Annotated in this window: 45 protein-coding genes, 1 rRNA gene and 2 pseudogenes (1 of these 48 only partly in view); 28 read left to right on the forward strand and 20 right to left on the reverse strand. The window is 71.0% G+C overall.

The genetic code is table 11. The features are described from left to right. The 4 genes from IF12_RS27010 to IF12_RS0108685 all read right to left on the reverse strand — a co-directional run. Positions 1–1033, reverse strand: the 5' portion of a protein-coding gene (locus tag IF12_RS27010; protein WP_030156965.1) for an FAD/NAD(P)-binding oxidoreductase. Its footprint begins 296 nt before the window's first position; only the first 1033 of its 1329 coding nucleotides appear in the window; it begins with the start codon at positions 1031–1033; the stop codon falls past the left edge of the window. Further along, positions 1030–1287 (reverse strand): (2Fe-2S)-binding protein, encoded by a 258-nt coding sequence (locus IF12_RS26565; protein WP_030156967.1) that lies wholly within the window; start codon positions 1285–1287, stop codon positions 1030–1032. Before IF12_RS26565 ends, IF12_RS27010 begins: the two co-directional genes overlap by 4 nt. Next, positions 1284–2459, reverse strand: a complete 1176-nt coding sequence (locus IF12_RS26570) for an FAD-binding oxidoreductase (protein ID WP_030156970.1) — start codon at positions 2457–2459, stop codon at positions 1284–1286. The genes IF12_RS26565 and IF12_RS26570 overlap by 4 nt, the downstream gene beginning before the upstream one ends. An 87-nt stretch (positions 2460–2546) precedes the next feature. Then, positions 2547–2882: a hypothetical protein gene (locus IF12_RS0108685; RefSeq protein WP_030156972.1), complete on the reverse strand. Its 336-nt coding sequence runs from the start codon at positions 2880–2882 to the stop codon at positions 2547–2549. A 151-nt stretch (positions 2883–3033) separates the two neighbouring features. Here IF12_RS0108685 and IF12_RS22825 point away from each other — a divergent pair. Continuing rightward, positions 3034–3411, forward strand: a pseudogene (locus IF12_RS22825) (GNAT family N-acetyltransferase); the annotation flags it as partial. 26 nt (positions 3412–3437) lie between these two features. Here IF12_RS22825 and IF12_RS23900 read toward each other — a convergent pair. Continuing rightward, the gene (locus IF12_RS23900) at positions 3438–4196 is read right to left on the reverse strand and encodes a GNAT family N-acetyltransferase (protein ID WP_051704142.1); all 759 of its coding nucleotides are present in this window, start codon (positions 4194–4196) and stop codon (positions 3438–3440) included. A gap of 11 nt (positions 4197–4207) precedes the next feature. Then, complete coding sequence (locus IF12_RS0108695; RefSeq protein ID WP_035748704.1) at positions 4208–6109, reverse strand: translation factor GTPase family protein; 1902 nt, start codon at positions 6107–6109, stop codon at positions 4208–4210. Between the two features lie 179 nt (positions 6110–6288). Here IF12_RS0108695 and IF12_RS0108700 point away from each other — a divergent pair, with 179 nt between their 5' ends. Then, the gene (locus IF12_RS0108700; protein ID WP_051704143.1) at positions 6289–7506 is read left to right on the forward strand and encodes a serpin family protein; all 1218 of its coding nucleotides are present in this window, start codon (positions 6289–6291) and stop codon (positions 7504–7506) included. A gap of 207 nt (positions 7507–7713) precedes the next feature. Next, on the forward strand, positions 7714–8916 hold the full coding sequence (locus IF12_RS0108705) for a serpin family protein (protein ID WP_051704144.1): 1203 nt from the start codon (positions 7714–7716) through the stop codon (positions 8914–8916). A 56-nt stretch (positions 8917–8972) separates the two neighbouring features. Here the strand turns inward: IF12_RS0108705 and IF12_RS0108710 are convergent, their stop codons facing one another. Genes IF12_RS0108710 through IF12_RS0108720 form a run of 3 tightly spaced genes read right to left on the reverse strand, consistent with a single transcriptional unit; the run spans position 8973 to position 13077 of the window. Then, complete coding sequence (locus tag IF12_RS0108710; RefSeq protein WP_035748705.1) at positions 8973–9605, reverse strand: hypothetical protein; 633 nt, start codon at positions 9603–9605, stop codon at positions 8973–8975. Positions 9606–9646: 41 nt separating this feature from the next. After that, positions 9647–11422 (reverse strand): ABC transporter ATP-binding protein, encoded by a 1776-nt coding sequence (locus IF12_RS0108715; protein WP_030156983.1) that lies wholly within the window; start codon positions 11420–11422, stop codon positions 9647–9649. Next, entirely contained in the window at positions 11419–13077 is a 1659-nt protein-coding gene (locus IF12_RS0108720; RefSeq protein ID WP_051704145.1) for an ABC transporter ATP-binding protein, read from the reverse strand. Before IF12_RS0108720 ends, IF12_RS0108715 begins: the two co-directional genes overlap by 4 nt. A 159-nt stretch (positions 13078–13236) precedes the next feature. On the opposite strand from IF12_RS0108720, the gene IF12_RS0108725 reads away from it, so the two are divergent. Next, positions 13237–13533, forward strand: coding sequence for a hypothetical protein (locus IF12_RS0108725; protein ID WP_030156988.1), 297 nt, complete (start codon positions 13237–13239; stop codon positions 13531–13533). Between the two features lie 60 nt (positions 13534–13593). On the opposite strand, the gene IF12_RS0108730 is transcribed toward IF12_RS0108725, so the two are convergent. Together IF12_RS0108730 and IF12_RS0108735 are read right to left on the reverse strand one after the other, a co-directional pair. Then, complete coding sequence (locus tag IF12_RS0108730; RefSeq protein ID WP_030156990.1) at positions 13594–14433, reverse strand: 3-keto-5-aminohexanoate cleavage protein; 840 nt, start codon at positions 14431–14433, stop codon at positions 13594–13596. Then, entirely contained in the window at positions 14430–15908 is a 1479-nt protein-coding gene (locus tag IF12_RS0108735) for a KamA family radical SAM protein (protein WP_051704146.1), read from the reverse strand. Before IF12_RS0108735 ends, IF12_RS0108730 begins: the two co-directional genes overlap by 4 nt. A gap of 153 nt (positions 15909–16061) precedes the next feature. Between IF12_RS0108735 and IF12_RS0108740 the strand changes: the two genes are divergently transcribed. The 10 genes and pseudogenes from IF12_RS0108740 (at position 16062) to abc-f (ending at position 27421) form a co-directional block, all read left to right on the forward strand. Beyond that, positions 16062–17102 (forward strand): hypothetical protein, encoded by a 1041-nt coding sequence (locus tag IF12_RS0108740; protein WP_030156995.1) that lies wholly within the window; start codon positions 16062–16064, stop codon positions 17100–17102. After that, positions 17099–18694 carry a lysine 5,6-aminomutase subunit alpha TIM-barrel domain-containing protein gene (locus tag IF12_RS0108745; RefSeq protein ID WP_035748706.1) on the forward strand — a complete coding sequence of 532 codons (1596 nt, stop codon included), beginning with the start codon at positions 17099–17101 and terminating at the stop codon, positions 18692–18694. The genes IF12_RS0108740 and IF12_RS0108745 overlap by 4 nt, the downstream gene beginning before the upstream one ends. After that, on the forward strand, positions 18691–19479 hold the full coding sequence (locus IF12_RS0108750; protein ID WP_051704147.1) for an OAM dimerization domain-containing protein: 789 nt from the start codon (positions 18691–18693) through the stop codon (positions 19477–19479). The genes IF12_RS0108745 and IF12_RS0108750 overlap by 4 nt, the downstream gene beginning before the upstream one ends. Continuing rightward, entirely contained in the window at positions 19476–19856 is a 381-nt protein-coding gene (locus IF12_RS0108755; protein ID WP_030157001.1) for a hotdog domain-containing protein, read from the forward strand. The genes IF12_RS0108750 and IF12_RS0108755 overlap by 4 nt, the downstream gene beginning before the upstream one ends. A 14-nt stretch (positions 19857–19870) precedes the next feature. Then, the gene (locus IF12_RS0108760; protein WP_030157004.1) at positions 19871–21232 is read left to right on the forward strand and encodes a glutamate mutase L; all 1362 of its coding nucleotides are present in this window, start codon (positions 19871–19873) and stop codon (positions 21230–21232) included. 83 nt (positions 21233–21315) lie between these two features. Beyond that, positions 21316–22317, forward strand: coding sequence for a serine hydrolase (locus IF12_RS0108765; RefSeq protein ID WP_051704148.1), 1002 nt, complete (start codon positions 21316–21318; stop codon positions 22315–22317). Positions 22318–22463: 146 nt separating this feature from the next. Next, a complete protein-coding gene (locus IF12_RS0108770) occupies positions 22464–22949 on the forward strand; it encodes a cation:proton antiporter regulatory subunit (protein ID WP_030157008.1) in 486 nt (161 codons plus the stop codon). Then, positions 22949–24151: a cation:proton antiporter gene (locus IF12_RS0108775; protein ID WP_030157010.1), complete on the forward strand. Its 1203-nt coding sequence runs from the start codon at positions 22949–22951 to the stop codon at positions 24149–24151. Before IF12_RS0108770 ends, IF12_RS0108775 begins: the two co-directional genes overlap by 1 nt. A gap of 61 nt (positions 24152–24212) precedes the next feature. Continuing rightward, positions 24213–25523 (forward strand): annotated as a pseudogene (locus IF12_RS0108780) (M20/M25/M40 family metallo-hydrolase); the annotation flags it as partial. A gap of 215 nt (positions 25524–25738) precedes the next feature. After that, on the forward strand, positions 25739–27421 hold the full coding sequence (gene abc-f, locus IF12_RS0108785) for a ribosomal protection-like ABC-F family protein (RefSeq protein ID WP_081913415.1): 1683 nt from the start codon (positions 25739–25741) through the stop codon (positions 27419–27421). Between the two features lie 59 nt (positions 27422–27480). Here the strand turns inward: abc-f and IF12_RS23905 are convergent, their stop codons facing one another. Beyond that, positions 27481–28377, reverse strand: a complete 897-nt coding sequence (locus tag IF12_RS23905; protein WP_051704149.1) for a CPBP family intramembrane glutamic endopeptidase — start codon at positions 28375–28377, stop codon at positions 27481–27483. Positions 28378–28517: 140 nt separating this feature from the next. Between IF12_RS23905 and IF12_RS23910 the strand changes: the two genes are divergently transcribed. Both IF12_RS23910 and IF12_RS0108800 read left to right on the forward strand, forming a co-directional pair. After that, the gene (locus tag IF12_RS23910; RefSeq protein WP_051704150.1) at positions 28518–29705 is read left to right on the forward strand and encodes a sensor histidine kinase; all 1188 of its coding nucleotides are present in this window, start codon (positions 28518–28520) and stop codon (positions 29703–29705) included. After that, positions 29702–30400, forward strand: a complete 699-nt coding sequence (locus IF12_RS0108800) for a response regulator transcription factor (protein WP_081913417.1) — start codon at positions 29702–29704, stop codon at positions 30398–30400. The genes IF12_RS23910 and IF12_RS0108800 overlap by 4 nt, the downstream gene beginning before the upstream one ends. Positions 30401–30641: 241 nt before the next feature. On the opposite strand, the gene IF12_RS0108805 is transcribed toward IF12_RS0108800, so the two are convergent. Beyond that, the gene (locus IF12_RS0108805) at positions 30642–31478 is read right to left on the reverse strand and encodes a helix-turn-helix domain-containing protein (protein WP_030157025.1); all 837 of its coding nucleotides are present in this window, start codon (positions 31476–31478) and stop codon (positions 30642–30644) included. Between the two features lie 73 nt (positions 31479–31551). On the opposite strand from IF12_RS0108805, the gene IF12_RS0108810 reads away from it, so the two are divergent. Then, positions 31552–32037: a glyoxalase/bleomycin resistance/extradiol dioxygenase family protein gene (locus IF12_RS0108810; RefSeq protein ID WP_030157028.1), complete on the forward strand. Its 486-nt coding sequence runs from the start codon at positions 31552–31554 to the stop codon at positions 32035–32037. A gap of 37 nt (positions 32038–32074) precedes the next feature. Here the strand turns inward: IF12_RS0108810 and IF12_RS0108815 are convergent, their stop codons facing one another. After that, a complete protein-coding gene (locus IF12_RS0108815) occupies positions 32075–33049 on the reverse strand; it encodes an aldo/keto reductase (RefSeq protein WP_030157031.1) in 975 nt (324 codons plus the stop codon). Positions 33050–33168: 119 nt separating this feature from the next. On the opposite strand from IF12_RS0108815, the gene mshC reads away from it, so the two are divergent. The 3 genes from mshC to IF12_RS0108830 all read left to right on the forward strand — a co-directional run bounded on the left by mshC (position 33169) and on the right by IF12_RS0108830 (position 37088). Then, on the forward strand, positions 33169–34410 hold the full coding sequence (gene mshC, locus IF12_RS0108820) for a cysteine--1-D-myo-inosityl 2-amino-2-deoxy-alpha-D-glucopyranoside ligase (protein WP_030157034.1): 1242 nt from the start codon (positions 33169–33171) through the stop codon (positions 34408–34410). Positions 34411–34481: 71 nt separating this feature from the next. After that, positions 34482–36143 carry an enoyl-CoA hydratase-related protein gene (locus IF12_RS0108825; RefSeq protein ID WP_030157035.1) on the forward strand — a complete coding sequence of 554 codons (1662 nt, stop codon included), beginning with the start codon at positions 34482–34484 and terminating at the stop codon, positions 36141–36143. Positions 36144–36191: 48 nt separating this feature from the next. Continuing rightward, on the forward strand, positions 36192–37088 hold the full coding sequence (locus IF12_RS0108830) for a phenylalanine 4-monooxygenase (protein ID WP_030157036.1): 897 nt from the start codon (positions 36192–36194) through the stop codon (positions 37086–37088). Here the strand turns inward: IF12_RS0108830 and IF12_RS0108835 are convergent. Together IF12_RS0108835 and IF12_RS25540 are read right to left on the reverse strand one after the other, a co-directional pair. Then, on the reverse strand, positions 37082–37717 hold the full coding sequence (locus IF12_RS0108835) for a pyridoxamine 5'-phosphate oxidase family protein (RefSeq protein WP_030157037.1): 636 nt from the start codon (positions 37715–37717) through the stop codon (positions 37082–37084). The genes IF12_RS0108830 and IF12_RS0108835 overlap by 7 nt on opposite strands. A 26-nt stretch (positions 37718–37743) precedes the next feature. Continuing rightward, positions 37744–37890 carry a hypothetical protein gene (locus tag IF12_RS25540; protein ID WP_156036817.1) on the reverse strand — a complete coding sequence of 49 codons (147 nt, stop codon included), beginning with the start codon at positions 37888–37890 and terminating at the stop codon, positions 37744–37746. A 101-nt stretch (positions 37891–37991) separates the two neighbouring features. Between IF12_RS25540 and metH the strand changes: the two genes are divergently transcribed. The 4 genes from metH to IF12_RS0108860 all read left to right on the forward strand — a co-directional run bounded on the left by metH (position 37992) and on the right by IF12_RS0108860 (position 43523). After that, positions 37992–41531 (forward strand): methionine synthase, encoded by a 3540-nt coding sequence (gene metH / locus IF12_RS0108845; RefSeq protein WP_231492460.1) that lies wholly within the window; start codon positions 37992–37994, stop codon positions 41529–41531. A 90-nt stretch (positions 41532–41621) separates the two neighbouring features. Then, positions 41622–42179 (forward strand): thymidine kinase, encoded by a 558-nt coding sequence (locus IF12_RS0108850; protein ID WP_030157039.1) that lies wholly within the window; start codon positions 41622–41624, stop codon positions 42177–42179. A gap of 77 nt (positions 42180–42256) precedes the next feature. Next, the gene (locus IF12_RS0108855; protein WP_030157040.1) at positions 42257–42934 is read left to right on the forward strand and encodes an HAD family phosphatase; all 678 of its coding nucleotides are present in this window, start codon (positions 42257–42259) and stop codon (positions 42932–42934) included. 49 nt (positions 42935–42983) lie between these two features. After that, a complete protein-coding gene (locus tag IF12_RS0108860) occupies positions 42984–43523 on the forward strand; it encodes a DUF2087 domain-containing protein (protein WP_035748707.1) in 540 nt (179 codons plus the stop codon). A 9-nt stretch (positions 43524–43532) separates the two neighbouring features. Here IF12_RS0108860 and IF12_RS0108865 read toward each other — a convergent pair whose 3' ends face one another. Then, a complete protein-coding gene (locus IF12_RS0108865) occupies positions 43533–43886 on the reverse strand; it encodes a helix-turn-helix domain-containing protein (protein ID WP_030157042.1) in 354 nt (117 codons plus the stop codon). Positions 43887–44025: 139 nt separating this feature from the next. Here IF12_RS0108865 and IF12_RS0108870 point away from each other — a divergent pair, with 139 nt between their 5' ends. After that, positions 44026–44907, forward strand: coding sequence for an NAD(P)-dependent oxidoreductase (locus tag IF12_RS0108870; protein WP_030157043.1), 882 nt, complete (start codon positions 44026–44028; stop codon positions 44905–44907). 24 nt (positions 44908–44931) lie between these two features. Beyond that, positions 44932–45813 (forward strand): NAD(P)-dependent oxidoreductase, encoded by an 882-nt coding sequence (locus tag IF12_RS0108875; RefSeq protein ID WP_081913418.1) that lies wholly within the window; start codon positions 44932–44934, stop codon positions 45811–45813. Between the two features lie 24 nt (positions 45814–45837). On the opposite strand, the gene IF12_RS0108880 is transcribed toward IF12_RS0108875, so the two are convergent. Continuing rightward, positions 45838–46689: a helix-turn-helix transcriptional regulator gene (locus IF12_RS0108880; protein ID WP_197034657.1), complete on the reverse strand. Its 852-nt coding sequence runs from the start codon at positions 46687–46689 to the stop codon at positions 45838–45840. A gap of 131 nt (positions 46690–46820) precedes the next feature. Between IF12_RS0108880 and IF12_RS0108885 the strand changes: the two genes are divergently transcribed. Continuing rightward, positions 46821–47570, forward strand: a complete 750-nt coding sequence (locus tag IF12_RS0108885) for an NAD(P)H-dependent oxidoreductase (RefSeq protein WP_030157047.1) — start codon at positions 46821–46823, stop codon at positions 47568–47570. 81 nt (positions 47571–47651) lie between these two features. On the opposite strand, the gene IF12_RS0108890 is transcribed toward IF12_RS0108885, so the two are convergent. Then, on the reverse strand, positions 47652–48944 hold the full coding sequence (locus tag IF12_RS0108890; protein WP_030157049.1) for a KamA family radical SAM protein: 1293 nt from the start codon (positions 48942–48944) through the stop codon (positions 47652–47654). Positions 48945–49148: 204 nt separating this feature from the next. Then, entirely contained in the window at positions 49149–49574 is a 426-nt protein-coding gene (locus IF12_RS0108895) for an OsmC family peroxiredoxin (protein WP_030157051.1), read from the reverse strand. 643 nt (positions 49575–50217) lie between these two features. Between IF12_RS0108895 and IF12_RS0108900 the strand changes: the two genes are divergently transcribed. Continuing rightward, positions 50218–50299: ribosomal RNA gene (locus IF12_RS0108900) — 16S ribosomal RNA — on the forward strand; the annotation flags it as partial.

Below are 50299 nucleotides of genomic sequence, written 5' to 3' on the forward strand. Positions count from 1 at the left end.
CCGCGAACCGCCGACCCGACCGCACCTGCGCCATCGCCCGCAACGGCGGATCGACCACCGCCCCAACGCGTTTCGCCGCCGCCAACCCGGCGATCTCACCTTCGGCCGCCGCCAGGTCCGCCCCGCCGATCCCCGTCAGCTCCCCGGCCGCGAACACCCCCGCCACCGAAGTCCCCTGCGCCGCATCCACTTCCACGAACCCGTCCACAATGCGGCACCGCGCCGCCACCGCCGTCTCCATCTGCGGCGTGAACCCGAACCCGATTGCCACCGCGTCCACCTCCACCCGCCGCGCACTGCCCGGCACCGGCACCCAATCGCGGTCCAACCTCGCCACGGTCACCGACTCCACCCACTCCGAGCCGTGCGCCGCGACCACCGCGTTCCGCGACCGGTACGGCACCCCGTGCCGCGCCATCACCCCCGCGTACCGGACCAGCTCACCGGTCTTCGACCAGCCCGCCAGCGCCCCCGCCGGCCTCGCCGCCCAACCCGACACCGCCGCATTCGCCTCCGCCACCTCGACCACCCGCGCCCCCACCGCGACCAGCGAGGACGCCACCGGCAGCAGGAACGGCCCCGTCCCGGCCACCACCACCCGGTCCCCGACCGCGACGCCTTGGCCCTTCGCGAGCGCCTGCGCCGCGCCGGCGGTGAACACCCCCGGCAGGTCCCAACCCGGAAACGGCAGCGCCCGATCGTAGGCACCGGTGGCGAGCACCAGCGCCCGCGTCTCCAGCACCCGGCCGACCCGCGACGGATCGTCCACCGCGCCCACCCGCACATGCACCCGATGCGCCCCGGCGACCGGCTCGACCGCCCACACCGTCGCGTTCGCCAAGTGCTCCACCGCCTCCGGAAGCGCCTCCGCGAACCGGTCGCCGTCGGCGGGCCCGTACTGCCGGTGGTACTGCCCGCCGAGCTTCGGACCAGCGTCCACGAGCACCACCGCGACCCCGCACCCGGCCGCCGCCCGCGCTGCGGCCATCCCCGCCGGGCCACCGCCGACCACCACCACACCGGCACGCCTCATGACGGCAGCTCCGCGCCCGCCTGCGACCGGATGTCGTCCCCCTCGGCGACCAGGCGCTGGCAGGCCCGCACATCCGGGACGCCGTTGACCCGCACCAGGCAGTCGAAGCAGACCCCGATCCCGCAGAACAGCCCCCGCGGCCTGCCCGCGCCCCGAGTGGTCCGCCACGCCTTGACGCCCTTGCCGAGCAGGACACCTGCGACGGTCTGGCCCGGCCGGGCCTCGACCTCCTCGCCGTCCACGGTGATCCTCATGCGCGCGCCTCCTCCAGCAGTCCCGGCCGGTCCACTCTGAACGGCGCGGGGTCCACCTCGGTCCCGTTCCCGCACAACAGGTCGGCGAGCAGCTTGCCCGTGGCCGGGGCGAGGCCGATCCCCGCGCCTTCATGGCCGGTCGCGTGCCACAGGCCCGGCACGCGAGGGTCCTCGCCGACCACCGGCAGGTGGTCGGGCGTGTAGGGCCGGAAGCCCCCATAGGTCCGCATCACCGGCACTCCCGCCAGCACCGGGAACAGCCTGATCGCCTCGCGCGCCAGGCGCCGCAGCACCGCGACTTCGAGCGCGTCGTCGAACCCGACCCGCTGCCGGCTCGATCCGATGAGGACGGTCCCGGTTGCCGTCGCCTCGACCACAGCCGACACCTGGAGGTCCACGTCCGAACTCGCCACGGCCGCGACGTAGTCCGCCGCATACACCTTGCGCCGCACCACCGGCGGCAGCGGCGCAGTCACGAGCACCATGCCGCGCCTCGGCATCACGGTGATGGGCGCGCCCGCGGCGATGCCGAAATGCCCGGCCCAGGGTCCGCACGCGTTCACCGCCGCGCCGCAGGGGATCGTGCCGCCTTCGACGCGCACACCGGCGACCGCGCCACGCGAGAGCACCAGGCCGTGCGCCTCGGTGCCCCCGCGCACCTCGCCGCCCCTGGCCCGGACCGCCGCCAGGAGCGCGGTCGCGGCCAGCACCGGCTGCAACTGCGCGTCACCGGGATAGCTCGCGGCGGCCCGCACCGCCTCCGTCAGATGCGGTTCCAAGTTCCGCGCCTCGTCGGGCTCCAAGTCGATCGCCTCGACGCCCGCGGCGCGCTGCGCCGCGGTGAGCGCCGCGAGCGGTGCGGCGGCGGCCTCGTCGGTGGCGACCACCAAGCCGCCCTTCGGTTCCCATTCGGCCTCCGCGGCCTCGCCGATCTCCTCCCGCAGGGACGTCAGCAGCTCCGGCCAGCGCCTGCGCGAGGCGATCGCCAGTTCGAGTTCGGGTCCGGGCGCCTTGTCGGAGAGGAGCACGTTGCCCTCACCGGAAGCGGTCGTCCCCGTCGCCGCGGCGCCGCGGTCGAGGACCAGGACGCGCAGGCCCGCGGCGCTGAGCGCTTCGGCGCAGGCGGCGCCGATGATCCCGGCCCCGATCACGACCGCGTCGGCCGACCCGATCCGACTCACCCCGCACCTCCCCGCGTCCGGCAGGACAGCCGACAGTATGCCCGACCGAAACGGCTCGAATCCGGGACCGGGCCGGATTCAGAGCACGAGGCGCTCGACGGGGACCGCGCCGCTGCCCAGGATCCGGTTCAGCTCGTAGGATCCGGGGCCGGTGTACCGCTCGGCGAGCAGGTCGAGCACGTCGGCCCCCGGTTCGCCGCCGAGGAGTTCGACGAGGGCGCCGAGGTGCTCGGCCTTGACTGTCTTGAAGGTCTCCGCCTCGTCCTTGCCGACGAAGGACTCCAGCGCGGGGTCGAGGTCGTGCCCGTCGACGTGCAGCGCCCCATCATCGTCCACATAGGCCCACATGGAATGCGAGGAGGTCGGGGTCCTCTCGGATCGCAGGGTCACCCGCCGCGGTTCGTTCGTGTTCACGGCTCCATGCAAGCACTTCCGTCGCGATTTCGCTGGCCCTGGACCCTGTCTCGCATCCTGAAAACCCCGTACGCCTCCGCCGCTCCCGCCCCTAGCCTGGCAGCGAGGGACCGAGACGCCGATGACGACACTGCCCAGCCCGGTACTGGAAGGCGCGACCGCGCTCTGGGACCCGCGGCGCCTTCCGGGCCGGGGCCTGTACGCGATCGAGATCGGCTTCATCGGCTTCACCTGGCTCGCCGCCTCCGCTCAAAGCACCGGCGTCAACACCGAGGCCAAGCTCCTGCTGTTCCGCCACGCCTTCGGTGCCCTCTGCGTCGACCGGGTCGACCTCAAGACCGACGCCCGCAACGTCCACTCCCGCGCCGCCATCGAAGCGGCCGGCGCGAAACTCGAAGGCGTCCTGCGCAACTGGTCGCGCTCCTAGACCCCCGGCGAGGACGGCCGGCTCCGCGACTCGGCCATGTACTCGGTCGTGCGCGAGGAACGGCCCGAAACCGAAGCGGCCCTGGTCGAACGCCTCGCCCGCAGATACGAAGACCGGCCCAGCGGCGTTCACGCGCGCCTGACCATCTCGACCTCCCCGCCGACCAGCCTTCCTCCCGCCTTGGCCAGCAACGCGTACGAAGCGAGGTTCGACGCGTCGCACTCGGTCGCCACCGTCTCGTGCCCGCGTTCGCGCACCGCCTTGAACACCCGCGCCATCAGCGCGGCGCCGAGCCCGCGCCGCCGGTACGGCCGCGCGAGCGCGACCAGTCCCAGCCTCGGACCCTCCGGATTGGACCAGATCCGCGCCATGCCCGCGAACCGGCGCCCCACCGGATCCCACAGGACCGGATACAGCTCCGGGTCGTAGGCCGGCCCGGCGTGCTCGGCCTCCCATCCCTCACGGGCCCAACGCCAGCCCCACAGGCCCGGGATGTCCGCCCGCAGCGCGTCGTCGAACCGCCGCAGCCCACCCGCGTCGACCTTCTCGGGGGAGCGGACCTCGAACGGCGCCAACGCTTCATCGCTCCAACCGGCCGCGACCGACACCGGCAGCTCCCACCGGTGCTCGTACCGCTCGCCGACGAACCCCGCCTCGCCCAGGCGCAGCAGTCCCGCGTGGTCGCCGGCGTCGACCGTCGCGCGCAGCGCCCGCCCGTCCTCGCCGGTGATCGCCGCGCCGAGCGCGGCGATCACCTCGGCGTCCTCGGACATGAAGGCCGCGAAGCGCTTCCCGTCCGGACGCACCCAGCAGTGCGCCCGCCCAGCGAGGACACCGCCCGAGCGCGCCTCCCACCGGCCGTCGATCTTCCTGACCTGCAATGCCATGCGTGTGCTCCTCAACCGCGGCGCGGCGGCGTGCCGTAGACGGGCCGGTACTCGGCGAACTCGGTGGTGAACAGGGCCAGGCCCTCGGTGAGCGAGGGGAGCCGCCGCTCGAAGCCGTGCACGGCCTCGGTCGGCATCGTCCCCGACACGTACCCGGTCGTCTCGGTCGAGAACTGCCCCTTGATGTCCGACCGGGCCTCGCCGAGCGCCTTGAGGACGGCGTTGCCCGTCCCGGCCGGGAACTCCACGTCGAAGCGGTTGACCGGCTCGCAGACCGCCGTGCCCGACTCCTTCAGCATCCCGTCCAGCAGGAACTTCGTCACCTCCCGGAAGTCCCCTGCGGTGCTCGCCCGGCCGATGTAGCCCGTGGCGGTCAGCAGCACCCGGCAGTCGGTCACGACCCAGCCGTACAGGCCGCGCCGCAGCACCTCATGCACGGTCTCCTCCACCGCGTTGCGCAGCGCCCGCGTCAGCGAGCCCCGCTCCACCTCCAGCGCGTAGGCCACGCCCGAACCCGGCTCGCCCGGCTCCAGCCGCAGCCCCACGGTCGCGGGATGCGGCGTCTGCTGCCACGGCCCCATCTCGTGCAGCGCCGCAGCGGCCCGCTGCGGCCGCTCGACGTGGATCGCCCGCGTCTCCTCGAACTCGACGTCGATGCCGAACTCCTCCAACAGGAGCGAGGCCACGACCTCCTTCTGGACCTCGCCGTAGAGGCGCACCGCCATCTCCTCGGACAACTCGTCCAGATGCGGGTCCACCAGCGGATCGCGCTCGGCCAGGCTCAGCAGGGCCCGATTGAGCGGGATCCGCTCGCTCGCCCGCACCGGCCGTACCACCGTCTCCAGCGTCGGCGGGGTGAAGAACCCGCCGGTCGCCAGCGCCTCCGGCGAGCCGATCGCGTCGCCGATGCGGACCTCGCTCAGCCCCTTGACCTTCGCGATGCTGCCCGGGCCCGCGGCCCCGGCCACGGTGGTCGTGCCGGTGTCGAAGACCTCGACGCCGGTCACCTTGCCCTCGAACGACTCCACGACGCCGCGCTCACCCCTGCGGAACGTCCGCAAGTGATCCCGCGCCTCGATCCGGCCGCTGTGGAGCCTGACGTAAGCGACCTTCTGACCCTGATGCTCCACTTTGAACACCGTGCCGCGCGGTTCCCCCTCCGCGTCGCGCTCGGGCGCCGGCAGGTACCGCCGGATGCCCTCCGTCAGCGCCGCCACGCCTGCACCCGTGACGGCCGAGCCGAAGTACACCGGGTGCACCGCACCGGTGCGCACCTGCGCGGCCAACTCGCCCGCGCAGTCGAGTCCCTCGGGATCGTCCAGATAAGCGGCCAAAAAAGCGTCCGAACCGGCCGTGAGCAGCTCGACCGCCTGATCGGTGAACCGCGCGTCCGCGAACGAGAACCCTTCCACCGACGCCTCGCGCGTGCCGATCCGCTCGACGGCGCCCATCGGCAGCATCCGCGGGCCGAGCTTCGACGCGAGGTCTTCGAGCAGGCCCGCCTCGCGCGCCCCGCGGCGGTCGACCTTGTTGACGAACAGGAGCGTCGGCACGCCGAGCCGCTCCAACGTCCGGAACAGGACCCTCGTCTGCGCCTGGACGCCCTCCACGGCGGAGACGACCAGGACCGCGCCGTCGAGCACGCGCAAAGCGCGCTCCACCTCGGCGATGAAGTCGGTGTGCCCAGGGGTGTCGATGAGATTGACGGTGCGCCCGCCCAGGCGGAACGCGACCACCGCCGACTGGATGGTGATGCCGCGGCGGCGCTCCAGATCCATCGAGTCGGTCTGCGTGCTGCCGGAGTCGACGCTGCCGACGCGGTCGATGATCCCCGCGTTGTACAGCAGCCGCTCGGTCAGGCTGGTCTTACCGGCGTCGACATGGGCGAGAATCCCCAGATTGAGATACGACAATGACAGTCCTCGGAGAAGAGATCGGCTGGATTCGGATGGCGTACTCCGAGGTCTGGCGCATGGTGATCTCCCTTTCGACCGGGACGGACACGTCGTGGCGACGATGCGGCCGAGGCTAGACCCGCCCCCGGGGCCGCGCAACCGAATTTCCGGCCGCCCCCGCGCGATAGCATCCGCCCATGGGCACCGACGAGACGCCGCCTGCGAAGGCACCGCTGCGCGAAGCACTCACCCCCGCCGAGGTCGCCGCCGCGGGCGACCTCACACGGCGCTGGCTCACCTCCCGCACCGAACTGCCCGCGGTCGCCTCCGGGCTCGGCGTCTGGCCGCTCCTCGCCGTGCTCGCCACCGGCGCGGACGGAGCGACACGAGACGAACTGCTCGCCGCGGCCGGAGTCGACGAGACCCGGGCCGCCTCGATCACCGGCGCCCTCTTGGCCGCCGCCGCGAACGCCCCCGCACTCGGCTTCGCCCTCGCCGTCTGGGCGGGCGGGCACCTCACGCTCGACCCGGACTGGACCGCGGGCCTGCCCGGCGGCGCTGTCGGCTCCCTGACCGGCGACCGGGCCGCCGACAAGGCCGCCCTCGACGCCTGGGCCGCCGAGCACACCGGCGGCCTCATCGACACGATGCCCCTGGACTTCTCGCAGCCGATCGATCTCGTCCTCGCCAGCGCCCTGTCGGTGCGCACCACCTGGAACACCCCCTTCCGGGACCTTGAGACGGCGTTCCGCTCCGGCCCCTGGTCCGGCCTCCGCCGCTGCCGCACCCTCACTACGACCCTCGGTGAGGACCTCCTGCGCGTCGGTGAGGACGCCTCGGTGCTCACCGTCCCCGGCGACGGCGACATCGACGTCCTCCTGGCGCTCGGCCGCGAGGACCTGACCCCGCACGCCGTCATGGACGCCCTCCTCGACGCCGCGAGCGACCCGGCCTGGGGCCGCTCGTCCACCGAGCTCGCGGTAGGGGAGCGGGCCGTCGGCGTCGAAGTCACCGAGTATCTGGGGGCGCGGCCCCAGACCGGCCCGGAACTCGACGTGCAGACCGTTCGCTTCCGGCTGGACGCCGACCTCGACCTCACCGAGGACGCCGCCGCGCTCGGCCTCGTCGACGCCTGCGACGCCGACCGCGCCCGCTTCGACCGCCTTGCGGCGCAACCGGTGTACGTCAGCCAGGCCAAGCAGGCGTGCACGGCGGTCTTCAGCGCCACCGGCTTCGAGGCCGCCGCGGTCACCGCGATCGCGATGGTCCGCGCCGCCAGTATGGCGTCCAAGCCCAAACACCGCCGCGTCAAGACCTCGATCCGCTTCGACCGCCCCTTCGCCTACCTCGCCCGCCACCGCCCGACCGGACTGGTTCTCATAGGAGGCTGGGTCGCCGAACCGGAACGCGCCTAGGGGGTATGAACTCCGGACAGGTGGCCCATGTGCCCGCTCGATCTATTGTGGAGCATCCGAATACCCTCCGGCGAACTCGGTGAAGCGTACGAGTGAACAATGCGCCCGGTGAGCGAACAGATGAACTCGGATACCGACCCGCCGGGAGATACTCCGTAGCGAGCCCGAGACGGGCTCGGCGAGCGCCGCCGCGTTAGCATCCGCTCCATGGGCACCGATGAAGGCACGTACCAGTCCACGCTGACCGCCGCCGATGTGGCGGCCGCCAACGACCTCACCCGGCGCTGGTTCGCCGCCCGCCCCGAGGTCCCGGCCGCCGGATCGGGTCTCGGCATCTGGCCGCTCCTCGCCGTCCTCGCCACCGGCGCGGTCGCCGACACCCGCGACGAACTGCTCGCCGCCGCGGGCCTCGACGCCGAACGCGCCGCCGCCGTTCCCGCGCTCCTGCTCGAAACCGCCCGGACCGCCCCCGCGCTGCGGATCGCTCTCGGCGTGTGGGCGGGCTCGCGTGTCACCCTCGACCCGGACTGGACCGCCGGCCTCCCGGGCAGCGTCATCGGCTCCCTCACCGGCGACCTGGTCGCCGACAAGGCCGCCCTCGACGCCTGGGCCTCGGACAACACCGACGGCCTCATCGACAAGATGCCGATCGAACTCAAGGACGAGATCCTCCTCGTCCTCGCCAGCGCCCTGCTGGTGCGCACCACCTGGACCACGCCGTTCGACGAGCTGCGCTCGCCGTTCCCCGCCGGTCCCTGGTCCAATCTGGACCACCGCGTCCTCACCGCCACCTACAGCCAGGACGTGCTCCGCGTCGGCGAGGACGCCTCGGTGCTCACCGTCCGCGGCGACCGCGACATCGACGTGCTCCTGGCACTCGGCCGTGACGACCTCGAACCCCGCGAGGTCTTCTCCCGACTCCTCGACGCCGCGACTGACCCTGCCTGGGGCCGCTCGTCGACCGAGCTCGCGGTGGGGGAGCGGGCCGTCGGCGTCGAGGTCACCGAATACCTCCACGCCTATCCGCAGACCGCCCCCGAGGTCGCCGCCCAGACGGTCCCCTTCACCGTCGACGCGGACCTCGACCTCATCAAGGATGCAGCCGCGCTCGGTCTCGTTCTGGCATCCGATGGGGACCGCGCCCGATTCGACCGGCTGGCCGCGCAGCCGCTCGTGGTGAGTCAGGCGAGGCAGAGCTGCACGGCCGTCTTCAGCGCCACCGGTTTCGAGGCCGCGGCCGTGACGGCGTTCGGCATGGCCATGGCCGGCGCCCTCCCGCCGCAGGACCGCCACCGGCATGTGCGGGCCACGGTCACCTTCGACCGCCCCTTCGCCTACCTCGCCCGCCACCGCCCCACGGGCCTGGTCCTAGCAGGAGGCTGGGTAACCGAACCCGACCGAGCCGAATAACTAGGCGCAATCCGAAGTCCTCAGCCTTCGTCGGATCGGTCCGCGTATCACTCGGTTTACTCTCTCAGCGGTGCTCCGTGCCAGGTCCAGTCCGGGCCTCTTCTTTCGACACCCTCCAGCTCGCCTCTTCCCGTGGCCCACAGCAGGGTCTGCCATGGATCGGTCTCCACCGGTGCCTCCGGGAACAGCCGTGCCAGCGCCCTCCTCACCAGATCCCCGGGCGCCTCGAAATCCACTCCCAGCCCCTGCGTCAGGTCGAACGCGTGCGCCAGCGTCTCGACCACGCCCATCGCCGCGAAGCCCTCCGGATCGGCCGTGCCCCACACGTGCCACGCCCGCGCCGACTCCGGCTTCGCCTCCGTCACCGCCGCCACCAGGCCTCCCATCGCCAACAGGACCTCGATCCCGGCCTCCGGCCCCGCCTCCCTGTCGAAGATCACCGGCAACTGCCGCTCCCCGGGCCGCTCCCACTGGATCGTGTGCCGCCCCTTCACATACGGCACCGGCGGCGCCAACCGCACCGCGTACGAGAACAGTCCGTTGTTCAAGTGGTCCAAGGCGTCCCAGCAATCGCAGTCCATCGGCCCGGCCCGATTCCCCCAGGCCTCCACCGGCGCGGCGCGCAGCGCCTCCGCAGTGAGGGCCACCGCCCGCTCGACATCGGCTCCGGTCACGCGCATTCTCGACATACCCGGACCCTAAACGCCGCACCGGCCCCCGGCAACCCGGTTCACTCACCGCGCCACGCGTGCCAGAGCCCCGCGTAGATCCCCTCCGCCGCCAGCAACTCCTCGTGCGTCCCCGCCTCGGCGATCCGCCCGGCCTCCACGACCGCGATCCGATCGGCCGAGCTCGCCGCCTGCAACTGGTGCGCGATCGCGATCACCGTCCGGCCCGCCAGCGCCGCACCGAGCGCCGCCTCCACGCGGCCCGCGCTCGCCGGGTCGATCCCCGCCGTGGCCTCGTCCAGGATCACGATGTCGGGGTCGGCGATCACCACGCGCGCCAGCGCGATCTGCTGGGCCTCGGCCGTCGTCAGCTTGCGGTGCTCGTCGCCGAGCATCGCGTCGAGCCCTTCAGCGAGGGCCCAACCGGCGTCCACGCGCCGCAGCGCCTCCATCAACCGGTCGTCCCCGGCCTCCGGGCGGGCTTGCGAGCTGTAGAACGGCAGCGCCAGGATCAGGTTGTCCCGCAAGGTCGCGGTGAACACGTAATGCTCCTGCGTCACCAGCACCACGTGCTTGCGCAGCTCCTCGACCCCGATGTCGCACACCGGGACCCCGCCGAGCGTCGCCGTCCCCGTCCGCGGCCGGTCGATGCCCGCCAGCAGCCGCGCGATCGTCGACTTCCCCGCCCCCGAGGGCCCGACCACCACCAGCCGTTCGCCCGGCACCGGCCGGAGGCTCAACCCGTGCAGCACGTCCGGCCCGTCGCCGTACCCGAACGTCACCGAGTCCAGCCGCAGGTCCGTGCCGTCCGGCACCGCCTCGCGCGGCGACGGTTCGACCAGGTTCACGCCCTCAATCCGAGCCAGCGCCGCCGATCCCTGCTGGAACTCGTTGAGCTGCACCATGACCGTGTTCGTCGGATTCGCGATGCGCACGGCCACGGTGATCCCCGCGACCGCGGTGCCCAGGCTCAGCCCGCCCTCGTAGTACCAGAATCCCGCCGCCGCGACCACGAGCACCAGCTGCAACCGGTTGAGCCACAGCAGGAGCAGGAAGAACTCGATCTGGAGTTTCAGCACCCGCATGAACCGCCGGTACATCGTCTCCCCGCGCTCGTACCCGACCTCGCGCCGCTTCTGCTGGAGCGCGAGCGCCGCCACGGTCCGCGCGCCCGCGCCGGAGGCCGAGAGCGTCTCGGCCGCCTCGCTCATCGCGGCGCGCTGCGCCAGGAACGCCCCGCCCGCCCGGCGCAGGTACCGCCGCGCGGCCAGCAGCACCGGAGGCAGCGTGACCAGCGCGCACAGACCCAGCAGCGGATGGACCACCGTCAAAGCGACGTACAGCACCATTACTTCGATCAGGGCGGTCGCGACGGTGGGTCCGTTGTCGCGCAGCAGGTCCGCCACGACGTTGACGTCCGCGGCCGTGCGCGTGCCGAGGTCCCCGCGCCCGGCCTGCTCGACCCGGTCGAGCGGCAGCCCGAGCACCCGGCCCACGACCCCTTCCCGCAGCCGCGCCGCGGCCCGCTCCCCGAACCGGTAGCCCGCGCGCCGCCCCAGGCGGCTGAGCACGAACTGCACCGCCACGCAGGCGACGATGAGCCCGCACACCAGGTTGATGCGCGGGAGGTCCCAGCCCGCGCCGATCCCGTCGACCACCCGGCCCAGCAGGATCGGCACCGAGACGCTGAAGGCGGCCGCGAGCGTGTACAGCACCAGTACTTGCACGGCCCGGCCCTTGTCGGCCGCGAGCAGCCGCGCGAACGCGCGCCGCACCTCGGCCGGGCTCGCGACCGGCAGCCGCGAGTCGGTCGCCGCGCCGTGTTCCGTGACGCTCATGCGTCCTCCTCATGCGACGTCAGGGCCCGGTACGAGGGGTCCCGCGACAGTTCGGCGTGCGATCCGACCGCGTGCACCTTGCCTTCGACCATCCACACCACGAGGTCGGCCCGGGCCAGCCACAGCGGTGAGGCCGTGACGACCAGCGTCGAGGTGAGCGCCCTCGCCTCGGCGACGCGTTCGGCGATGATCGACTCGGTGTGCGAGTCCACCGCCGAGGTCGGCTCGACCGCGAGCAGCGTCTCCGGTGCGGCCGCGAGCGCCCGGGCCAGGCGCAGTCGCTGGCGCTGCCCGCCCGAGAGGTTCCGCCCGCCCTCGGCGACCTGCGCCTCGAGCGTGCCGCCGAGTCCGGTGTGCACGTCCGCGGCGCAGGCGGTCGCGATCGCGTTCATCGCCGCTTCCGGTGGGACGCCGAGCGTCTCGCCGAGCGTGTCGGCGAAGAGGTAGTCCTCGTCGGTCAGCAGCATGATCCGCTCGCGCACCTCCTCGAGCGCGTACTCGTCCAGCGCCTTCGCGCCCCACATCGCCTCGGAGTCGCGGTAGCGGGCCAAGCGTTCGCACGCGGCCTGCGCCGGTCCGGTCTCGGCGGTGACCACGACGGTGAGCCCGCCGGCGGGCACGACGAGCCCCGAGTCGGGGTCGCGCAGTTCGCCGCCGGCGCCGCGCACCGTCCCGCGGTCCTCGACGTCGGTGCCCACGGCCAGGAACCGCGTGATGCGCCCGGCCGCGACCCAGGCGGTGACCAGGAAGTTCGCGAAGCCGATGAAGTTGCCGGAGACGGCGATGAACACCGTGGCGAAGCTGAACGCCGAGGCGAGGCCGCCGATGGTGATCGCGCCGGTGGCGGCGAGGACCGCGCCGGTCCAGGTGATCGCGGCGACGAACACGATCGGCATCGAGTGGCGCAGCGCGTGGATCCACGAACTCGAGTTCGCCACCCGGTATCCGGTGTCCCGCAGCGCGGCCGACTGCTCGCGGTACCGCTCGGCGAACAGGAGGTCGCCGCCGATGCCGCGCAGCACGCGCAGTCCGCCGACGATGTCGGCGGCGTGCGCGGTGAGGTCGCCGATCATCTCCCGGTAGTCGGACTGGCGGCGCTGGAAGCGCCCCAGCAGCGGCCCGGTGATGAGCGCGGTGACCGCGCTCCCGGCGAGGATCACGACGCCGAGCAGCGGGTGGATGTGCCACACCAGCGTGGTGCCGATGGTGAACATGGCGAAGTTGTTGCAGAAGAACCCGAGGTCGGAGACCGAGCGCGCGGCCCGGCGGGCGTCCTCGCTGGGCAGGTTCACCAGCTCGCCGCCCGAGACGCGCCCGCGCACGCCGGTCCCGGCCGCGTTGAGGTGGTCGGTGAGGCGCTGGACGATCGCGCGCTGGTTGGCGGCCTCGGCGCCGATGAAGCGGCGGAAGCCCATCGACCAGAAGAACGGCTGGGCGGTCACGGCCGCGAGCATGAGCGCGAGCCAGAACAGCAGGGCCGACGCGTCGCGGGCGATGAAGCCCTCGTCGACGATCCGGCCGACCATCCACAGCTGCGTCATCGAGGTCGCGCCCGCCGCGAGGTAGAACAGCGCGCCGACGGCGAGGCGGCGCGCATGGGGCCGCGCGAGGTCGAGCAGCAGGCGCGACGCCGTCGGCGGGGGAGCGGGAGGCATGGGACCGAAGCTTACCTGCCGACCGGTATCTGCGGCTCCTGCGAATCGGGCAGTGGGCCCGCTGCGCACCAATCCGCGCGAAACCCGTTTGGGCGGGCCCGGAACGGGCATCCACGATGTCCAACGTCGACAGAAACGATGTTGTGGAAGGAGCGGTCAATGCCTTACGCCGGCACACGAAGCAATCCGGTGCTGCACATCATCGCGGCGGTGTTCGGGCTCATCGCCCTGATCATCCTGCTGCACCTCGCGTTCGTCCTACTGGAGGCCAACCCCGGCAATCCTCTGGTGAACTTCATCGGCGACCTCGCCAACTGGTTCTCCTGGTTGTTCCGCGACATGTTCACCGTCGAGGACGACAAGGCCAGGGCCGTGGCCAACTACGGCCTCGCGGCCCTCGTCTACCTCGCCATCGGCGGGATCATCACGGGAGCGGGACGCCGTTTCCGCAGGTAAGACCCGCTGCAAGCACGAGAGGGGCCCGGACGCTCGGCGTCCGGGCCCCTCTCGTGCCGATCAGTCGGCGTCGCGCATCCGCAGCAGCTTCCTCGCCTCCACAGTGGATATGACCGGCCGCTCCGCCAGCGACGCCGCGTAGGCCGCCCGCGCCACGAGCTGGTCGTTCCCGGTGACCGGCTGCCGGCGCGCGAACGAGACGGTGTCCTCCATGCCCACCCGCAGGTGCCCGCCGTGGGCGAGCGAGGCGAACATGACCGGCAGACTCGTCTTCCCGATCCCGGTGGCGGAGAACGTGGTCCCCTCCGGCAGGTACCGGCGCACGGCCTCGGCGAACGCGGTCACGGTTGACGCGTCCCCGGCCGCCCCGCCCGGCACCCCCAGCACGAAGTCCACGTGCACGTGCTCGCCGAACGGCAGCCCGTGCCGTTCGAGCAGCCGCTCCAGGGCCGCCACGTGCCCGAGGTCGAACAGCTCGTATTCGGGCACCACCGCCCGCTCCAGCATCCGCTCGTGCAGCTCCACGATGAAGTCCCAGCGGTTCATGAACACGTCGCCGCCGAAGTTCACCGTGCCCATCGTGCACGAGGCCATGTCCGGTTCGGCGTCGAGCACGGCCAGGCGCGCCGCCTCCTCGTCGCGCACCGACCCGCCCGTCGACAACTGCACGATGAGGTCGGTCGTGTCGCGCAGGGCCGCGACCGCGTCGCGCAGCCGCACCGGGTCCAGGGTCGGGCGCGCCGCGTCGTCGCGCAGGTGCACGTGGATGATCGACGCCCCGGCCCGCTCGCAGTGCACGGCCGTGTCGACCAGTTCGTCCAGCGTCACCGGCAGGGCCGGGACCTCGGCCTTGTCGACCTCGGCCCCCGTGGGGGCCACCGTGATCAGGGTTCCCGTCATAAGACCTCCGCAGCGTCGTGTTGGGCGGCGGCGGCCCGTCGCGAGACCGCCGCGGCCGCGTTCCCGGCCTCCCGGACGGGCCCGGGCGGGTGCATGTTCCCCCACCACTGCTGCCCCGCCTTGGAGAGCGTGTCGATCGGGTCGTAGAACGGGTACCGCCGCGTCAGCGCGTCGGCGTCGTCGGCCTCGATCGAGGTCCGGTAGTTCTTCGTCCAGTACGAGATGCCCAGCTCGCGGTCGTACTCCGACAGCTGGTGGACCCAGCGCTTGCCGACCATCGGCACGTCGCAGATGATCCGCGGCGTCGCGTACCCCGGCAGGTAGCCCATGATCGCCGTCTGGAGGTCCTGCGCCTGCGCCACCGAGGTCCGCCAGTGCTCGGCGTTGGGGATCATGTCGCACATGTAGAAGTAGTACGGCAGGATGTTCGCCTCGCCCTGCATCGCGAAGCACAGGTCGAGCAGGTCGGCCTGGGTGTCGTTGATGCCGCGCATGAGCACGCCCTGGTTGCGCACGTCCCGCACGCCCGCGTCGAGCATCGCCGCCGCCGCCTTCGCCACGCCCGGCGTCACCGAGTTGACGTGGTTGATGTGCGTGTGGATCGCCAGGTTCACGCCCCGGTCGGCCGCGGTCTTGGCGATGCGGCCCATGCCGTCGACGATCTCGGGCTGGAGCCAGTGCTGCGGCAGCCCCATGAGCGCCTTGGTCGCCAGGCGGATGTCGCGGATCGTCTCGACTTCGAGCAGCCGCTCCAGGAACCGCTCCAACTGGCGCCACGGCAGGTTCGCGACGTCGCCGCCGGAGACGACCACGTCCCGCACTCCCGGGTGCGCCTCCAGGTACTCCAGGATCGCCGTCTGGCGGTCCACCGGCTTGAGCGCGAGCCGCCGCTTGTCCACTGTGGGCGTCGAGTTGCCGACCAGGTCCATCCTCGTGCAGTGCCCGCAGTACTGCGGGCACGTGGACAGCAGCTCGGCGAGCACCTTCGTCGGATACCGGTGGGTCAGCCCCTCGGCGGCCCACATGTCGTGCTCGTGCAGCGAATCGCGGCCCGAGAACGGATGCGAGGGCCAGTCCGTGCGCCGGTCCGAGGCCACCGGGAGCATGTACCGGCGTATCGGATCGGCCAGGAACGCCTCGGTCCACGAACCCGCCCCGGTCGCCTCGATCCGAGGGACCATCGTGTTGAGCATCTGCGGCGGCAGCAGCATCGACATCGTCGCCGAATCCGCCATGTCCGCGGCCAGGTCCTCGAAGAACGCCTCGCCGAGCCGGTCGCCGACCACCTCCCGCAACTGCTTGACGTTCTTGACGCAGTGCGCCCGCTGCCACTGGGCCGAAACCCAGTCCTCGGCGGTCACGGCACCCCAGCCGGGGAACCGCGTCCAGTCCGGTTCGACGAGTTCGCGCCGCCGGTACTGGTAGGGCTGCTCGATCAGTCTGGGTTCATTCGCACCGAACGGTCGATCCGACACCTTCGCACCTCCATGCCCGGGATGTTCGCCCGGAGAAACCTCGCAGACGGAGGATAGCCGCCTTGTGACGAGGATAACCTTCCGTTACTGTTGTGCGCTAGGTCCCGCATATTGAGACTCCGTAACATCCCTTTAACTGGAAGGGCGGCAACGATGTCGACAGCCTCACCGGTCGGTTCGCACCGAGTCGTCAGCCCCGCCGGAGCGCTGCCACAAGCGGCCGACCGGCTGGACCCGCACCCCGAGATCGCCGAGGACGAAGTCCGGATCGGCGTCGAGCGCCTCAACCTCGACGCCGCCTCCTTCCGGCAACTGCGCACCTCCCACGGCGGCGACGGCGACGCCGTCCGCGCCGCGGTCCTCGACATCATCGAGCGGCGCGGCAAGATGCACAACCCCGTCACCGGCTCCGGCGGGATGCTCATCGGCACCGTCGAAGCCGTCGGCCCCCGCTCCCCGCTCGGCCTCAAAACCGGCCAGAAGGTCGCCACCCTCGTCTCGCTCACCCTCACCCCCTTGCGCATCACCGACGGCCTCGCCCGCTGGGACGGCCGCACCGAACAGGTCCCCGCCGCCGGACACGCCATCCTCTTCGGACGGTCCATCGCCGCGGTCCTCCCTGAAGACCTCCCCGAACACCTCGCGCTCGCCGTCCTCGACGTCTGCGGCGCGCCCGCCCTCGTCAGACGCGTCGTCGCCCGCCGCGCCCACGGCACGGTCGCCGTCCTCGGCGCCGCCGGCAAATCCGGCTCCCTCGCCCTCGCCGCCGCACGCGACGCCGGAGCCGCCACCGTCCTCGCCGTCGTCCGCGACCAGATCGAAGCCGCCCAACTGCGCGGCACCGGCCTCGCCGACCGCATCGCCGTCGCCGACGCCACCGACCCCCTCGGCCTCGCCCAGGCCGTCACCGCCGAACTCGGAGGCGGCGCCGACGTCACCGTCGTCTGCGTCGACGTCCCCGGCTGCGAACACGGCGCCGTCCTCGCCACTAACACCGGCGGCACCGTCGTCTTCTTCTCCATGGCAACCTCCTTCCCCGCCGCCGCCCTCGGAGCCGAAGGCCTCGCCGCCGACGTCGAGATGCTCATCGGCAACGGCTACGTCCCCGGCCACGCCGACTACGCCCTCCACCTCGTGCGCGAGAACCCCCACCTCAAAGACCTCTTCACCGCCCGAGTCGGGGAGGCACGATGACCGCGAAGCCGCTCCTGCCGCTCGACCCCGCCCTCGTGAACGAGGCCCGCGCCCTCGCCGCCCGCGCGGCCCAACCCGTCGTGGACCTCGCCCGCACCCACACCACCGTCTCGGTCGAACGCGCCATGCTCCGCATCGCCGGACTCACCGGCGCCGACCCCGACGGCATCCCCTGGGTCAACCGCCTCGCCGACGCCGTCGCCGGCCAGGTCGGCATCGAACACGGCATCGCCCTCCCCGTCTTCCACGCCCTCAAGGACTTCCCCGACCTCACCCGCCTCGCCCACGCCGCCGCCGCAGGCGCCGCCCGCTTCACCCTCCCCACCGACAACGCCGCAGACGAAGCCCGCGAACGCGCCACCGCCGCCGTCACCACCGGCTTCGACCGCATCGACCGCTCCCGGCGCCGCCGCGACGCCCTCGTCACCGAGGTCGGCGACCCGCCCCAACGCCCCTGGATCTACCTCATCGTCGCCACCGGCGACATCTACGAGGACATCCCCCAAGCCCAGGCCGCCGCCAAGGCCGGGGCCGACGTCATCGCCGTCATCCGCTCCACCGGCCAGTCCCTCCTCGACTACGTCCCCGAAGGCGCCACCCGCGAAGGCTTCGCCGGCACCTACGCCACCGGGGAGAACTTCCGGCTCATGCGCGCCGCCCTCGACGAGACCTCCCGCGAGGTCGGCCGCTACATCCGCCTCACCAACTACGCCTCCGGGCTCTGCATGCCCGAGATCGCGGCGCTGGCGGGGATGCACCGGCTCGACATGATGCTCAACGACTGCATGTACGGCATCCTCTTCCGCGACATCAACCCGATCCGCACCTTCGTTGACCAGCGCTTCAGTCGCCAGGTCCACGCCCGCGCCGGGATCATCATCAACACCGGCGAGGACAACTACCTCACCACCGCCGACGCGGTCGAGGCCGCCCACACCGTCACCGTCTCCCAGCTCCTCAACGAGCGCTTCGCCCACGAGGCGGGCCTGCCCGACCCGCTCCTGGGGCTCGGCCACGCCTTCGAGATCAACCCCGAAGTGCCCGAGTCGTTCCGGCTCGAACTCGCCCACGCGCTCCTGGCCCGCCAGCTCTTCCCGGACGCACCGCTGAAATGGATGCCGCCGACCAAGCACATGACCGGCGACGTCTTCCGCGGGAACCTCCTCGACGGGTTCTTCAACCTCGCCGGGGTCATGACCGGGCAGTCGATCCTGCTGGTGGGCATGATGACCGAAGCGGTCGTCACCCCCTGGATCTCCGACCGCGACATCGCCCTCCAGAACGTGCGCTACGTGCTCTCCTCCTGCGCCGGGCTCGCCGAGGACTTCCACCCGCCCGCAGACGGCTTCATCGCCAAGCGCGCCAACGAAGTCCTCGGCGAGGCCGTGGACCTCCTCGGCCGCATCGTGGACGACGGCCTGCTCAACGCCATCGCCGACGGCACCTTCGGCATCATGAAGCGCCCCGCCGACGGCGGCCGCGGCCTGGAGGGCGTCGCGAAGCGCGCCGAGGACTACTGGAACCCGGCCTCGGAAATCCTCGATGCGGACCAGACTCCGATCTTCGAACGACGCGGAGGCGAGGACCGATGAGCCGCATCGTCAGGCCCTACGGGGACACCACCGGCGACGGCATGGTGCAGCTCTCCTTCACGCTGCCGATCCCGCACGACAAGCGCGCCGAGGGCGCCGCCCTCCAACTCGCCGCCAAGATGGGCCTCGACGGCGCGATGCTCGTGCACGCCAAGCCCATCGGCGAGGGCTTCACCTTCTTCGTCGTCTACGGCGCGGCCACGCACCTCGTCAACCTCGACGAGGTCAAAGTGGTCGAACGCGACTACCCGCACCTGAGCCCCAAAGAAGTCAACGACGCCATCCGCGAACGCCTCGGCCGCAAGCTCTGCGTCGTGGGCGCCTGCATCGGCACCGACGCGCACACCGTCGGCATCGACGCCATCCTCAACATCAAGGGCGTCGCGGGGGAGAAGGGCCTGGAGTACTACCGCGAGCTGCGCGTGGTCAACCTCGGCGCGCAGGTCGCCGTCCCCGATCTCGTCAACCGCGCCGTGGACGAAGGCGCCGACGCGGTCCTGGTCAGCCAGGTCGTGACCCAGAAGGACGCCCACCTGCACAACACCCGCGAGATGGCCGCCGCCTTCCGCGAGGCCCTGCCGCCCGGGAAGCGCCCCCTGCTCGTGGTCGGCGGGCCCCGCTTCGACGAGGGCGCCGCCGCCGAACTCGGCGTCGACCGCATCTTCACCCGCGGCACCACGCCCTCCGACGTGGCCTCCTACCTCGTCCACCGCCTCGTCACCGCCCGCCGGGACCACTCCGAACCGGGCCCCTCCGACACCGAGCTGCAAGAGGAGACCGCATGACCGGCCACGACGGCACTTCGGTGACCCACCGCCGCTACATCCCCTACAGCCACGCCCACTACGGCGGGAACCTCGTCGACGGCGCCTACGGCCTCGGCATGTTCGGCGACGTCGCCACCGAGCTGTGCATCCGCACCGACGGCGACGAAGGGCTCTTCGCCTCCTACAGCGACGTGCAGTTCCTCGCGCCCGTGCGCACCGGCGACATCGTGGAGGCCACCGCCACAGTGGTCCGCACCGGCACCCGCAGCCGCACCGTCGAGTTCACCCTCACCGTCGTCTGCCGCGCCGACCCCGACCGCGCCGACTCCGCCGCAGTGGTCCTCGACCCGCCGATCACCGCCACCACCGCGACCGGCACCGTCGTGGTGCCGTGAACGGGCACGGTCCTGTGAACCGGCACAGCGCCGCACCGGTCGTCCTGTGCGTCGACGTGGGCTCGACCTACACCAAGGCCGCCGCCATCGACGCCGCCACCGGCGCGCTCCGCGGCACCGCCTCCCACCCGACCACCCTCGACACCGACGTCATGGACGGCCTCCTCGCCGCCGCCGTCGAAGCGAGCCCGAGCGGCGCCGAGATCACCGACACCCTCGTCTGCTCCTCCGCCGGCGGCGGCCTGCGCCTCGCCGTCATCGGCAACGAACCGCTGGTCACCGCCCGCGCGGCCTACCGAGCCGGTCTCAGCGCCGGCGCCCGCGTCGTGGACGTCCGCGCCGGGCACCTCACCCCCGGCGACTTCACCGGCCTCGCCGCGGCCCGGCCCGACGTGGTCCTCCTCGCCGGCGGCACCGACGGCGGCGACGAGACCGCCCTGCGCACCCACGCCGAAGACCTCGCCGCCTCCGGCCTGCGCACCCCGGTCGTCCTCGCGGGCAACGCGAACGCCGCCGCCGACCTCACCGCCCTCCTCACCGCCGCCGGGATCGGCGTCACCGCCGTCGACAACGTCCTGCCGCGCATCGGCGACCTCAACCCCGCGCCCGCCCGAGGCGCCCTCCGCGAGGTCTTCCTGCGCCACGTCATCGCCGGCAAGCACCTCTCGGCCAGCGCCGACTTCACCCGCCTCGTCAAGGCCGCCACCCCCGACGCCGTGCTCACCGGCGTCGAAGTCCTCGCCGACCTCCTTGCCGGCACCGACCTGTCGGACCTCCTCGTGGTCGACGTGGGCGGCGCGACCACCGACGTCTACTCCGTGCTCACCCCCGACGCCGAACTCCAGGGGCCCCGCGCCGAGGTCGCCGGCACCGCCTGGCGCTCGCGCACCGTCGAAGGCGACCTCGGCGTCCGCCACACCGCCGTCGGCATCGTCGAAGCCGCCGCCGAAGAAGACCTCCCGGTCCCCGCGGGCCTCGCCGAAGCGGCCCGCCGCCGCGGCGAGGACCCCGGCCTGCGCACCGACGACCTCGCCGACGACGCCGAACTCAGCGCGCTCGCCGCCCGCATCGCGGTGCGCCGCCACGCCCGGGGCGAACGCATCGGCGGGCCGACCGAGCCGCTGCGCGGCGGCAAGGACCTCGCCGCGGTCGGCCTCGTCGTCGGCTCCGGCGGCGTGCTCCGCCGCGACCCCGAGGCCGCCGAGCGGCTGCGCGAAGCGGTCGGCGGCGACACCTCCGGCGGGGTCCGGCCGCCGAAGGACTCGCGGTTCGCCGTCGACGCCGACTACCGGCTGGCCCCCGCCGGGCTCCTCGCCGCCAACGGGCACCGCGACCTCGCCGCGCGCCTGCTCGCCGAATGGCCCGCGATCGCCTGAAACCGGTGCAACCGCTCCGGCCCCGAACGGCGTATTAGCTCTTGCACACCCCTAAAGCCGTTGTAAGCCAACGAAAGGCGATCATGGAACGACGTGGTGTAATCAAACTCGGTGCCGGTCTCACCGCCGGGGGCGCCGTCCTCGGGACCACCTCCGCCGCTCACGCGGAGCAGTCGACCTCGCAGTCCCTCACGACCGCCCAGCAGATCAAGGCCGTCTACGACACCGAGATCGCCAAGGCCGGCGGCACCTGGCAGGGCAAGGTCACCCTCCTCAACGGCACCGGCGCGCCCGTGACGGCCGTCGACCACAGCTCGAACAGCGTCAAGACCGCCGCCAGCACCAACAAGCTCGGCATCGCCCTCGGCGTCCTCGACAAGATCGACCGCGGCGAACTCGCCCTGGACGACCGGGTCACCCTCACCTCCGACATCATCCTCACCGGCTCGGGCTTCTACTTCCACCAGACCGCCTACGGCGACGAGATCACCGTCGCCAACATCCTGGTCGCCATGCTCCTGACCTCGGACAACACCTCGGTGCGACTGTGCGGGCTCGTCTGCTCGCCCGCCGAGATCAACGAGACGCTCGCGGCGAAGGGCTTCACCGACACCCGCGTCGTCCCCAACCCGGACAACCCGACCCGCATGTGGCTCGGCGACACCACCGCCTGGGAGACCAACGACCTGCTCACCCGCCTCGCCAAGGGCGAGCTGCTCTCCGCGGGCCGCACGAGCTTCTTCCTCAACGTCCTCAAGGGCCTCAGCGGCTACCACGACGGGTTCCGCCGCAACATGTCCTCGGTCGAGCGCGCCCGCGTCGCCATGAAGTACGGCGCCGACGACGCCAACCGCAACGAGGCCGGCGTGGTCTACAACGCCGCAGGAGCGCCCGCGCTCGTCTACGCCTTCATGTCCCAGTTCGACGACCACTGGGGCAACTACGGCGCCACCCACCCGGCCGTCCAGGCCCACGCGGCCATGGGCCGGCAGATGTTCGACATCGTGAACACCGCCGGGCTCGCCGCGACCGACGCGGTCACCCTCGACGCCGAGCAGGCCGGCACCGCCGGACTCGCCGGGTAACCAGGCACGCGGTCCCCGGCGGCGGCCGGCGCCGCCGGGGATCGCGGCGTTCCGCGCGCCACATTCCAGGCTCGTGTCCCGGTCGGCGGCTGGGCGCGCGGGAGTACGGTTCTCTGGTTATCCCACACCTGAAGGAGTGATCAAGCGTGGACGTGGAGCGCACCGAGCTGCCCGGAATCGGAGTGCGGTTCGAGTTCGAGACCAAACGCCATGTGCGCCTTGGTATCGTCGCCCATCGCGAGGGCCGTCGCGATTTCGTCATCTACGATCCCGACGATCCGGACTCGATGCTCGACTGCATCGTCTTCTCGGCCGACGAGTCCGCCGCGATCGGCGAACTGCTCGGCGGCGCCCGCATCGTCGAGAAGCTCAACCGGCTCCACCACGAGATCGACAACCTCGTCTCGCGCCAACTGCTCGTGGACGCCACCAGCCCCTACGCCGAACGGCCCCTCGGCGACACCCGCGCCCGCACCCGCACCGGCGCCTCCATCGTCGCCGTGGTCCGCACCGACGGCGTCGAGACCGGCCCCGCCCCCTCCTCGACCCTGCACGTCGGCGACCGCCTCGTGACGATCGGAACGCAGGAGGCCGTCGATGCCGTCGACCGGATCCTGCGCGGTATCGAATAATGCACGAGACCGTCGAACTCCTCCTCGAACTGGGCGTCCTCGTCGGCGTCCTGGGTCTGCTCGGGGCGTTCGCAGGCAGGATCGGGATCTCGGCCATCCCGCTCTACCTCCTCGCCGGGCTCGCGTTCGGCCACGGCGGCCTCTACGAGCTCCACTCGATCACCGGCTTCCTCGACGTCGGCGCCGAGATCGGCGTGGTCCTGCTGCTGTTCACCCTCGGCCTCGAATACACCCCGCGCGAACTCCTCGGCACCATGAAGACCTCGTGGACCGGGGCCGTGGTGGACCTGGTCCTCAACGCCGCGCCCGGCGTGGCCTGCGCGCTCCTGCTCGGCTGGGGCCCGGTCGCCGCCGTCGTCTTCGGCGGCGTCACCTACGTGTCCTCCTCGGGCATCATCGCGAAGGTCCTCTCCGACCTCGGCTGGCTCGGCAACCGCGAGACCCCCACGATCCTCTCGCTGCTCGTCGCAGAAGACCTGATCATGGCCCTCTACCTGCCGATCCTCACCACGATCCTCGCCGGCCTCGCCTTCGCGCAGGCCGCCTGGGGCCTGGCGATCGCGCTGCTGGCCGTCGCCGGGGCCTTCGTGGTCGCCTCCCGCTGCGGCGGGCTGCTCTCGCGCTTCCTCGCCTCGCCCTCCGACGAGATCCTGCTGCTCAAGATCCTCGGCATCGTCCTGGTCGTCGCCGGCCTCGCCGAGCAGGTCCACGTCTCGGCCGCGGTCGGCGCGTTCTTCGTCGGCATCGCCCTCTCCGGCGAGGTCTCACGACAGGCCGAGGAGACCCTCGAACCGCTCAAGAACCTGTTCGCGGCGATCTTCTTCGTCAACTTCGGGCTCGCGACCGATCCGACCGCGCTGCCACCGGTGCTGCCGGTCGCGGTCACGCTCGCGGTCGTGACGATCGCGACGAAGTTCGCCACCGGCTGGTGGGCGGCCGGGCAGGGCGGGTCGGCCTTCACCGGCAGGCTCAGAGCCGGGCTCGTGCTGCTGCCGCGAGGCGAGTTCTCGATCGTCATAGCCGGGCTCGGCGTCACCGCCGGGCTCAACCCCGAGATGGGCTCGGTCGCGGCGGCGTACGTGCTCATCCTGGCCGCCATCGGCCCGCTCGGCCCGCGCCTGGCGGGCCCGATCGTCGCCAAGCGGCGCAAGCAGGCCCGCGCGAGGCGACTCGCCGAGGCCGAGATCCGGCCCCCGGAGTGAAGACTGCGACAGCCGCCACCGCACGGCGCGATCCGTTATCGCGGCTTGATAGAACTCAACGATGGCTGAAACCGCGAAAGAGCCCCGCCCCGCAGACGAGGTCGTCGACATCGCCCGCGACCTCATCCGCATCGACACCACCAACACCGGTGACAACGCGACCGCCAAGGGCGAACGCGCCGCGGCCGAATACGTGGCCGAGAAGCTCGCCGAGGTCGGCCTCGAACCGAAGATCTACGAGTCCGCGCCCGGCCGCGCCTCCGTCGCCTGCCGCTTCCCCGGCGCCGACCCCGCCCGCGGGGCCCTGCTCCTCCACGGCCACCTCGACGTCGTCCCCGCCGAGGCCGACGAATGGTCCGTCCACCCCTTCGGCGGCGAGATCAAGGACGGCTACCTCTGGGGCCGCGGCGCGGTCGACATGAAGGACTTCGACGCCATGCTCATCGCCCTCGTCCGCTCCTGGCGGCGCGAAGACAAGGTCCCCCCGCGCGACCTGGTCCTGCTCTTCACCGCCGACGAAGAGGCCGGCTCCGACTACGGCGCCCGCTTCATGGTCGAGCAGCACCCCGAGGTCTTCGAAGGCGTCACCGAAGCGGTCGGCGAGGTCGGCGGCTTCTCCATGACCCTCCCGAACGACCTGCGCGTCTACGTGGTCCAGACCGCCGAGAAGGGCCTCGACTGGCTCCGCCTGCGCGCCACCGGCCGACCCGGCCACGGCTCGATGCTCCACGACGACAACGCCGTCACCCGACTCAGCCGCGCCGTCGCCAACATCGGCCAGCACAAGTTCCCCGTCGAGATGACCCCCACGGTCCGCCAGTTCCTCGAATCGGTCTCCGAACTCACCGGCGTCGAATTCGACCCCGAGAACCCCGACGAGACGGTCGCCAAACTCGGCCCCATCGCGCGCCTGGTCGGAGCGACCCTCCGCAACACCGCCAACCCGACCCGCCTCAACGCCGGATACAAGACCAACGTCATCCCCTCCACCGCCGAAGCGGTCATCGACTGCCGGTCCCTGCCGGGCCGCAACGACGAACTCGAGGCGATCCTCAAAGACCTCGCCGGCGCCGGCATCGACTTCGAGTACGAGATCCGCCAGCCCGGATACGAGACCTCCTTCGACGGGCCCCTGGTCGACGCCATGGCCGAAGCCGTCCGCCTCGCCGACCCCGGCGCCGTCACCGTCCCGTACATGCTCTCGGGCGGCACCGACGCCAAGGCCTTCGCGACCCTCGGCATCCGCTGCTTCGGCTTCGCCCCGCTCAAACTCCCCGCCGACCTCGACTTCACCGCCCTCTTCCACGGCATCGACGAGCGCGTCCCGCTCTCAGGCCTCCAGTTCGGCGTCGACGCCATGGACCGCTTCATCGCGCGGTCCTTACGAGCACCAGGCGGGCCCTCGCGCGGTGAGCACCCTCACCGCGCGAGGGCCCGCATCCGCCCTGGACACCGCACTGCCGCCGCCGCTACCATCGACAGCGATGTTGATCTTCCTCTAGAAGCAGCCGGGTCCCCGCGTCGAGCACCGCTCCGCACCGACCCACAGGGCGCGCATCGCGAACCACGAAGTCCGCACTTCCCGCCATGCGCGCCGCCGCCCCGCAATACCCTCGTCACGACTGCTCTCTGGAGGCGCCAGTGCTCCGCCACGCCCAACTCTCCCTAGTGGACGTCACCAAGCGCTACGGCGCCAACCTCGTCCTCGACCGCATCACCTTCGCCCTCAAACCCGGCGAACGCCTCGGCGTCGTCGGCGACAACGGCTCCGGCAAGTCCACCCTGCTCAGGCTCCTCGCGAAGGTCGAGGAACCCGACAACGGCGAACTCACCGTCGCCTCACCCGGCGGCGTCGGGTACCTGCCGCAGCAGCTCGACCTGCCCGAGGACCGGACCGTCGCCGACGCGATCGACCTCGCGCTGGCCGACCTCCGCGAGATCGAGGCCGCCATGCGCGAGGCCGAGCACGCGCTGACCGACGACCCGAAGGCCGCCGAGGCCTATGCCGATCTCACCGCCCGCTTCGAAGCCCGTGAAGGCTGGGACGCCGACCACCGCGTCGACCTGGCCCTGTCCGCCCTCGGCCTGCCCGGACTCGACCGCTCCCGCCTTCTGGGGACCCTCTCAGGAGGCGAGCGCTCGCGGCTCATGCTCGCCGCGACCCTCGCTTCGCGGCCGGCGCTCCTGCTGCTCGACGAGCCGTCCAACGACCTCGACGACGAAGCGGTGGCCTGGCTCGAAGCCGAACTCCGCGACTGGTCGGGCACGGTCGTTGCGGTCACCCACGACCGGGCGTTCCTCGAAGCGGTCACCACCACCATGATCGAAGTGGCGGACCGCAAGGCCCGCCGCTACGGCAACGGCTACGCGGGCTACCTGGCCGCGAAGGCGACCGAACGCCAGCAGGCCCAGGCGGCCTATGAGCGGTGGCACGCTGAAGTCGAGCGCCAAGAGGGCATCCTGGACCACAACGCCGCCCGAGCGAGCGCGATCCCGCGCAAGCTCCCGATGGCGAACATGTCCACCGGAGCCTTCCGAACCCGCAGCCGCAGCCACGGCGCGCAGAGCCGGATCAAAGTGGCCAAGCAGCAGCTCGAACGCCTCCATGCCAACCCGGTCGCGCCGCCGCCAGAACCGCTCCGTTTCGAGCCGAATCTCGCCACCGCGAGCGCGGGCGAGGAAGCGAGTGCGGAGGGACCCGCGCTGCACCTCAGGGAAGTCAGAGTCGGCGACCGTCTCAATATCCCGGAACTCAAGGTGGCCCAAGGCGAAAGGGTCCTGGTGACCGGACCGAACGGCGCGGGCAAGACCACGCTGATGCGGGTCCTGGCCGGAGAACTGGAACCCGACGAAGGCGAGGTCGAGCGCCGTGGAGCGGTAGGCCACCTGCGCCAGATCGCCGGCCCCGGCTCGGCCCGAGCCTCGGTGCTGCGGGCCTTCGCGGAAGGACGAGTCGGCACCTTGGAGGAACACGCCGAAGCCCTGTTCGCGCTGGGACTCTTCGACCCCGAGCAGTTCGGGGTTCCGGTCTCGGCGTTGTCCACAGGCCAGCGCCGCCGCCTGGAACTCGCAAGGCTCGTGTCGAGGCCGGTCGATGTACTGCTGTTGGACGAACCGACCAACCACCTGTCCCCGGTACTCGCCGAAGAACTCCAGCAAGCCCTGGCGATCTACACCGGAACAGTGGTCCTGGTAAGCCACGACCGCCGCCTCCGTGGCTCCTTCGAGGGCCGCCACCTGCAAATGCACTCGGGATCGATCACCGCATAAGAGCCCCGTAGAGCGCGCCGGCACCCGGGCAGAAGCAGTCAGGGTTCACGGATCAGGCTTCAACGGCCCGGGCCGACGTGCCGGCCGCGGCGTAGCGCCGTGACGATGAGGACGGTGCCGACGATGGAGTGGAGGGCGCCGATCACGATCCAGGACCGCACTGGGTCCACTTGCGGAAGGAGCAGCATCGCCGCGGTGTTGCCGAGGTGGAAGCCACCGTGTACCCCGATCGCGGCCCAAAGCGAGCCGGTCCACAGTTGCATGCCGACCGCCAGCAGGGAGAAGCCGAACGGCAGGGCGAGGTAAATCAGCTGTTCCGCGAAGGAGGTCTGGCCGCCGTTGGAGGCGAGGTGGATGACGGTGAACGTCAGCGTCGTCACCGCGATCGCGAGAACAGGGCGCGTGCGCATGGTCGAGAGCAGCCAGCCGCGGTAGAGCAGTTCCTCGGGGATCGCCTGCAACAGGAACGCCTGCGAGACGATCCCGATAAGCCCGAAGGCGAGTATCGAAGCGGAGTTGACGTCCGCCTCCGTCGAGACTGGCCCCGTCGCGGGGAGCACGGCGATCGCCGCGACGACCAGGCCGCCCGCGACGAGGATCGCGAGCAGCAGCCACCCGGCCGAGTGCCGCGTCCACCGCCAGCCCGCGTCGCGCAGGTCGCGCCGTTCGACGAGCCGCATCCACGTCCGCACTGCGACCACCGTGACGGTGAGCACGCACGCGTGCAGGAGCACTGACGCGACCGTCGCCGCCAGAGGGTTCTCCGTCAGCGACCCCTCAAGCCCCGGTACGGCCATGAGGAGCGCGAACAGACCCGCGACGAGGAAGTTCGCACCGAAGAGGACGCCCACCGCGACGACGGCGCGCACGGCGATGCCCACCGGGCCGAGTCCGAGCCGCGGCTCGGGCGGCGGCGTTTCGAGGACCGGCCGGGACTGTACTTGAGTGTGGTTCATACCTGGAACGCTAAGCCGAAGAATTCGATCGTCCTGGGCCCCAAGGTCATCGGGAGTGATTACCGGAGTTACGACCGGACAGCGGGAATTCGTGACTCCGGTCATCGCCGCACGACCTGCGACCTGCCTACCCTGGATCAATGTCTGAGCCCACCTCGCGCCGCTCCGCGTTCCTGGACGGCACCGTCGGGATCGGGCTCACCGGGCCCGTCCTCGCGATAGTCGCGGAACCGCAGCCCGAGTTGTTCACCTGGACCATGTCCGCCGCGATCGCCGCGACCGTCGCGGCATGGATCGTGTGGCGGCGGGCGCCGCGGCTCCAGAGTGCCGCGGCGATCGCGTTCGCCGTCTTCGCGTCGGTCGTGCTCATCCTCGGCGGCGGTCCGCTCGCGTTCGGCGCCGCCTGGGTGGCGTGCCTGGCGCTCGCTCGCAGCTTCGGGGGGAGGGTGGCGCTCTACTACACGGCGGCCCTCAGCCTCACAGCCTTCGCGCTCCACGCCGCGACGGGCAGCTCTTGGCAGACGAGCCTGATCGAGAGCGTCTTCACCGGCGTGCTCGCCGGCTTCGGCACCGCCTTCGCACTCGTGCTGGACGATGCCGACCGTGTCGAACGCGAACGCGCACTGCTCAGCGCCGAACGCGAAGCGACACTTGCGAGCCTGAAACACGCGAACGACGAGCTCCAGCGCCGGCTCGGCACCGAACAGGATCTCGCGCTCGCCGAAGAACGCGCCCGCACCGCCCGCGACCTCCACGATGGACTCGGCCATCGGTTGACGGCCATCGGACTGTCGCTCGAATACATGCAGCGCATGCGCGACCGCGATCCTGAACGCGCCTGGTCGGAGCTGGCGCGGGCACGAGCCTCGGTGAGCGAAGCGCTCGAAGCCATGCGCACCGTCGTGCGCGCCATGCACCCTGTCGAGCTGGCCACTCTCCGCGGCACCGACGCCTTCAGCGCGATCGCCGACGCCTTCCGCTCCAGCGGTCTCGACATCCGCGTCACCGTCGACGGCGTGCGCGAGCTCTCGCACGAACACTCCGTGCTCCTCGTACGTTTCATCCAAGAAGGACTGACGAACGTCGTCAGGCACGCGGACGCCGGCCGCGTGGACCTCAATGTCGCCGTTCAACAGGACGGCATCGAAGCCTCGATCGAAGACCTCGGCAGGCTCCCGGCGGCGCCCGCCTCGGACGGCTTCGGGCTGCGGTCCCTCCGGGCGCGAGCCGAATCGCTCGGCGGCTCCCTCCACGCCGCGCCCGCCCCCACAGGGTTTCTCCTGAAGATCGCGCTGCCCGCGCACTGCGAGCGGACCGTCGCGGCATGAACGGCATCCGCGTTCTCGTCGTTGACGACCAGGAGCTACTGCGCCGCGGACTGCGCATGCTCCTAGAGACCGAAGAGGACATCGAAGTGGTCGGCGAGGCCGAGCACGGACTGCGCGCGCTCGCCGCGATTCCCGCGCTGGCACCCGATGTCGTGCTCGCCGATGCGCGGATGCCGGAGCTCGACGGCATGGGGCTCGTCGAGCGGTGCGGGAGGGACCATCCGGGTCTGCCGGTGCTGGTGCTCACCACCTTCGACGACGCGCGTCTGGTGCGCGCGATCCTCGAGGCGGGCGCCGCGGGCTTCCTGCTCAAGGACATCTCGACCGAGGCGCTGAGCGAAGCCATCAGGCAGGTCGTGCGGGGCGGACTCGTCATCGACCCGCGTGTCGCCCGCGCGGCGTTCCGCTCCCCCGCCCCCGATCCCGCGATGCCGCACTTGTCGGCGACCGAACTCGCCGTGGCCGAACTCGTCGCGCTCGGGCTCCCCAACGCGCAGATCGCCGAACGCCTGAAGTTTGCCCATGGCACCGTGAAGAACACCGTCTCCGCGCTGCTGCGCAAGTTCGGCGCCCGCGACCGCACGGCCCTTGCACTCCGACTCGTACACGGCCTCGACCTCGGGGCAGCGGCACCCGCGGACATTTCTGTATCTCAGCCGCCCGTTCCCTCCCAACCACCGCCGAACAGGTCCTGAAAGTCACACCGACATACCCGGTCGCCCAAGGGGACGGCGTCGCGGGCCGGTGGACCGGCAAGAGCACCGCAATCCAGGCCCGCAACGGCAGGACCCGCGTCTGCGGGAGTGCGACTACGGCGAACGCAACGGCCACCCGGTCAGCGAGAGAGCCGCCGTCCGCGCCGATCACATCGAGCGGCCCTTCCCCGGCGGGCAGGGCGGCACTACACCGTCTCGGCGGACTCGATCGATGGCGCCGTCACCGGCGGGCGATGACCAGTTCCCTTGCGGCCGAGGCGCATTGGACAGCGTACTCGGACGGCGGGTAACCGATGACGTTCTTGAAGTCGTGCGTGAAGTGGGCCTGGTCGGACCATCCGAGCTCGGCGGCCAGTCCGGCCAGGTCCACTTCCGCGTCGGCCGCGAGGCGGTCGGCCGCGTCGTGGAGCCGGTACCGGCTCAGCAGCGTCTTCGGGCCGAGCCCGATGTACGCCTGGAACAACCGCTGCAAGCGCTTGGGGGTCGTGAAGAACCGCGCGGTGACTTGGTCCACCCGTGTGATGCCGCGATCCTCCAGCATCGCCGCCACGATCCGCAGCAGCTCCTCGTAGCGCTCGTCCACCCGCTCGGGCATCCGCGCGCTCAGGAACCGTGTCACGGCCGCTGCCACCGCTTCGTCGCCGCCGCCCATCACGACCGCGTTCAGTTCCTCGACCGGGCTCCCGAACACCGTCGCCGCTCCCGCGACCCAGTCGGCGAACGCGGCCGCGTCGATCCCCGTGAACGCCGTGAACCCGCCCGGGCGGAACTTCGCCCCGAACACCCGCCCCGCGCCTGTCAGCGGATGTCGCGAGACCGCCATCCCTGGCCCGTGCACCTCCGGGCCCAGTCCTGGCATGAAGCTCAGGTTCACGCACGGGTGCGGGATCACCACCGACTCGTACGAGGCCCCCTCCGGCAGGTCCCAGTGCACCGACCAGTACCGCTCGACGTACGTCCCCAGCGGCCCGCCGACCGGGTATCGCCGCAGGTCGATGTGCCGCGCCGCCTCCTGCGGCCGCAGCATGCCCTTGTCGCTCGCGGTCGGTCCCGTCATGCCCACGATCGTAGATCGGGGGTACGTCGCTTTTTTACAAGCGCAGCGGCGGCGGGCCGACGAGACTGGGCCCATGAGCGAAACCAGCGTCAACCCGATTCCCGACGGCTATCACTCGATCACGCCGTTCATCGTCGTCAAGGAGGCCGCCAAGGCCATCGACTGGTACACCCAGGTCTTCGGCGCCGTCGAACGCACCCGCAACACCGGCCCGGACGGCACGGTCTGGCACGCCGAGATCCAGATCGGCGACTCGATCCTCCAACTCGGCGACCCGAACGAGGGCTTCGGCATGGAGGTGCCCGATCCCGAGCGGATCACCTCCTCGCTCGTCCTCTACGTACCCGACTGCAACGCGGTCTTCGCGAAAGCGGTCGAAGCGGGGGCGACCGTGCGCGAGGAGCCGTCCGTCTTCCTCACCGGCGACCTGTACGGCTCGATCGCCGACCCGTTCGGTCGGCGCTGGGCCATCATGACCCGTGTCGAGGACATCCCTCTCAAGGAAGGCGAGCGCCGCGTCGACGAGTGGATCGCCAAGATGGGCGAGAGCGAAGGCTGACCACTGCGATTACGGGGCGGGCCTATGGCCCGCCCCCTCAATAGCTCTCCGGGTACCCCACCGTCGGCGCCGACACGTCGTCGAGCGCCAGCCGGATCTCCGGCGGCAGAAACAGCTGCTCGGTCGCCAGCGAGGCCCGCAACTGCGTCGCGTTGCGCGCTCCCACGATCGCCGAGGCCACCCCCGGCTGGTCCCGCACCCACGCCAGCGCCACCTCCAGGGGACTCACCCCGAGCCCTTCGGCTGCCGTCGCGCACGCCTCCACGATCCCCGCCGACCGCTCGTCCAAGTACGCCGCCGCGAATCGCGACCACTGCGCCGAGGCCGCGCGCGAGTCGGCGGGCCGCCCGAACCGGTACTTGCCCGTCAGCACCCCCCGGCCCAGCGGCGACCATGCGAGCATCCCCAGCTCCATCGCCAGGCACGCGGGCAGCACCTCCCGCTCGACGCCCCGCTGGAGCAGCGAGTACTCCACCTGGCTCGCCACGATCGGGGTCCGCCCGGGCCAGGCGGCCTGCCACGCGTACGCGCGCGCGGTCTGCCACCCGGTGTGGTTGGAGAGGCCCACGTACCGGACCTTCCCGCTCGACACCGCGCCGTCGAGGACCGACATGGTCTCCTCCAGCGGCGTGTCCGGGTCGTAGACGTGCAGGATCCACAGGTCGATGTAGTCGGTTCCCAGCCGCCGCAGCGATCCCTCGAGCGAGCGCATCAGCCACCCGCGCGAGGTGTCCCGCTTGCGCGGCGCCCCGTCGGTGCGCACGCCCGCCTTCGTGGCGATGTGCAGCTCCGAGCGCGCGGCGATCTTCCCGATGAGCTGGCCGATCACCGCTTCGGCCGCGCCCTGCCCGAAGACGTCGGCGGTGTCGACGAGCGTGCCGCCGGCCTCGACGAAGGTCTGGAGCTGCGCGGCGGCATCCTCCAGGCCGGCCTCGTCGGTGGTCCACGTCATCGTTCCCAGGCCCAGAGAGGAGACTTCGATGCCGCTGCGTCCAAGTGGTCGGCGTTCCATGAGCACACAAGGTACATCGAGCGACCCTCGTGTAGGAGCCTCAGGTGCGCCCCAACGCGATGCGGGCCCGCTTTCGCGGTGCTGGCCGGACGGCCGGAATTCGAAATATGATCGCGGGCATGGAATCCTGGACCGCACCTTCGGTACCCGCCCTGCCCGGCCACGGCCCGGCCCTCCGCCTGCACGACACCGCCTCTGCGGGGCTGCGCGAGACGGTCCGGCCCGGCGCCGAGCGCGCCACGATGTACGTGTGCGGCATCACCCCCTACGACGCCACGCATCTGGGCCACGCGGCCACGATGGTCACCTTCGACCTCGTCCACCGCTACTGGCTCGACCAGGGCCTGGACGTCCACTACGTCCAGAACGTCACCGACGTTGACGAGCCGCTCTTCGAAAGGGCCGAACGCGACGGCACCGACTGGCAGGTCCTGGGCCTGCGCGAGACCGCGCTCTACCGCGAGGACATGGTCGCCCTGCGGGTGCTGCCGCCGCGCCACTACGTCGGCGCCGTCGAGTCCATCCCCTCGGTCGGCAAGGCCGTCGCCGAACTGCTCGACAAGGGCGCGGCCTACCGCCATGAGTCGGGCGACGTCTACTACGCCGTCGAGGCCGACCCGAACTTCGGCTCCGCCTCGCGCTACGACCGCGAGACCATGCTCCGCTACGCCCGCGAACGCGGCGGCGACCCCGACCGCGAAGGCAAGCGCGACCCGCTCGACCCGATCCTGTGGAACGCCCCCCGCGACGGCGAGCCCGCGTGGGAGTCCCCGGTCGGCCCCGGCCGCCCCGGCTGGCACATCGAGTGCGCCTGCATCGCCCTCGACCACCTCGGGGCCGCCATCGACGTCCAAGGCGGCGGCAACGACCTCATCTACCCCCACCACGAGCTCTCGGCGGCCCACGCCGAGTCCCTCACCGGCGAGCACCCGTTCGCCCGCGCCTACGTCCACACCGGCATGATCGGCCTCGACGGCGAGAAGATGTCCAAGTCCCTCGGCAACCTCGTGTTCGTCTCCAAACTCCGCGCCGAAGGCGTCGACCCCGCCGCCGTCCGCCTCGCCCTCCTCGCCCAGCACTACCGCGCCGACCGCCAGTGGAGCGCCGCCGCGCTGGCCGAGGCCGAACTGCGCCTGGGCCGGTGGCGCGCCGCGGTCGAGCGCGAACTCGCCGTGCCCGCCGGGGCGGTCCTCACCGCCGTCCGCGAGCGCCTCGCCGATGATCTTGATACTCCCGGTGCCCTTGCGGCAGTTGATGCCTGGGCCAACGAAACCCTCGCCCACGGCGGCGAGGACCCCTCGGCGCCGACCCTCGCCCGCGACACGATCGGAGGAATCCTCGGCATAGACTGCACGCGCTGATTGTGCGAATTGCCGAGTTTCGGTACGCTCATCACCGAGCGTGGCCGACTCCCCATTCCCCTGGAGTCGAATTGAAGATCCTGCTGCTGGTGTCCGCATTCAACGGCCTCACCCAGCGAGTCTGGTGCGCCCTGCGCGAGCAGGGGCACGAGGTCGGCGTCGAGCTGGCCCCGGCCCACAGCGCCCCGCAGTCGCTGACCGAAGCGGTCGAACGGGTCGACCCCGACCTGATCCTCTGCCCGTTCCTCAAGCACCGGGTCCCCGAAGCGGTCTGGCAACGCTGGACCACCGTCATCGTCCACCCCGGACCGGTCGGCGACCGCGGGCCCTCCTCACTCGACCACGCCCTGCTCGGCCAGAGCCCCCGCTGGGGCGTCACCGCCCTCTCGGCGGTCGAGGAGATGGACGCCGGACCCGTCTGGGCCACCGCCGAATTCGAGGTCCCGGCCGGGATCACGAAGAGCGCCCTCTACAACGGCCGCGTCGCCGACGCCGCGATGGCGTGCGTCGAGGCCACCGTCCGCAAGGTCGCCGCCGGCGAGGCCCCGACCCCCGTCGAGCACCACCCGCGCACCATCGCCGGCACCGGGGAGCTGCCGCTGCTGCGCCGCGCGGCGTTCGCGCTCGACTGGCACGCCCCGGCCGCCGACCTGGCCCGCCGCATCGCCGCCGCCGACGGCGCCCCGGGCGCCCCCGCCGAACTGCACGGGCGGACCTACTGCCTCTTCGACGCCACCGCCGTCCCCGGCGCCGCGCACGAAGGCGCCGAACCCGGCGCGATCGTCGGCCGCGACGGCGACCAGATCGCCTTCGCCACCGGCGAAGGCCTCCTGTGGGTCGGTTACGCCGCCCGCCTCGACAAGCGGCGGGGCCCCAAACTCCCGGCCACGATGGTCATCGACGCCGAAGGCGTCCCCTTCATGCCCGCCCCCGAGGCCATCGCCGAGTCGGTCTACCGCCGCGAAGGCGACATCGGCTACCTCTCGATCCGCTCCTACAACGGCGCCATGCACACCGAGCAGTGCCGCCGCCTCACCGCCGCGGTCGAGAAGGCCCTCACCGAGGACACCCGCATCCTCGTCGTCACCGGCACCGAGCACGCCTTCTCCAACGGCATCCACCTCGGCGTCATCGACGCCTCGCCCGACCCCGCCGCCGAGGCCTGGGCCAACATCAACGCGATCGACGACCTCTGCACGGCCCTCGCCCGCGCCGATCAGCTCACCGTCGCCGCGTTCTCGGCCAACGCCGGCGCCGGCGGCGTCATGGCCGCCCTGTGCGCCGACGTCACCGTCGCCCGCCACGGCACCGTCCTCAACCCCTACTACGACATGGGCATCTTCGGCTCCGAGCTGCACACCTGGACCGTCGCCGACCGCGTCGGCGCCTCCGTCGCGGCCCGCCTCCTGGGCGAGAAGCTCCCGATCTCCGCCGCCGAGGCCGCGGACCTGGGCCTCATCGGCGCGGTCGGGCCCCGCGACTGGGACGAGTTCCAGCGCTGGCTGCGCGCGGTCGCCATCGGCTACAGCGACCCGGCCGTGCGCGGGCGCATGTTCGCCGCCAAGGCCCGCCGCCGCGCCGAGGCCCGCCCGCTGTCGTACTACCGGACGATCGAGCTGGCCGAGATGGCCCGCGACTTCTTCGACGACCGCCACGGCTTCGACGCGAAAAGGCGCGCCTTCCTGGGCAAATCCGCCCCCGCCGAGACGCCCGCGAAACTCCGCTTCCACTGATGTCCCGACCTCGTTGACAGGCCGCGTCCCACCTGGTGGACTGGAGGCATGTTTGAAGAAGGACAGTACTTCGCGCCGGTCAACACCGACGCGGACGGCGCGGTCGTCGTCGAACTGGGTGAGAACCACCCGGGCTTCGCCGACCCCGAGTACCGCGAGCGGCGCAACGCCATCGCGGCCCTCGCACTGGAGTGGGAGCCCGGCCGACCCATGCCGAGCGTCGCCTACACCGACACCGAGCACGAGATCTGGCGGCTGGTCAGTGCCGAACTCGCGGTCAAGCACCAGGCCCTGGCCACCGCCGAGTATCTGGAGGGCGCCGAGCGGCTGAAGCTCCCCGCCGACCACATCCCGCAGCTCGCCGAGGTCTCCGAGGCCCTCGCCCCGCTCACCGGCTTCAGCTATCTGCCCGCGGCCGGGCTCGTGCCGCTGCGCGAGTTCTACGGGGTGCTCTCGGACGGGAAGTTCCACGCGACGCAGTACATCCGCCACCACTCGGTGCCGCTGTACACGCCCGAACCCGACGTGATCCATGAGGTGATCGGCCACGCCAACGCCCTCGCGGCCCCGCGCTTCGCCGCGCTGTACCGGGCCGCGGGGGAGGCGGCCCGCCGCGTGCACTCTGAGGAGGCGCTCGAGTTCGTCTCCCGTGTCTTCTGGTTCACCCTCGAATTCGGGGTCATGAGCGAGAGCGACGGCCTCAAGGCCTACGGCGCGGGCATCCTCTCCTCATACGGGGAGATCGACGAGTTCCGCGACATGACGATCCTGCCGCTCGACCTGGTCACCATGGGCACCATCGACTACGACATCACCCACTACCAGGACAAGCTTTTCGACGCCGGCTCCATGGAGCGCCTCGAGGACGTGGTGGGGGAGTTCTGGACCAACTGCGACGACGAGTCGATCGAACGGCTCAAGGCCGACGCGGGCAAGGCTCAGTAGAGGCCTTTCTCGTAGGTCGTGCCGTAGTGCTGCTCAAGCTGCTCCACGGTCTCCGCGACCACCTGGGTCTCCTTGACCAGCTGCGCCTGCGAGGGCAGCGTGTCGGGCCTCCACGTCTCCGGGCTCCAGATGCCGGAGCGCATCGCGGCCTTGCCGCAGTGGTAGAAGATCGTGTCGATCTCGACCACGAGCGCGAGGATCGGCTTGTGGCCCTTGACGATCATGTCCTCGAAGAAGGGCGCGTCCGAGACCACTCGGGCGCGCCCGTTGATCCGCAGCGTCTCGCGGCGTCCGGGGAGGACCGACAGCAGGCCCACGTGCGGGTTCGCGAGCACGTTCATGTAGCCGTCGACGCGCCGGTTGCCCTTGCGCTCGGGAATGGCGATCGTGGTGTCGTCGAGCACGTGCACGATCCCGGGCGGGTCGCCCTTGGGGGAGGCGTCGCAGTTCCCCTCGGCGTCGGTGGTCGCCACGACCACGTACGGGGAGGCCGCCAGCCACTCACGGTCTCTGGGGTGGAGCCGGAACCGCTCCTTCTCGGCCGCACGGGACATCGGCTCGCCGACGATCTCGCGCAGCTTCGCGGGGTCGGTCACTTCGGTCCACGTGCGAGCGTCGGCGGTGTCCATCGAGGAGGTCCTTTCGCGGGGAGGGCTTACGGTTCGATGCTACGCCCGCCGCCGTCTCCCTTCGAACGCCTTTCGTCGGCGTCTTTCAACGCGTGGCGCACCGCGTAGCGGATCGTCCAGTACAGGACGTAGACGGCCACGGCGACGACGACCGGTACGAGGAGTGCTTCCATGCCGGCATCCTATTCGTCCCGGTGTGATCTTCGCCTGACACGGTGCCCAACCTGTGAAACGAGCTTCCCACTTCGCGGCACTCGGAAGTACCCTGGATCGCGTGTCTACGCAGAGCCTGTTCCTCGATGTCCTCAGCCGCCGCGTCGTGATCGCCGACGGGGGCATGGGCACGATGCTCCAGGCCTACGACCCGACCATGGAGGACTACGACGGCCACGAGGGCCTCTCCGACATCCTCTGCCTGACCCGCCCCGACATCGTCCTGGGCATCCACGACGCCTACCTCGCGGCCGGGGCCGACTGCGTCGAAACCAACAGCTTCAACGCCAACTACGGCGGCCTCGTCGAATACGGCATCGCCGAGCGCGCCCGCGAACTCGCCCGCGCCGCCGCCGCGCTCGCCCGCCAGAAGGCCGACGAGTACGCCACCCCCGAGTGGCCCCGCTTCGTCCTCGGCTCCATGGGCGGCGGCACCCGCCTGCCCACCCTCGGCCACGCGCCCTTCGCGCTCTTGAGGGACCACTACGAGGCGTGTTCGGCCGGGCTCATCGAAGGCGGCGCCGACGCGCTCCTGGTCGAGACCGCCCAGGACCTCCTCCAGGCCAAGGCCGCCGTCATCGGCGCCAAACGCGCCAACGCCGCCCTCGGCACGAACGTGCCGATCATCGCCCAGGTCACCGTCGAGACCACCGGCACCATGCTCGTCGGCGGCGAGATCGGCGCGGCCCTGACCAGCCTCGCGGCCCTCGGCATCGACGTCATCGGCCTCAACTGCGCCACCGGCCCCGCCGAGATGAGCGAGCACCTGCGCTACCTCTCGCGCCACTCCCCGGTCCCCATCTCCGTCATGCCCAACGCCGGACTCCCCACGCTCGGCCCCAACGGCGCGCTCTACCCGCTCACCCCCGAAGAACTCGCCGACGCCCACCAGGACTTCGTCGAGAACTACGGCGTCGGCCTCGTCGGCGGCTGCTGCGGCACCACCCCCGAGCACATCCGCGCCGTCCGCGAACGCCTCGGCGGCGCCCCCGAGAACATGGCCAGACCGAAGGAGCGCACCCCCGTCCTCGAACCGGGCGTCTCCTCCTCCTACCACCACGTGCCCTACCTCCAGGACGCCTCGATCCTCAACGTCGGCGAGCGCACCAACGCCAACGGCTCCAAGGCCTTCCGCGACGCCATGCTCGCCGCCGACTACGACCGCTGCGTCGAGATCGCCCGCGAGCAGGCCGGCGGCGGCTCCCACCTGCTCGACCTGTGCGTCGACTACGTCGGCCGCGACGGCGCCGAGGACATGAGGGTCCTCGCCTCCCGCTTCGCCACCGCCTCCACGCTCCCGATCATGCTCGACTCCACCGAGCCGAACGTGGTCGAAGCCGGCCTCGACGCTCTCGGCGGCAAATGCATCGTCAACTCCGTCAACTTCGAGGACGGCGACGGCCCCAACTCCCGCTACCAGCGCATGATGCCCCTCGTCGCCGAGCACGGCGCCGGCGTCGTCGCCCTCTGCATCGACGAGGAGGGCCAGGCTCGCGACCGCGACTGGAAGGTCCGCGTCGCCGCGCGCCTCATCGACGACCTCACCGGCACCTGGGGCATGAAGGTCGAGGACATCTTCGTCGACGCCCTCACCTTCCCCATCTCCACCGGCCAGGAGGAGACCCGCCGTGACGGCCTGGAGACCATCGCCGCCATCGGCGAGATCGCCCGCCTCTACCCCGGCGTCAACTTCACCCTCGGCGTCTCCAACATCTCCTTCGGCCTCAACCCCGCCGCCCGCCAGGTCCTCAACTCCGTGTTCCTCCACGAATGCGTCGAAGCGGGCCTGACCAGCGCCATCGTCCACGCCACCAAGATCCTGCCCATGGCCTCCATCCCCGAGGAGCACAAGCAGGTCGCCCTCGACATGGTCTACGACCGCCGCGGCGAGGACTACGACCCGCTCCAGAAGCTCATCGAGATCTTCGACGGCGTCAGCCTCGCCGGCACCAAGGAGGCCCGCGCCGAAGCCCTCGCCGCCCTCCCGCTCGGCGAACGCCTCGCCCAGCGCATCATCGACGGCGACAAGAACGGCCTCGACACCGACCTCGACGAGGCCCTCGGCGGCGGCAAGCGCCCCCTGGAGATCATCAACGACCACCTCCTCGAAGGCATGAAGGTCGTCGGCGACCGCTTCGGCGCCGGCCAGATGCAGCTCCCCTTCGTCCTCCAGTCCGCCGAGGCCATGAAGTTCGCCGTCGCCCACCTCGAACCCCACATGGACAAGGCCGACACCACCGACAAGGGCACCATCGTCCTCGCCACCGTCCGCGGCGACGTTCACGACATCGGCAAGAACCTCGTCGACATCATCCTGTCCAACAACGGCTACACCGTCGTCAACCTCGGCATCAAGCAGCCCATCAACGCCATCCTCGACGCCGCCGAGCAGCACGACGCCGACGTCATCGGCATGAGCGGCCTCCTGGTCAAGTCCACGGTCATCATGAAGGACAACCTCGCCGAGATGATGGCCCGCAGCCTCCACCGGCGCTGGCCGGTCCTCCTCGGCGGCGCCGCCCTCACCCGCGCCTACGTCGAGGACGACCTCCGCGAGATGTTCGAAGGCGGCCAGGTCCACTACGCCCGCGACGCCTTCGAGGGCCTCGCCCTCATGGACCGCGTCATGACCGCCCGCCGCACCGGCGTCACCCTCGTCGACCCCGAGCGCGAGGCCAAGATCGCCAAACGCCGCGAGCGCCGCGCCAAGCAGGCCACCCTCGTCGCCGAGACCCTCCCCGACCTCGATGACACCTCCGTGCGCTCCGACGTCGCCACCGACGTGGCGATCCCGGTCCCGCCCTTCCACGGCTCCCGCGTCGTCAAGGGCATCGCGCTGGCCGAGTACGCCTCGATGCTCGACGAGCGCGCCACCTTCCTCGGCCAGTGGGGCCTCAAGCCCGCCCGCGGCGACGGCCCCTCCTACGAGGAGCTGGTCGAGACCGAGGGCCGCCCCCGCCTGCGGTACTGGCTCGACCGCCTCGCCACCGACAACGTCATCGAGGCGAAGGTCGTCTACGGGTACCTGCCGGTCTACTCCGAGGGCAACACCCTCGTCGTCCTCGACGAGAACGGCCATTCCGAGCGGGCCCGCTTCACCTTCCCGCGCCAGCGCCAAGGCCGGCGCCTGTGCCTGGCGGACTTCTTCCGCGCCAAGGACGGCGAGCAGCTCGACGTGCTCGGCATGCAACTGGTCACCTTGGGCTCCAAGGTCTCCGAGTACACCAACGAGCTCTTCCAGGCCAACGCCTACCGCGACTACCTCGAAGTCCACGGGCTCACCGTGCAGCTGACCGAATCGCTCGCCGAGTACTGGCACCGCCGCATCCGGCGCGAATGGGTCCTGCCCGGCGGCGGCACCGTCGGCGACGCCGACCCCGGCGACCTCTCAGGCATCCTCGACGTCGACTTCCGCGGCTGCCGCTACTCCTTCGGCTACCCCGCCTGCCCCGAGCTGGCCGACCGCGCGACCCTCGTCGACCTCCTCGGCGCCGACCGCATCGGCGTCGAACTGTCCGAAGGGGACCAGCTCCACCCGGAGCAGTCCACCGACGCGATCGTCCTCCACCACCCAGAAGCGAGCTACTTCAACGCCAAGTAGCCGCGGCAGTGGCCCGGCACCGGTGCGGTGCCGGGCACCGCGACCCGAGCTGACTACACGCGCGCCCGCCCGAGGCGGCACGATAGGACCATGTCGCACGAACTCGTCGCCTACCTCGGCGTCATGGACGCGGGAAAGTCCACGCTCGCCCTCCAGTACCACCACTCCCTGGGCGGCGAGGGCCTCGTCTACACCTCGATGGACCGCGGCGGCGAAGGCGTCGTCTCCAGCCGCATCGGCCTCAGCCACGAGGCCCGCGAGGTCAAACCCGGGTTCGACATCTACGACGACCTCGCCGCCATAAAACCCCCGTACGTCATCGTCGACGAAGTCCAGTTCCTCGAAGCGCCCAAGCAGATCAACCATCTCGCCGACGCCGTCGACGGCCTCGAACTCGACGTCTACGCCTTCGGCCTCAAGACCGACTTCCTCGGCCGCCTCTTCCCCGCCTCCCAGCGCCTCATCGAACTCGCCGACCGCGTCGAAGAGCTCCCTGTCCCCGTCAACTGCTGGTGCGGGCGCCGCGGCACCCACAACGCCCGCGTCCGCGACGGCGTCATGGTCTTCTCCGGCGACCTCGTCGAAGTCGGCGACATGGACTCCTACACCGTCCTGTGCCGCCGCCACCACCGCGCCGGCCTCGCCTGACACCACCCGTGTGAGCCTGCTCGCCGACGACCCGGCAAACCGGCCCCCGCACCCGAGACGCCCGTACTGTTGACCGCGTGACCGATCTGCCCGAAGCCGCGTTCCCCCAAGCCGTCCTCTTCGACATGGACGGCACCCTCGTCGACAGCGAGCGCGTCTGGGACACCGGCATCGAAGAACTCGCCGCCCTCCTCGGCGGCGCCCTCGACCCCGACGTGCGCGCCCGCATGGTCGGCACCAACGAGGACGCCTCGGTCCTCATGCTCCTCGAAAGCCTCGGCCGCCCCCTCGCCGAAGCCCCCGACCGCCAAGCCTGGCTGCGCCGCCGCATGAAGGAGCTCTTCGCCCACGGCGTCGACTGGAAGCCCGGCGCGCGCGAACTCCTCCTCGAATCCCGCGCCGCGGGCGTGCCCACCGCGCTGGTCACCTCCACCCCGCGCGAACTCGCCGACGTCATCATCGACCAGATCGGCGGCCACAACTTCGACCTCACCGTCTGCGGCGACGAGGTCGACCACCGCAAACCCGACCCCGAGCCCTACCGCGCCACCGCCGCGAAACTCGGCGTCGACATCACCCGCTGCGTCGTCATCGAGGACTCCGCCTCCGGCGTCATGTCCGCCCTCGCCGCCGGCGCCGTCACCCTCGCCGTCCCCAGCGAGGTCGCCCTCCCCGACGACCTCCCCGTCCGCCCCCTCCAGACCCTCGAAGGCGTCGACCTCGCCTACCTCCGCGCCCTCCAGCCGGGCCGCTGAAGCGCAAAAACCGTTGACCGCCCCCACAGGGGTGCACCACTCTGAACCCATGCCTGTGCAATCCGCGGAACCGAGCCACACCATCGTCAAGGCCCTCGCCGACCCCGAACGCCTCCGGGTCTTCGCCGAGATCGTCCTCGCCGAACCCGGCATCGCCGTCGGCGAGCTCAACGAGCGCCACCCCCGCGCCGAACGGGCCCTCACCCGCCTCTTCGAAGCCGGCCTCGTGATCCGCGACGACGGCAAGGTCCGCGCCGCGCCGAACGCCTTCCGCGACGCCGCCGCGGCCGCCCGCGACGCCAGGCCCGACGCCCCGCCCGGCGTCGCCCCCGAAATCGCCCCGCTCTACGCCAACGGCCGCATCAGCGCCCGCCCCGTCAACCGCCGCACCAGAGTCGCCCTCCTGCGCGACCTCGCCGCCAGGCACTTCGCCTTCGACCGCGTCTACACCGAACGCGAGATCACCGACGCCCTGGCGACCGAATACGACGACCCGCTCCAACTGCGCCGCGACCTCATCGACGAACTCCTGCTCGAACGCACCGACGACGGCCGCGAATACCGCCGCCGCGAGGCCCCGCCGATCTAAGACGCGCACTCAGCGGGCGGCCACACCCGGCCGCGGCGACAACGCCGCACGGTGCTCGTCGCCCCACGCCTCCAACGGCGCCAGCGCCTCGTTCAACGACACCCCCAGCGCCGTCAACGAGTACTCCACGCGCGGGGGCACCTCCGGGAACAGCTCGCGGTGCACCACCCCGCTCGCCTCCAACTGCCGCAGGTTCTCCGCGAGCACCTTCTCGCTCACCCCGTCCAGCTTGCGCCGGATCTGCCCGAACCGGACCGGCCCCTCGGCGAGCACCCACATCAGGTGCAGCTTCCACTTGCCGCCGACCACGTCGATCGCGATCGTCATCCCGCACGTTTGATCTGCGTCACCCACCGCCCGCATCGGACCCCTCCCGGCCATATTCCGAACCTCGAAGTAAGCAACCCCACCCGAAAGTGCGGTCTTGCAGAGCCTATCCGGCCCGGCGAACATGGACCTCGTCAACACCACCGAGAATCCACCACTTCGCAAGGGGCACAACATGTCTGAGAAAACCAAGCCTTCGGTGACCGTCATCGGCCTCGGCCCCATGGGCCGAGCGACCGTCAAAGTCCTCCTCGACGCCGGACACCCCGTCACCGCCTGGAACCGCACCAGACCCAAACTCGACGCCATCGCCGAACTCGGCGCCCGACCCGCCGACACCGTCGCCGAGGCCCTCGCCGCGAGCGACACGATCCTGCTCTCCCTCATCCACTACGACGCCATGTACGGCGTCCTCGAACAAGGACCGGCCGACCTCACCGGCAAGACCATCGTCAACCTCTCCTCGGACTCCCCGGAACAGACCCGCAAAGGCGCCGCATGGGTCACCGCCCGAGGCGGCGACTTCCTCACCGGCGCCTACATGACCCAGAGCGACGACCTCCAGCACACCGCCTCCCGCCTCTACGTCAGCGGACCCGAACCGCTCTTCGACGCCCACCGCGACCTCCTCGAGACCCTCGTCCCCGCCACCCACCACCTCGGCGAGGACCACGGCCTCGCCCAGGTCTACTACCAGGCCGCACTCGCCCGGTTCCACGCGTTCCTGGCCTCCTTCGAGCAGGCGCTGGCGATCGTGGAGGCCTCCGGCGCCGACATCGACCGGTTCGTCGCCTTCGCGACCGAGTCCCCCGAGAGCGACGTCGACTTCATGCGGTACTTCGCCGAGGCCGTCAAGCAGGGCGGCTGGGGCGACGTGGCGAACCTCGAGATGATGCACGCCGGGGCCCAGCACGTCATCGACACGGCCGAGGAGGTCGGCGTCGACGCCGACCTCACCCGCGCCGTCCAGCGCTACTACCGGCGTGCCCTCGACGCGAGCGAGCAGACCGGCCGTCCCGTCCCCGTCTACCGGATCTTCCGCGGCGAGACCGCCTAGTCCGCTTCCACCGACCACCGCTCCATGAAGGAGACCGCCATGCCCAAGGGCACCGTCAGCATCCTCGGACTCGGCGCGATGGGCTCGGCCATCGCCGCCCGCCTCCGCGAGTCCGGCTACGCCACCACCGTCTGGAACCGCACCGCCGCCAAGGCCGAACCCCACCGCGCCGCGGGTTCGGCCGTCGCCGCCACCGTCCGCGAGGCCGCCGCGAGCGACCTCGTCCTGGTCGTCCTGCTCGACCACGCCAGCGTCCGCGAACGCCTCGAACCGGTCGCCGCCGACCTCGAAGGCAAGGTCGTCGTCAACCTGACCACCACCACGCCGAATGAGGCCCGCGACACCGCCGCCTGGGCCGCCGGGCAGGGCCTCACTTACCTCGACGGCGCGATCATGGCCGTCCCCGAGATGATCGGCGGCCCCGAGTCGCTCCTGCTCTACTCCGGGGACGAGAACGCCTACGCGATCGCCAGGCCCGCGCTCGAAACCCTCGGCACCGCCTCATACGAAGGCACCGACGCCGGGCTCGCCTCGCTCAAGGACATGGCGCTCCTGACGGCGATGTACCAGATGTTCGGCGGCTTCCTCCAAGCCGTCGCCATGATGCGCACCGTCGGCGTCCCGGCCGTCCAGACCGCGAAGGACGTCACCGCCTGGCTCGGCGCCGTCCTCCCGCACACCGCGGAGTTCGCCCCCGTCATCGACGGCGGCGACTACGACCCGGCCCCCGGCCAGGACGTGGACTTCACCCGGCTGGCGCTCGCCTCGCTCATCACGGCCAGCCGCGAGCAGGGCGTCAGTGCCGCCTTCCTCGAACCGGCCAAGCGGCTCCTCGACGAGCTCGCCGCGACCGGCCGAGGCGCCGCCGACTGGATCAGCGTGATCGACCGGCTCACGATCCGCTGACCGCCGCTCTGGGGCGGGCGGGGCCTACCCGTCCGCCCCCAGCAGCGCCAGCTTCTCGTACCCGTCCGTCCCCGGCGAGGCCGTCAGCGTCACCAGCATCTGCCCCGACCCGTCCGCCACCCGGAACTGGTCCTTCTCCAGTTGCAGCACGCCCACCATCGGATGGTCGAACCGCACCGTGCCGATGTTGCAGTCCTGCACCTCGGCCCGCGCCCACAGCTCCGCGAAGTACCGGTGCCGCACCGTCAGCTCCCCGATCAGCGAGGTCAGCTCGCCGTCCTCGGGGAACAGCGCCGCCATCTTCCGCAGCTGCGCCACCGAGTCCCCGGTGCACACCTGCTCCCAGTCCGGGAAGTGCGGCCGCGAGTCGTCGTCGAACAGCAGCCGCACGAAGTTCGGACCCGAATCCAGGTCCCACCCGAAGCCCCCGTACAGCAGCCGCGCGAGCCGGTTCGACGCCAGCACGTCCTGCCGGTGGTTCAAGATCAAGGCCGGGAACGCGTCGATCGCCGCCAGCATCGTCTGGAGCGAGGGCCGCACGCCCGCGCCGGCCTGCACCGGGCTCAGCCGCGAGTTCCCCGCCAGCCGGTGCAGGTGGGCGCGCGTCGTCTCGTCCAGCCTGAGCGCCCGCGCCACGGCGTCGAGCACCTGATCGGACGGCCGCTTCGCCCGGCCCTGCTCCAGGCGCGTGTAGTAGTCCACGCTCACCCCGGCCAGCAGCGCCAGCTCCTCCCGTCGCAGCCCCGGCACCCGCCGCCGCGCGTCCTCGGGGAGCCCCACCTCGGCCGGATTCACCCTGGCGCGCCGCGCCTGTAGGAACTTCCCCAGGTCCGCCACGTCGTCGAGCTTGTGCACACCGGTCGCATCAGATGACATCACTCAAACCTCCGCGGCAAGTATCGCCGCGCCGGCGGCCCGGTGCCCAGGTCTGTCAGTCCTAGGGTTGAACGACCCCAGGTCGAACAGACGTCTGGTAGCCCCCGCGAAACCCCCGCACGATGGTCCCCATGAGAACCCACATCGTCTACGCCCACCCGCACCGCGCCTCCCTCAACGCCGCACTGCGCGACGAGGCCGTCAGCGCCCTCGAAGGCCTCGGCCACACCGTCACCGTCTCCGACCTCTACGCCATGGAATGGAAGGCCGTCGCCGACTACGACGACTTCGGCCCCACCGAGAGCGGGACGTTCATCGCCGCCGCGGGGGAGGCCTGGGAGAACGACTCGCTCGCCCCCGACATCAAGGCCGAACACGAACGCCTCCTCGCCGCCGACACCGTCATCCTCCAGTTCCCCCTCTGGTGGTTCACGGTGCCCGCCATCATGAAGGGCTGGATGGACCGGGTCCTCACCAACGGCTTCGGCTACGGCACCTCCCGCGCCTGGAAGCGCTACGGCGACGGCGCCCTCGCCGGCAAGCGCGCCATGGTCGTCGTCACCGCCGGCGCCGCCGACTCCCACCTCTCCGACCGCGGCATCAACGGCGACATCAACGACCTGCTCTTCCCCGTCCAGCACGGCGTCCTCTTCTACACCGGCATGGCGGTCCTCCCGCCCGTGGTCGTCACCGGCGCCCACGTCCTCGGCGAGACCGGCTACACCGACACCGTCAAGCACCTGCGCGAACGCCTCGAAACCCTCGCCGAGACCCCGCCGATCGCCTACCGCGCCCAGACCGAGCACTACGACGAGAGCAAACGCCTCCTGCCCGGCCGCGAACCCGAGGGCACCACCGGATTCGCGCTGCACACCGCCTGAGACGCGAAGAGCCGGAGCGGCGTTGCGCCACTCCGGCTCGAAACTGTCACGGACGGAACCCGGGCCGACTCGGGTCCGTGCCTACTCGAACGGGAACTTGTCTGCGAACGCCGGCTTCAGATCATCGATCCACACCGCGTTCTCGTCGAACTTCGCGTAGAACGGGCGCCCCACGATCGCGGGGTCCCGCGCCTGGAGCATCCGCAGCGCGAACACCTTCTCCTCGCCGATCTGCACGACGCCGTCCACCGAGACCTTGCCCGGCGTGGCCGACATCGACGGACCCCGCACCGTCCGGCACAGGCCGGAAACCCGGCTGAACGCGTCCCGGAAGATCTCCCAGGCCCGCCACAGCGGGACCGAGAAGTAGTCCTGCGGACCGGTGTCGCGCTCCACGAACATGTAGTACGGGACCATCCCCAGCTTGTGCTGGGTCCGCCACATCCCCGCCCACTGGTCCGCGTCGTCGTTGATCGAGCGGATGATCGGCGCCTGGGTCCGGATCACCGCACCCGTGGACCGGATGCGGCGCACCGCCTCGCGCACGATGTCGGAGTCGAGCTCCTTGTGGTGCGAGAAGTGCGCCATGAACGCCAGGTTCCTCCCGGAGTCCACGACCCGCTCGAACAGCCGCAGCGTGTCGTCCGCGTCGGGGTCCGACACGAACCGCTGCGGCCAGTACGCCAGCGCCTTCGACCCGATTCGGATCGACTCCACATGGTCCATCTCCAGCAGCGGATCGATGTACCGCCGCAGCACCGGCTCGCCCATGATCATCGGGTCCCCGCCGGTCAGCAGCACGCTGCTCACCTCCGGGTGGTCCCGCACGTACCCGGTCAACTGCTCCACGTCGTTGTTCGCCATCTTGAGGTCGGCGATCCCCACGAACTGCGCCCACCGGAAGCAGTAGGTGCAGTACGCGTGGCAGGTCTGCCCCTGCTGCGGGAAGAAGAGCACCGTCTCGCGGTACTTGTGCTGGAGACCGGGGATGGACTCCTCTCCGGCCTTGGGGATGTTGAGCAGCAACTGCCCGGCCGGATGCGGATTGAGCTTGAACCGGATCTGATTCGCGGCGGCCGTGACCTCCTGCTTCGAGGCCTCGGCCTTGAGCAGGCCCGCGATGTGGTCGACGTCCTCGGCCGGCAGCATGTCCTCCTGCGGGAAGACCAGCCGGAACATCGGGTCCTCGAACGGACGGTCCCAGTCGATGAGCTCGTCGACCACGTAGGCGTTCGTCCGGAACGGCAGGACCGACGCCACGGCCCTCGTACGGAGCCGCTGTTCCTCCGTCAGCGGCGCTCGCTGGAGCAGCTTGTCCAGATGTCGGATGGTGTAGGCCTGGAACCGCCTACCGGTGTCTTCAGGAGCAGTCACGAGAACTCCCTCCTCATAGCGTTGTCGGAATGCAACTGGGCAGGCAGGCCTGGTTACAGACAAGTGCGCGAAACCAACGCTCACCGTGCTTCCGCGGACCTTCGATCCGCGTTCGCGCCGCGACGTTTCCGCCGTGGATGGTGCACCCGATGCTTTCGCGCACACTGTGCGTGAATATGAAATTTTCAGTCGAGTGTGACGACCCTAACCCAGGGTCGCCTCAAGGGAGATCGGGACCGACTTGAGCGCCTGGCTCACCGGGCAGCCGTCCTTGGTCGCCGCCGCGATCTGGTCGAACTCGTCCTTGTCGATGCCCGGCACCACGGCCCGGACCGACAGGGCGATCCCGGTGATCCCGGTGCCCGGCTTGAAGTCCACGCCCGCCTCGGTGACGATCTCGTCGGCCGTGTAGCCGGCCTTGCCCAGCCCGGCCGAGAGCGCCATCGAGTAGCAGGAGGCGTGAGCCGCCGCGATGAGCTCTTCGGGGCTGGTCTTGCCTTCGGGGTCGTTGGCGCGCGAGGCCCAGGTGACCGGTGCGTCCGACAGCCCGGAGGAGACGAAGCTGGTGACGCCGCCGCCGTCCTGGAGCCCGCCGGTCCAGCGAGTGCGTGCGTTGCGAGTGACTGACATGCCTTCTCCTTTGCTCGGAGTTCCTTCGCTCGCAGGCTAACAGCCGGAGCTGGCACCGGTAGACGGTCCGCGAGGGCGCCCGGGCGCGCCGCGCTGCCGCCGGATCTCCCGAAGGACTTGCCGTCGCCCCAGGTCAAGCGTATCGTCGGACCTTGGGAGACCCCCCTGGTTTCGGCCCCTTCGAGGGTGTGTATATTTGTCTCTGCCCGCGGGGGAACGGAACAGCCGAGGAAAACGAGGCAGGTCCGGAGATCACGGAGGCACGCGACAGGCTTCAAGCGCTGGCGCGGCCCGAGATCGAAGCGCGGGGATCACCTGAGACTCCATAGAGGCTCAATCGCATGTGACCAGGGTCAAAGACCCTGAGTTGGACAGCGCGATTCGAGACTAGTAATGTTGTTCGGGTTGCTCCGGCGGAGAACGAAATCCTCAATTGGATTGACTCTTTGCCGTGGCGTGTTGTTTGAGAACTCAACAGGGTGTTTGGATGGTCAGCGTGCGGGCTGGTCGGATTGGCTCGGTCTAGGTATCGGGTTGGTTTTGATTGGTACTGTTTTTGACTGTCTTTTCCTTGGGGCACTTGCTTGGTGTCCCGTAGAAAATCGGTCAGGGCATGCTTCGACACAACTGAAGTCGCTGTCTCCTGTTGGAGAGTTTGATCCTGGCTCAGGACGAACGCTGGCGGCGTGCTTCACACATGCAAGTCGAACGGAAAGGCCCGCTTG

This window comes from Glycomyces sp. NRRL B-16210 (assembly GCF_000719515.1).
Classification (GTDB): Bacteria; Actinomycetota; Actinomycetes; order Mycobacteriales; family Micromonosporaceae; genus Glycomyces.

Bases quoted from the DNA above. Each gene is read 5' to 3' on its own strand.
- IF12_RS26565 (WP_030156967.1), bottom strand. From the start codon at position 1,287: ATGAGGATCACCGTGGACGGCGAGGAGGTCGAGGCCCGGCCGGGCCAG.
- IF12_RS23900 (WP_051704142.1), bottom strand. From the start codon at position 4,196: ATGGCATTGCAGGTCAGGAAGATCGACGGCCGGTGGGAGGCGCGCTCG.
- IF12_RS0108700 (WP_051704143.1), top strand. From the start codon at position 6,289: ATGGGCACCGACGAGACGCCGCCTGCGAAGGCACCGCTGCGCGAAGCA.
- IF12_RS0108705 (WP_051704144.1), top strand. From the start codon at position 7,714: ATGGGCACCGATGAAGGCACGTACCAGTCCACGCTGACCGCCGCCGAT.
- IF12_RS0108710 (WP_035748705.1), bottom strand. From the start codon at position 9,605: ATGTCGAGAATGCGCGTGACCGGAGCCGATGTCGAGCGGGCGGTGGCC.
- IF12_RS0108715 (WP_030156983.1), bottom strand. From the start codon at position 11,422: ATGAGCGTCACGGAACACGGCGCGGCGACCGACTCGCGGCTGCCGGTC.
- IF12_RS0108720 (WP_051704145.1), bottom strand. From the start codon at position 13,077: ATGCCTCCCGCTCCCCCGCCGACGGCGTCGCGCCTGCTGCTCGACCTC.
- IF12_RS0108725 (WP_030156988.1), top strand. From the start codon at position 13,237: ATGCCTTACGCCGGCACACGAAGCAATCCGGTGCTGCACATCATCGCG.
- IF12_RS0108730 (WP_030156990.1), bottom strand. From the start codon at position 14,433: ATGACGGGAACCCTGATCACGGTGGCCCCCACGGGGGCCGAGGTCGAC.
- IF12_RS0108740 (WP_030156995.1), top strand. From the start codon at position 16,062: ATGTCGACAGCCTCACCGGTCGGTTCGCACCGAGTCGTCAGCCCCGCC.
- IF12_RS0108745 (WP_035748706.1), top strand. From the start codon at position 17,099: ATGACCGCGAAGCCGCTCCTGCCGCTCGACCCCGCCCTCGTGAACGAG.
- IF12_RS0108750 (WP_051704147.1), top strand. From the start codon at position 18,691: ATGAGCCGCATCGTCAGGCCCTACGGGGACACCACCGGCGACGGCATG.
- IF12_RS0108755 (WP_030157001.1), top strand. From the start codon at position 19,476: ATGACCGGCCACGACGGCACTTCGGTGACCCACCGCCGCTACATCCCC.
- IF12_RS0108765 (WP_051704148.1), top strand. From the start codon at position 21,316: ATGGAACGACGTGGTGTAATCAAACTCGGTGCCGGTCTCACCGCCGGG.
- IF12_RS0108775 (WP_030157010.1), top strand. From the start codon at position 22,949: ATGCACGAGACCGTCGAACTCCTCCTCGAACTGGGCGTCCTCGTCGGC.
- abc-f (WP_081913415.1), top strand. From the start codon at position 25,739: ATGCGCGCCGCCGCCCCGCAATACCCTCGTCACGACTGCTCTCTGGAG.
- IF12_RS23905 (WP_051704149.1), bottom strand. From the start codon at position 28,377: ATGAACCACACTCAAGTACAGTCCCGGCCGGTCCTCGAAACGCCGCCG.
- IF12_RS23910 (WP_051704150.1), top strand. From the start codon at position 28,518: ATGTCTGAGCCCACCTCGCGCCGCTCCGCGTTCCTGGACGGCACCGTC.
- IF12_RS0108800 (WP_081913417.1), top strand. From the start codon at position 29,702: ATGAACGGCATCCGCGTTCTCGTCGTTGACGACCAGGAGCTACTGCGC.
- IF12_RS0108805 (WP_030157025.1), bottom strand. From the start codon at position 31,478: ATGACGGGACCGACCGCGAGCGACAAGGGCATGCTGCGGCCGCAGGAG.
- IF12_RS0108810 (WP_030157028.1), top strand. From the start codon at position 31,552: ATGAGCGAAACCAGCGTCAACCCGATTCCCGACGGCTATCACTCGATC.
- IF12_RS0108815 (WP_030157031.1), bottom strand. From the start codon at position 33,049: ATGGAACGCCGACCACTTGGACGCAGCGGCATCGAAGTCTCCTCTCTG.
- mshC (WP_030157034.1), top strand. From the start codon at position 33,169: ATGGAATCCTGGACCGCACCTTCGGTACCCGCCCTGCCCGGCCACGGC.
- IF12_RS0108830 (WP_030157036.1), top strand. From the start codon at position 36,192: ATGTTTGAAGAAGGACAGTACTTCGCGCCGGTCAACACCGACGCGGAC.
- IF12_RS0108835 (WP_030157037.1), bottom strand. From the start codon at position 37,717: ATGGACACCGCCGACGCTCGCACGTGGACCGAAGTGACCGACCCCGCG.
- IF12_RS25540 (WP_156036817.1), bottom strand. From the start codon at position 37,890: ATGGAAGCACTCCTCGTACCGGTCGTCGTCGCCGTGGCCGTCTACGTC.
- IF12_RS0108850 (WP_030157039.1), top strand. From the start codon at position 41,622: ATGTCGCACGAACTCGTCGCCTACCTCGGCGTCATGGACGCGGGAAAG.
- IF12_RS0108860 (WP_035748707.1), top strand. From the start codon at position 42,984: ATGCCTGTGCAATCCGCGGAACCGAGCCACACCATCGTCAAGGCCCTC.
- IF12_RS0108865 (WP_030157042.1), bottom strand. From the start codon at position 43,886: ATGCGGGCGGTGGGTGACGCAGATCAAACGTGCGGGATGACGATCGCG.
- IF12_RS0108870 (WP_030157043.1), top strand. From the start codon at position 44,026: ATGTCTGAGAAAACCAAGCCTTCGGTGACCGTCATCGGCCTCGGCCCC.
- IF12_RS0108875 (WP_081913418.1), top strand. From the start codon at position 44,932: ATGAAGGAGACCGCCATGCCCAAGGGCACCGTCAGCATCCTCGGACTC.
- IF12_RS0108880 (WP_197034657.1), bottom strand. From the start codon at position 46,689: ATGTCATCTGATGCGACCGGTGTGCACAAGCTCGACGACGTGGCGGAC.
- IF12_RS0108885 (WP_030157047.1), top strand. From the start codon at position 46,821: ATGAGAACCCACATCGTCTACGCCCACCCGCACCGCGCCTCCCTCAAC.
- IF12_RS0108895 (WP_030157051.1), bottom strand. From the start codon at position 49,574: ATGTCAGTCACTCGCAACGCACGCACTCGCTGGACCGGCGGGCTCCAG.